This window comes from Leeuwenhoekiella sp. H156 (assembly GCF_052218455.1).
Lineage (GTDB): Bacteria > Bacteroidota > Bacteroidia > Flavobacteriales > Flavobacteriaceae > Leeuwenhoekiella > Leeuwenhoekiella parthenopeia.
This window is the reverse complement of the sequence record NZ_CP197499.1, coordinates 1828891-1886561: the sequence shown is the minus strand read 5'-3', so window position 1 is coordinate 1886561 and position 57671 is coordinate 1828891. Positions and strand designations below refer to the sequence as shown.

57 protein-coding genes and 1 tRNA gene (2 of these 58 only partly in view) are annotated in these 57671 nt (G+C 43.1%); 24 read left to right on the top strand and 34 right to left on the bottom strand.

The features are described 5' to 3' along the window. The 5 genes from ACSSS3_RS08200 to ACSSS3_RS08180 all read left to right on the top strand — a co-directional run. Nucleotides 1-728, top strand: partial view of an exodeoxyribonuclease III gene (locus tag ACSSS3_RS08200; RefSeq protein WP_442847162.1) — the 3' portion only. 40 nt of this gene lie to the left of the window's left edge; only the last 728 of its 768 coding nucleotides appear in the window; its start codon lies beyond the left edge, outside the window; it ends in the stop codon at nt 726-728. Between the two features lie 67 nt (nt 729-795). Continuing rightward, entirely contained in the window at nt 796-1755 is a 960-nt protein-coding gene (locus tag ACSSS3_RS08195) for an OmpA family protein (protein WP_442847161.1), read from the top strand. Nucleotides 1756-1842: 87 nt separating this feature from the next. Continuing rightward, nucleotides 1843-2142: a type II toxin-antitoxin system RelE/ParE family toxin gene (locus ACSSS3_RS08190; RefSeq protein ID WP_442847160.1), complete on the top strand. Its 300-nt coding sequence runs from the start codon at nt 1843-1845 to the stop codon at nt 2140-2142. A gap of 2 nt (nt 2143-2144) precedes the next feature. Then, a complete protein-coding gene (locus tag ACSSS3_RS08185) occupies nt 2145-2429 on the top strand; it encodes an addiction module antidote protein (protein ID WP_099644389.1) in 285 nt (94 codons plus the stop codon). Nucleotides 2430-2533: 104 nt separating this feature from the next. Continuing rightward, nucleotides 2534-3568, top strand: a complete 1035-nt coding sequence (locus ACSSS3_RS08180; RefSeq protein ID WP_442847159.1) for an aldo/keto reductase — start codon at nt 2534-2536, stop codon at nt 3566-3568. Between the two features lie 3 nt (nt 3569-3571). On the opposite strand, the gene ACSSS3_RS08175 is transcribed toward ACSSS3_RS08180, so the two are convergent. The 26 genes from ACSSS3_RS08175 to ACSSS3_RS08050 all read right to left on the bottom strand — a co-directional run bounded on the left by ACSSS3_RS08175 (nt 3572) and on the right by ACSSS3_RS08050 (nt 29951). Continuing rightward, nucleotides 3572-4477: an ABC transporter substrate-binding protein gene (locus ACSSS3_RS08175; RefSeq protein ID WP_442847158.1), complete on the bottom strand. Its 906-nt coding sequence runs from the start codon at nt 4475-4477 to the stop codon at nt 3572-3574. Nucleotides 4478-4504: 27 nt separating this feature from the next. Further along, nucleotides 4505-4795 carry a chaperone modulator CbpM gene (locus tag ACSSS3_RS08170; protein WP_228229181.1) on the bottom strand — a complete coding sequence of 97 codons (291 nt, stop codon included), beginning with the start codon at nt 4793-4795 and terminating at the stop codon, nt 4505-4507. Further along, a complete protein-coding gene (locus ACSSS3_RS08165; protein WP_442847157.1) occupies nt 4795-5706 on the bottom strand; it encodes a DnaJ C-terminal domain-containing protein in 912 nt (303 codons plus the stop codon). The genes ACSSS3_RS08170 and ACSSS3_RS08165 overlap by 1 nt, the downstream gene beginning before the upstream one ends. Nucleotides 5707-5845: 139 nt before the next feature. Beyond that, the gene (locus tag ACSSS3_RS08160) at nt 5846-6538 is read right to left on the bottom strand and encodes a ZIP family metal transporter (protein ID WP_442847156.1); all 693 of its coding nucleotides are present in this window, start codon (nt 6536-6538) and stop codon (nt 5846-5848) included. A 1-nt stretch (nt 6539) separates the two neighbouring features. Then, on the bottom strand, nt 6540-7274 hold the full coding sequence (locus ACSSS3_RS08155; RefSeq protein ID WP_442847155.1) for an FKBP-type peptidyl-prolyl cis-trans isomerase: 735 nt from the start codon (nt 7272-7274) through the stop codon (nt 6540-6542). 116 nt (nt 7275-7390) lie between these two features. After that, complete coding sequence (locus ACSSS3_RS08150) at nt 7391-8113, bottom strand: FKBP-type peptidyl-prolyl cis-trans isomerase (protein WP_442847154.1); 723 nt, start codon at nt 8111-8113, stop codon at nt 7391-7393. 70 nt (nt 8114-8183) lie between these two features. After that, the gene (locus tag ACSSS3_RS08145) at nt 8184-9548 is read right to left on the bottom strand and encodes an acyl-CoA dehydrogenase family protein (RefSeq protein ID WP_442847415.1); all 1365 of its coding nucleotides are present in this window, start codon (nt 9546-9548) and stop codon (nt 8184-8186) included. 446 nt (nt 9549-9994) lie between these two features. Beyond that, entirely contained in the window at nt 9995-11128 is a 1134-nt protein-coding gene (locus tag ACSSS3_RS08140; protein WP_442847153.1) for a peptidoglycan DD-metalloendopeptidase family protein, read from the bottom strand. A 39-nt stretch (nt 11129-11167) separates the two neighbouring features. Continuing rightward, nucleotides 11168-12244 (bottom strand): PA0069 family radical SAM protein, encoded by a 1077-nt coding sequence (locus ACSSS3_RS08135; protein WP_442847152.1) that lies wholly within the window; start codon nt 12242-12244, stop codon nt 11168-11170. Between the two features lie 769 nt (nt 12245-13013). Then, the gene (locus ACSSS3_RS08130) at nt 13014-13601 is read right to left on the bottom strand and encodes a porin family protein (protein ID WP_442847151.1); all 588 of its coding nucleotides are present in this window, start codon (nt 13599-13601) and stop codon (nt 13014-13016) included. 107 nt (nt 13602-13708) lie between these two features. Further along, a complete protein-coding gene (locus ACSSS3_RS08125; RefSeq protein WP_442847150.1) occupies nt 13709-14275 on the bottom strand; it encodes a DUF4411 family protein in 567 nt (188 codons plus the stop codon). Further along, a complete protein-coding gene (locus tag ACSSS3_RS08120) occupies nt 14275-15381 on the bottom strand; it encodes an ImmA/IrrE family metallo-endopeptidase (protein WP_442847414.1) in 1107 nt (368 codons plus the stop codon). Before ACSSS3_RS08120 ends, ACSSS3_RS08125 begins: the two co-directional genes overlap by 1 nt. A 257-nt stretch (nt 15382-15638) precedes the next feature. Then, nucleotides 15639-15747, bottom strand: a tRNA-OTHER gene (locus ACSSS3_RS08115). Then, complete coding sequence (locus ACSSS3_RS08110) at nt 15739-16599, bottom strand: hypothetical protein (protein ID WP_442847149.1); 861 nt, start codon at nt 16597-16599, stop codon at nt 15739-15741. The genes ACSSS3_RS08115 and ACSSS3_RS08110 overlap by 9 nt, the downstream gene beginning before the upstream one ends. Before the next feature lie 170 nt (nt 16600-16769). After that, nucleotides 16770-17552 (bottom strand): enoyl-CoA hydratase/isomerase family protein, encoded by a 783-nt coding sequence (locus ACSSS3_RS08105; protein WP_442847148.1) that lies wholly within the window; start codon nt 17550-17552, stop codon nt 16770-16772. Between the two features lie 11 nt (nt 17553-17563). Next, nucleotides 17564-19030 carry an ATP-binding protein gene (locus ACSSS3_RS08100; RefSeq protein WP_442847147.1) on the bottom strand — a complete coding sequence of 489 codons (1467 nt, stop codon included), beginning with the start codon at nt 19028-19030 and terminating at the stop codon, nt 17564-17566. A 29-nt stretch (nt 19031-19059) separates the two neighbouring features. Then, on the bottom strand, nt 19060-19611 hold the full coding sequence (locus ACSSS3_RS08095) for a CopD family protein (protein WP_442847146.1): 552 nt from the start codon (nt 19609-19611) through the stop codon (nt 19060-19062). Nucleotides 19612-19692: 81 nt separating this feature from the next. Continuing rightward, nucleotides 19693-21123 carry an ATP-binding protein gene (locus ACSSS3_RS08090; protein ID WP_442847145.1) on the bottom strand — a complete coding sequence of 477 codons (1431 nt, stop codon included), beginning with the start codon at nt 21121-21123 and terminating at the stop codon, nt 19693-19695. Between the two features lie 234 nt (nt 21124-21357). Continuing rightward, nucleotides 21358-24453, bottom strand: a complete 3096-nt coding sequence (locus tag ACSSS3_RS08085; protein WP_442847144.1) for a WD40/YVTN/BNR-like repeat-containing protein — start codon at nt 24451-24453, stop codon at nt 21358-21360. A 48-nt stretch (nt 24454-24501) separates the two neighbouring features. After that, nucleotides 24502-25854 (bottom strand): MATE family efflux transporter, encoded by a 1353-nt coding sequence (locus ACSSS3_RS08080; protein WP_442847143.1) that lies wholly within the window; start codon nt 25852-25854, stop codon nt 24502-24504. A 45-nt stretch (nt 25855-25899) separates the two neighbouring features. Further along, a complete protein-coding gene (gene hemH / locus ACSSS3_RS08075; RefSeq protein ID WP_228229198.1) occupies nt 25900-26940 on the bottom strand; it encodes a ferrochelatase in 1041 nt (346 codons plus the stop codon). 233 nt (nt 26941-27173) lie between these two features. After that, on the bottom strand, nt 27174-27389 hold the full coding sequence (locus ACSSS3_RS08070) for a hypothetical protein (protein WP_442847142.1): 216 nt from the start codon (nt 27387-27389) through the stop codon (nt 27174-27176). 6 nt (nt 27390-27395) lie between these two features. After that, nucleotides 27396-27869, bottom strand: coding sequence for a hypothetical protein (locus ACSSS3_RS08065; protein ID WP_442847141.1), 474 nt, complete (start codon nt 27867-27869; stop codon nt 27396-27398). 111 nt (nt 27870-27980) lie between these two features. Then, the gene (locus ACSSS3_RS08060; RefSeq protein ID WP_442847140.1) at nt 27981-28199 is read right to left on the bottom strand and encodes an addiction module protein; all 219 of its coding nucleotides are present in this window, start codon (nt 28197-28199) and stop codon (nt 27981-27983) included. Nucleotides 28200-28326: 127 nt separating this feature from the next. Continuing rightward, nucleotides 28327-29052 carry a ThuA domain-containing protein gene (locus ACSSS3_RS08055; RefSeq protein WP_442847139.1) on the bottom strand — a complete coding sequence of 242 codons (726 nt, stop codon included), beginning with the start codon at nt 29050-29052 and terminating at the stop codon, nt 28327-28329. A gap of 11 nt (nt 29053-29063) precedes the next feature. Beyond that, a complete protein-coding gene (locus ACSSS3_RS08050) occupies nt 29064-29951 on the bottom strand; it encodes a helix-turn-helix transcriptional regulator (RefSeq protein ID WP_228229201.1) in 888 nt (295 codons plus the stop codon). 191 nt (nt 29952-30142) lie between these two features. On the opposite strand from ACSSS3_RS08050, the gene hemA reads away from it, so the two are divergent. The 12 genes from hemA to ACSSS3_RS07990 all read left to right on the top strand — a co-directional run bounded on the left by hemA (nt 30143) and on the right by ACSSS3_RS07990 (nt 41294). Next, on the top strand, nt 30143-31408 hold the full coding sequence (hemA, locus tag ACSSS3_RS08045; protein ID WP_442847138.1) for a glutamyl-tRNA reductase: 1266 nt from the start codon (nt 30143-30145) through the stop codon (nt 31406-31408). Between the two features lie 3 nt (nt 31409-31411). Then, nucleotides 31412-32329, top strand: a complete 918-nt coding sequence (hemC, locus tag ACSSS3_RS08040) for a hydroxymethylbilane synthase (protein WP_442847137.1) — start codon at nt 31412-31414, stop codon at nt 32327-32329. 41 nt (nt 32330-32370) lie between these two features. Next, nucleotides 32371-33444, top strand: a complete 1074-nt coding sequence (locus ACSSS3_RS08035; protein WP_442847136.1) for a DUF559 domain-containing protein — start codon at nt 32371-32373, stop codon at nt 33442-33444. A 36-nt stretch (nt 33445-33480) separates the two neighbouring features. Then, complete coding sequence (hemE, locus tag ACSSS3_RS08030; protein WP_442847135.1) at nt 33481-34512, top strand: uroporphyrinogen decarboxylase; 1032 nt, start codon at nt 33481-33483, stop codon at nt 34510-34512. Further along, nucleotides 34509-35000, top strand: a complete 492-nt coding sequence (locus ACSSS3_RS08025) for a DUF6973 domain-containing protein (protein WP_442847134.1) — start codon at nt 34509-34511, stop codon at nt 34998-35000. Before hemE ends, ACSSS3_RS08025 begins: the two co-directional genes overlap by 4 nt. Beyond that, nucleotides 34997-35758, top strand: coding sequence for an EI24 domain-containing protein (locus ACSSS3_RS08020; RefSeq protein ID WP_442847133.1), 762 nt, complete (start codon nt 34997-34999; stop codon nt 35756-35758). The genes ACSSS3_RS08025 and ACSSS3_RS08020 overlap by 4 nt, the downstream gene beginning before the upstream one ends. After that, on the top strand, nt 35742-36272 hold the full coding sequence (locus ACSSS3_RS08015; RefSeq protein ID WP_228229208.1) for a GNAT family N-acetyltransferase: 531 nt from the start codon (nt 35742-35744) through the stop codon (nt 36270-36272). Before ACSSS3_RS08020 ends, ACSSS3_RS08015 begins: the two co-directional genes overlap by 17 nt. A gap of 3 nt (nt 36273-36275) precedes the next feature. After that, nucleotides 36276-37178: an oxygen-dependent coproporphyrinogen oxidase gene (gene hemF, locus ACSSS3_RS08010; RefSeq protein ID WP_442847132.1), complete on the top strand. Its 903-nt coding sequence runs from the start codon at nt 36276-36278 to the stop codon at nt 37176-37178. Between the two features lie 21 nt (nt 37179-37199). Continuing rightward, the gene (locus ACSSS3_RS08005) at nt 37200-38495 is read left to right on the top strand and encodes an AAA family ATPase (RefSeq protein ID WP_442847131.1); all 1296 of its coding nucleotides are present in this window, start codon (nt 37200-37202) and stop codon (nt 38493-38495) included. Next, the gene (locus ACSSS3_RS08000) at nt 38495-39706 is read left to right on the top strand and encodes a tetratricopeptide repeat protein (protein ID WP_442847130.1); all 1212 of its coding nucleotides are present in this window, start codon (nt 38495-38497) and stop codon (nt 39704-39706) included. The genes ACSSS3_RS08005 and ACSSS3_RS08000 overlap by 1 nt, the downstream gene beginning before the upstream one ends. 86 nt (nt 39707-39792) lie before the next feature. After that, entirely contained in the window at nt 39793-40782 is a 990-nt protein-coding gene (gene hemB, locus ACSSS3_RS07995; RefSeq protein ID WP_442847129.1) for a porphobilinogen synthase, read from the top strand. A 2-nt stretch (nt 40783-40784) separates the two neighbouring features. Further along, a complete protein-coding gene (locus ACSSS3_RS07990; RefSeq protein WP_442847128.1) occupies nt 40785-41294 on the top strand; it encodes a DinB family protein in 510 nt (169 codons plus the stop codon). A gap of 13 nt (nt 41295-41307) precedes the next feature. Here the strand turns inward: ACSSS3_RS07990 and ACSSS3_RS07985 are convergent, their stop codons facing one another. Next, a complete protein-coding gene (locus tag ACSSS3_RS07985; protein ID WP_442847127.1) occupies nt 41308-42435 on the bottom strand; it encodes a hypothetical protein in 1128 nt (375 codons plus the stop codon). A gap of 162 nt (nt 42436-42597) precedes the next feature. On the opposite strand from ACSSS3_RS07985, the gene ACSSS3_RS07980 reads away from it, so the two are divergent. Genes ACSSS3_RS07980 through ACSSS3_RS07960 form a run of 5 tightly spaced genes read left to right on the top strand, consistent with a single transcriptional unit; the run spans nt 42598 to nt 47865 of the window. Next, entirely contained in the window at nt 42598-43770 is a 1173-nt protein-coding gene (locus ACSSS3_RS07980; protein WP_442847126.1) for a CNNM domain-containing protein, read from the top strand. After that, the gene (locus ACSSS3_RS07975; protein WP_442847125.1) at nt 43767-44240 is read left to right on the top strand and encodes a methylated-DNA--[protein]-cysteine S-methyltransferase; all 474 of its coding nucleotides are present in this window, start codon (nt 43767-43769) and stop codon (nt 44238-44240) included. Before ACSSS3_RS07980 ends, ACSSS3_RS07975 begins: the two co-directional genes overlap by 4 nt. Before the next feature lie 51 nt (nt 44241-44291). Further along, complete coding sequence (locus ACSSS3_RS07970) at nt 44292-45431, top strand: serine hydrolase domain-containing protein (RefSeq protein WP_442847124.1); 1140 nt, start codon at nt 44292-44294, stop codon at nt 45429-45431. 1 nt (nt 45432) lies between these two features. Then, complete coding sequence (locus ACSSS3_RS07965) at nt 45433-46146, top strand: 3'-5' exonuclease (protein WP_442847123.1); 714 nt, start codon at nt 45433-45435, stop codon at nt 46144-46146. Between the two features lie 27 nt (nt 46147-46173). Then, on the top strand, nt 46174-47865 hold the full coding sequence (locus ACSSS3_RS07960; protein WP_442847413.1) for an ABC transporter ATP-binding protein: 1692 nt from the start codon (nt 46174-46176) through the stop codon (nt 47863-47865). A 525-nt stretch (nt 47866-48390) separates the two neighbouring features. On the opposite strand, the gene ACSSS3_RS07955 is transcribed toward ACSSS3_RS07960, so the two are convergent. The 7 genes from ACSSS3_RS07955 to trhO all read right to left on the bottom strand — a co-directional run bounded on the left by ACSSS3_RS07955 (nt 48391) and on the right by trhO (nt 55868). Next, the gene (locus ACSSS3_RS07955; protein ID WP_442847122.1) at nt 48391-49047 is read right to left on the bottom strand and encodes a 3-oxoacid CoA-transferase subunit B; all 657 of its coding nucleotides are present in this window, start codon (nt 49045-49047) and stop codon (nt 48391-48393) included. Nucleotides 49048-49051: 4 nt separating this feature from the next. Further along, the gene (locus ACSSS3_RS07950; RefSeq protein WP_442847121.1) at nt 49052-49690 is read right to left on the bottom strand and encodes a peroxiredoxin; all 639 of its coding nucleotides are present in this window, start codon (nt 49688-49690) and stop codon (nt 49052-49054) included. 24 nt (nt 49691-49714) lie between these two features. Continuing rightward, nucleotides 49715-50425, bottom strand: coding sequence for a CoA transferase subunit A (locus ACSSS3_RS07945; protein ID WP_442847120.1), 711 nt, complete (start codon nt 50423-50425; stop codon nt 49715-49717). A 118-nt stretch (nt 50426-50543) separates the two neighbouring features. Continuing rightward, a complete protein-coding gene (locus ACSSS3_RS07940; protein ID WP_442847119.1) occupies nt 50544-52880 on the bottom strand; it encodes a penicillin-binding protein 1A in 2337 nt (778 codons plus the stop codon). 3 nt (nt 52881-52883) lie between these two features. Further along, on the bottom strand, nt 52884-53366 hold the full coding sequence (locus tag ACSSS3_RS07935; RefSeq protein ID WP_228229222.1) for a gliding motility lipoprotein GldH: 483 nt from the start codon (nt 53364-53366) through the stop codon (nt 52884-52886). Next, nucleotides 53359-54528: a PSP1 domain-containing protein gene (locus tag ACSSS3_RS07930; RefSeq protein ID WP_442847118.1), complete on the bottom strand. Its 1170-nt coding sequence runs from the start codon at nt 54526-54528 to the stop codon at nt 53359-53361. Before ACSSS3_RS07930 ends, ACSSS3_RS07935 begins: the two co-directional genes overlap by 8 nt. Nucleotides 54529-54833: 305 nt before the next feature. Continuing rightward, nucleotides 54834-55868, bottom strand: a complete 1035-nt coding sequence (trhO, locus tag ACSSS3_RS07925; RefSeq protein WP_442847117.1) for an oxygen-dependent tRNA uridine(34) hydroxylase TrhO — start codon at nt 55866-55868, stop codon at nt 54834-54836. Nucleotides 55869-56160: 292 nt separating this feature from the next. Here trhO and ACSSS3_RS07920 point away from each other — a divergent pair, with 292 nt between their 5' ends. Then, complete coding sequence (locus ACSSS3_RS07920; protein ID WP_442847116.1) at nt 56161-56538, top strand: VOC family protein; 378 nt, start codon at nt 56161-56163, stop codon at nt 56536-56538. A 486-nt stretch (nt 56539-57024) separates the two neighbouring features. Continuing rightward, nucleotides 57025-57671: the 5' portion of a recombinase RecA gene (gene recA, locus ACSSS3_RS07915; RefSeq protein WP_228229226.1), read on the top strand. It continues 364 nt past the right edge of the window; 647 of the gene's 1011 nt are visible here — the first part of the coding sequence; its start codon is at nt 57025-57027; the stop codon falls past the right edge of the window.

Below are 57671 nucleotides of genomic sequence, written 5' to 3'. Positions count from 1 at the left end.
CAGTGCGCAAAGGCTTATTAGACTGGCTTAAAGCAGCTAATCCCGACGTTTTGTTGCTTCAGGAAACCAAAGCGCATCCCGAACAGTTAGATTCTGAAATTCTTAAAGAAACCGGCTATCACAATTACTGGTTTAGCGCCGAAAAAAAGGGATACAGCGGGGTGGCTGTTTTCAGCAAAAAAGAACCCGATAACGTGATTCACGGTACCGGAATCGATTATATGGATCGCGAGGGGCGCAACCTTCGGGTTGATTTTGGCGACCTCAGCATTATGAGTATGTATTTGCCAAGCGGGACTAACGATGACCGCCTGGAGTTTAAACTGCGCTACATGGCAGATTTTCACGAGTATGCCAAAGAGCTTCGCAAAACCCGTCCTAACCTCATCATCGGTGGCGATTACAACATTTGCCACGAGCCTATTGACATTCACGATCCTGTGCGTCTAAAAAATGTAAGCGGATTTTTACCGGTGGAACGCGAGTGGCTTAGTGGATTTATCGACAGCGGATTTACTGACAGTTTCCGCCATCTCAATCCCGATCTTGAGCAATACAGCTGGTGGAGTTACCGCGCCAATGCCCGTGCCAATAATAAAGGCTGGAGATTGGATTACAATATGGTAAGCGAACCCTTAAAAGCTAAAATTAAACGCGCGGTGATTTTGCCCGAAGCCAAACACAGTGACCACTGCCCGGCACTTCTGGAGCTGGATCATAGCTTTTAATTTTTTTGGCCGCTTTCAATAATCAACAGGTACTGAACGTTAGCTAGTTTAAACAACCTCATTAACTATGATCAAAAAGCTTTGCTTAATTGCCCTGAGTGCCGCAACACTCACCTCTTGTGTTTCTGCGAAAGTCTACAAAGACCTGGAAGCACGCTATGCCGATTTAAAATCGGATAATCAGGAACTCAGTCACGATCTGGCCCAGTCTGAACGCCTGCGGAAGCAGTTTGAAGAAGAGGCCCAAAATCTGGAAGACGAACTCGCCAGTACCCGCGCCGAGCGAGACGCGCTGGAACGTGATTATGCGGCGACCAAAGCCAATCTCGAGAATTTACAGAATTCGTACGACGCTCTTGAAGCCAACAGTTCTAAGCGCATTGCTGAAAATTCACAGAAAAACCGCGAATTAATCGCTGAGCTTGACGAAAAGCAGGCGGCACTGGCTGCCGAGCAAACCCGTCTCGAAAAGTTACAACGTGATCTCACCGAACGTTCCCGCCGTGTGGAAGAACTCGAGTCTATGATTGCTGCGAAAGATGCGAAAATGCGGCAGCTGAAAGATACGATTTCAAAAGCCCTGATCGATTTTGAAGGAAATGGTCTTACCGTAGAGCAGCGCGATGGCAAAGTATATGTTTCGTTAGAAAACAAGCTGTTGTTTGACAGCGGAAGCTGGACAGTGGGTGCCAATGGCCGCAAAGCCGTGAACCAGTTGGGTTCTGTTTTGGCACAAAACCCGGAAATCGCAGTGCTTATAGAAGGCCATACCGATAATGTGCCCTATGGCGGCAACGGCCCCATTAAAGACAACTGGGATCTTTCGACTAAAAGAGCAACCGCAATTGTTGAGATTTTGAGTCAGAACTCGGGTATCGACCCTAAAAACCTTACTGCTGCAGGTCGTGGGGAATATGCACCGGTCGCCACAAACGATAACGCCGAAGGCAAAGCCAAAAACCGCCGTATCGAGGTCATTCTCACTCCAAAACTGGATGAAGTGACTAAATTACTGAATGATATTTAGAAAAGTGATCTGCTGAAAATTCGTACTATCGGGTTTAGTTATGAATAAAAAAAGAAGTAATTTTGTATCCGATTAGATACATTTGTAATGGTCTTTTTGGAGGAAACAACTGAATTCAATAAATGGCTTCGCAAGCTTAAAGATTTGCAGGCCAAGGCTAAGATTCTATTTCGACTTCAAAAACTACAGCGTGATGGTCATTTTGGAGACTGTAAACCTGTTGGAAATGGTATTAGCGAAATGCGTATCGATACAGGTAAAGGTTATCGCATCTATTTCCACAAAAAAGAGGATAAAATCATCATCTTATTAATTGGGGGTGATAAATCTTCGCAACAAGAAGATATTAAAAAAGCTAAGCAAATCTGGAAAGAACAAAATTTCTGAATATGAAAACCTCAAAATTTGAAATTGCCGATTATCTGGACAATAAAGAACTTATTGCTGCTTACCTGAATACTGCTCTGGAGGAAGGAGATCAGGAAGATGTTATTGAGGCTATTGGGAATGTTGCAAAAGCAATAGGCATGACTAAAATTGCAGAAGAAACAGGAATGAGTAGACCAAGCCTGTATAAAGCATTATCTGAAGGTTCTAAACCCCAATTCGCAACCATTGTCAAGGTCCTGAAAGCTATTGGCGGACAAATTCAAATTCAGCCCATACCTTCCTAAAGAATGCACGAAAACTAGTATCACTCTTAAACTTATCCTAAGCCTTGAAACCCTTCAAGGCTTTTCTATTTTTTGCAATACCTTCGCAACTCAAAAATACCCTTATGCGCTATACAACACTTCCCGGAACTGATATCCAAATCTCTAAACTTTGCCTGGGCACGATGACCTGGGGTGAGCAGAATACCGAGGCCGAAGGTCACGCTCAACTGGATTATGCGGTGGAGCAGGGTATCAATTTTATTGATACGGCTGAATTGTACAGCGTACCCGCGCAAGCGGAAACCTACGGAAGCACCGAGCGCATCATAGGCACCTGGCTTAAAAACCGAAAGAAACGGGACGATCTGGTTATCGCTTCTAAAATTGCCGGTCCGGCCGAAATGTCGAAGCACATTCGCACCGGGGGTTATACCAAAGCCGAGTTTAAAGACGCCATTCACAAAAGCCTGAAGCGCCTGCAAACCGATTATATTGACCTGTACCAACTGCACTGGCCGGAGCGCAATACCAACTACTTTGGAAAACTGGGCTATACGCACGATTCTGAAGAGCGCTGGGAGGATAATTTCGCCCAAATTCTGGAAGATCTGAACGCATTTATTCAGGAAGGTTTGATTCGTCACATCGGGGTAAGTAATGAAACGCCTTACGGACTTTCGCGCTATCTCGAAGAAGCGCGTAAGGGCAAGCCCAAAATGATCAGCGTACAAAACCCCTACAACCTGTTGAATCGTAAAGACGAGATAGGAATGACCGAAATTATGCTTCGGGAAGAGGTGGGTTATCTGGCCTATTCGCCCCTTGGTTTTGGCACTCTGAGCGGAAAATACATCAAGGGTACAGATACCGAAGCATCGCGCATAAACCGTTTTCCGCAGTACAACAGGTATTCAAACGACCTTGCGGTACAGGCAACCCGAAAGTATCAGGAAATAGCCGATAAACACGATTTGTCGCTAACGCAGCTAGCCTTAGCTTTTGTAACTGGCCGGGATTTTATGATGTCTAACATCATTGGCGCTACGAGCATGGAGCAGCTTAAAGAAAACATCGGTAGTATTGACATTCAGCTTTCCGAAGCGATTTTAGAAGAAATCGAAGCGGTGCATAAAGCCATCCCTAATCCTGCGCCTTAAGCTTTAGTCCAGAATTTTATAAATAAGGTCGTAAGTCTTCAGGGTTTCGGTTTCCAGTTGATGGTCATCAAGCCATTTTACAAAACGACCAATCATAACCGGATCGAGACGGCCCCAATTTTCTTTGGCACCCAAATACGCTACCGAATAGTTGATACTTCCAACCAGATCGAGTTCCTTTTCGGTTTCGGGAATGTATTTGCGTAAGATTTCAGCGGCTTCCTGTGGGTGATCTTCCGCATAGAAAAATCCGGCTTTGGTAGCCTTTAAAAATTCGGAATAGGTTTCCCGATGCGCTTCAACCGTATTGCCATTTACGGCTATAACCGGCGAATAGGAATAGGGAATGTTGTAATCCTTCAGTCTGAAATAGCGCATTTTTTCGCCCTGAGCTTCGGCCTGATAGGCTTCCCAATTGAGAAAAATCCAGGTAGCATCTGCCTTATCTTTCAACAGGGTTTCCCAAATACCGAGTTTTTTGGGATAGGAAATTTCCAGATTGGCTTCCCCGCCGTCGTTTTTGATCAATTGCTCCACGATTTTATCTTCATAGCGCGCTTCGTACGAGGCGTAAGACTTTCCGTCTAAATCTGCCGGACTCTTAATCCCGGAATCCTCTTTTACGGCAATCGCGCTTAAATCTTCCTGATAAATGGCTGCAATAGCTTTAAGATTGAACGGCTTTTCCTTGGTTTGGTAACTGATGATGCTTTCTAACGGGCAAAGGGCCACATCTGCAATACCCAACTCCACTTTCTTCGCAGGCGTTATTTTATAATCGTCTTCTTCCGGTGTAATTAAACTCACCTCAAGATTTCTTTCCTTATAATAGCCCAGTTCACGGGCGATGAAAAAGCCCAGATGATTGGTGTTTGCCGTCCAGTCGAGTGCGATTTTTAGATGTTTCAAAATGCTATTTTTTAAGTGGTTAGATGATTACTCGTAAAGTCGCAATCGGTTTTGGGTTTTGATAAGTTGGCGGTTGAGCTCGTCAATTTTATCTAAAAGATTGAGGATAACGTCTATGCCTTCGATATTGATGTGCAACTCGTCGTGAATACGCATGATTTTTTCAAAAACCGGCATGCTGTCGCAATGCAGGCAATAGGTCTGTTCAACTATTTTAAGCTGAAGCACGCCTTTCTCGTGCAGTTCGGTGATAAAGGTTTCTTCAATGCGGTACTGCTTGCTGAGATGCGCTACGGGTATAAATTCTGGTGTCTTCATCAGGATCTGAGTTTTGCCAGTTCTTCAAATAAGTTCTTTTCCTGTGGCGAAAGATTGGTGGGCATTTCGATCTCGTAGGTGATGTATAAATCCCCAAACTGTCCGTCTTTCTTATAAACCGGGAAGCCTTTGCCTTTAAGCTTTACCTGCTTTCCGGAAGGCGTCTCGGGAGCAATCTTGAGCTTTACACTGCCGTCAAAGGTGTCAACAACCAATTCTCCGCCTAATACAGCGGTGTACAGGTCGAGTTTGACTGTATTGTACAAATTAGCACCGTCACGTTTAAAAGCAGTGTTATTGCGTATGCGGAATTCGAGGTACAGGTCACCATTGGGACCGCCATTAACGCCATCGCCGCCATAACCTTTAATTTTTATGGTCTGCCCGTTCTCAACCCCGGCCGGGATAGTCAATCTAATGTTTTTACCATTTACGGTAAGCGTACGCTTGTGTTTTTCATACACATCGCGCAAATCAAGTTCGAGTGTGGCATTAAAATCCTGCCCGCGGAACTGTGCCTGCCGCCCGCCGCCTCTAAAGCCGCCTCCACCGGCACCGCCAAACATCGAACTGAAAAAGTCTGAAAAATCGTCTTCTTCAAAGCCACCGCTATACTGCGCCCTGCTTCCACCGCCGGCATTGCTGTATTGCCTGCGTTGCTTTTCGGCCTGCTCGTAGGCTTCTGCGTGTTGCCAGTCTTTGCCGTATTTATCGTATTTCTTTCGGTTTTCGGGATTGCTTAAAACCTCGTTTGCCTCGTTAAGCTGCTTGAATTTTTCTTCTGCTTCGGTATCACCGGGATTTACATCGGGATGGTATTTACGGGCCAGCTTTCGGTAAGCCTTTTTGATTTCGGCATCTGTGGCGCTTTTATCAAGGCCCAACACTTTATAATAATCTATATACGCCATAGGAAATATTAAATTTCAAACTATGACTTAAAGTTAACCACATACGGGCTAAAGCGGTGCCGGGATTCTTTTAAAATTTAGTTAGAATTTAATCGCCTGTAGAGCCTAGTCCAGTTTAGCTTTCGCGAAAGCGAAATACTCAAGCCAGGCTGTTAAGGAAAAAAGCAAGAATAAGCCCCAGGGCAGCAGCAAGACCAGTCCAGTACTGGTCGTTTTTAAATGCTTTGGGAAATACTTCTATGGCGAGTGAAGCTACAACCGCACCTCCGGCAAAACACCGGATGTATGCCAGGGTTTCTTCAGCCACACCGGCGAGTAATTGATTGCCCAGATAGGCCGCCAGAGACAAGATCAATGCGGTAACACACCAGAGCAACAGCACCTTCTTTTTTGAAGTTCCGTTTTCAGTCATTTCTTTGGCACCACCTGCAGCTTCGGGAAGGTTTGATAAAAATATAGAGCCCGAAAGTGCCGCAACTGCAAGCGCGTCTGCACCTATCAATGCGACGCCCAGAGCGAGATTTTCAGGAATACCGTCTAAAGTGATGGCTGCAAGAAGACCGCCACCGCTGCCTGAACCCCATTTTTTCTTAACGAGATAATCTAAACCGGTAAATACCAAAGCACCTGCAAAAACAATTGCAAGGGCTACGCCGGTCTGTGCTTTTTCAATCGCGGGATTGATGAGTTCGAGTACGGCAGAAACAATAAGGGCTCCTCCTGCAAGTGCAACGAGAAAGCCCTCTGTTTGTTTAGAAAGATTGCCATAAATACCCCAGACCGCACCCAGAATAAGGGCTCCGGAAACTACGGCTATGACAATTAAAGTCAATTTACTCCTGTGTAGCGTCTTTAACGTCGATTAACTCCACGTCAAAAATCAGGGTTTCACCTGGACCTATTTGAGGACCTGAACCACGATCTCCGTAAGCAAGATCAGAAGGGATAAAGAACTTGTATTTTGCTCCTTCTTTCATCAACTGTAAACCTTCAGTCCAGCCTTTAATCACCTGGCTTACACCAAATGTAGCCGTACGATCTGAATTCATATTTCCGTCAAAAACGGTTCCGTCGATAAGGCTTCCTTCATATTTAACCTCAACCTGATCTGTAGCAGTAGGGGTATCACCCGTACCTTCTTCCACAACGATATACTGCAGGCCGCTTTCGGTAGTTTGAACGCCTTCTTTAGTCGCATTTTCTTTTAAGAATTCTGCTCCTTTTTGCTTAGCCTCAGCTGCTTTAGCCATTGCGGCCTCTTCCTGCTTGGCACGAAGTTCTTCCTGAAAACGGGTCATCAACGCTTGCATCGTTTGTTGCGAAAACTCCAGACTGTCTGTAAAGCCTTTACGCACACCGGCTTCGTACATTTCAAGATCAAACAACTCATCTGGATTGTCTCCCAATGCCTGCTTAAACTGAGCACCGCTGTTTGCGCCAATCATATACGAAACAGAATCTTTAAAAGTTTTAAGTTCTACATCTCCAGAACTCATTTTAGAATTATCGCAGTTTACCAGTGTAAGTGCTACAACCGGAAGCGCGAAAAACACTTTATTTAATTTCATTGTTATTGTTTTAGGTTTTTAATTTCGTGTGCAAATAACGGGATATTTAAAGGTTTTCAAAAATCCTGAGCGTTTTAATCTGTGTTTGCCTCAACCAGACCCGTTACCTTATCTGTTTATTTTAAAACTTCGAGTAATTCTACATCAAAAATCAGGGTAGCATAGGGCTTGATATCCTTGCCTGCACCGCGCTCGCCGTATGCCAGATCCTGCGGAATGTAAAAACGGTATTTGCTGCCGGTGGACATTAGTTGTAAACCTTCGGTCCAGCCGTTGATTACCTGACTTACGCCAAAAACCAGAGGTTCGCCGCGCTTGTATGACGAGTCAAAAACGGTCCCGTCAAGCAATTTACCTTCATAATTTACCTTAACGCGATCTCCGGGTCCGGGTTTTTCGCCATTTCCTTCCCGTAAAACCTCGTATTGCAGACCGCTTTCGGTAGTGACCACGCCGGGCTTTTTAGCATTTTCTTCTAAAAATGCAGTGCCTTCAGCCCTGGTTGCAGCGATCTGTTCTTCGCGTTTAATCTTTTCAATCTTCTGCATGGTATCATTAAGCTTTTGAAAAAGCTTTCGCGAAGCGGCCTCATCAAGCTCAATGGCTAGGGAGTCTTTAAAAGATTCTTTCAAACCCTTTTCAAAAACAGCAAGATTAAAAATCCCTCCGGGCATTTCGCGTAAATTCTCGCCACTGCTAATGCCCATCGCATAAGAAATGGAGTCCTGAAAGGTCCTGAGCTGAAATTTTTCGGGTTGTGCCACGGTTTTTTGGGGTGTGCTGCAGTTAGCTAAAGCCAAAGCCGCAACAGACACCAGCACAAACGATTTAATATTCATAGGTCGTAGGTTTATTTTGAAGCGCCAAGTTAATTAATATGCTTCAAAACCTGAATATTAAAATGCCTTACTAACTCACAAACGCACTATAGCCCGTAATCGCCCGTCCTACAATAAGCGAATTGATCTCTTTAGTACCCTCATAGCTGTAAATCGCTTCGGCATCTGCCACAAAGCGCGCCACATCATACTCGAGCAAAATACCGTTACCACCCATTACCTCCCGGGCACGGCTCACCACGTCTCGGGTACGCATCGAGCAGAATACTTTGGCCAGAGAAGCGTGCTCATCTGTAAGCGAACCGCCATCCTGCATTTCGCTAAGGCGGAAACACAAAGTTTGCATCGCGGTAAGATTAGAAACCATCTCGACCAGATGATTTTGTATCAGCTGAAAACTGGCGATAGGACGCCCAAACTGCTCCCGTTTTTTGGTGTATTTCAACGCTGCTTCATAAGCGCCGCGGGCACAGCCTACGGCCTGCCACGCCACACTTGCACGGGTCATCTGCAATACTTTTGCGGTATCTTTAAAGGAGTTTGCATTTTGCAAACGATCACTTTCGGGAACACGGCAATCGGTTAGCGTAATCAGTGCGTTCTGCACGGTGCGCAATGCCATTTTATCTTCCATTTTCTCGGCTTTAAAACCGGGGTTTTCTTTACGCACAATAAAACCTTTAACCTGACCGCTATCCAGATCACGTGCCCAGATGATGGTAATATCTGAAAAGGTCGCGTTACCAATCCATTTTTTCTGACCGTTGATCACCCAGGCATCACCGTCTTTTTTACAGGTTGTTCCCAGTCCTCCTGCGGCTCCCGATCCTACTTCAGGTTCGGTAAGACCAAAAGCGCCTATTTTCTCAAATTTTTGCATTTTGGGCAACCATTCCTGTTTTTGCTCCTCGCTTCCGCAGAGGTAAATCGAACCCATTGCCAGGCCGCTGTGTACGCCAAAAAAAGTAGAGATCGACACATCAACACGGGCGAGCTCCATCGCCAGAATGCCTTCCATCAGGAAACTCTGATTGGGACAGCCGTAGCCTTTGTAGGCGATACCTGCCATATTGAGTTCGGCAAATTTGGGTATGATTTCGTGAGGGAATTCGGCACGGTTCCAATATCTGTTTGCGATGGGTTTTACCTCATCTTCCATAAAGTTCCGCATCTTCATCTGCAGTGCGCGCTCTTCCGGACTTAATTTTTGAGCCAAATTGTAAAAATCCCCGTCTATGGGCGGAAGTTTGTGCTGGCCTTTTTTAGCCTGTGAATTCAACATCTTCATCAGACCTTTGAGCTGGCGATCGTCCAGATTGCCCACTGCGCTCATCACCTGAGATAAATCTACTTTTTGAGAGAGTTTGGCCAAAGCATCTAAATCAATAGATTTTAGAAGTCCTATGGTATTTTTTACTTTTCCGAATATCGACATCGTTTGCGTGTTTTTGTTTAACATCTAAAAATACCAAGCTTTTAAGGCCATAGCACCCAAAAAACTGTTAATTACACGGTAAACTATATTCACTGTAACTAGTTGTGCAAGTAAAATATAGTTTCTAAAATTAGTCCTTTACTTTTCTTTAGCTCGATGTTGCATACTGGCTTTAGATCTCGTGAATCTCCTCTCGTCGATTTGCTTGTCCAAAGAAAAGTAACAAAAGAAAAGACACTTTTTCTTAGGCATTTTTGCCTTATCAGGCAAAACCGCAACAAGTCCCCTAAATTTTCTCCAAGGCTTCAAAAATTTTTAACGGGGACTTCTTGCTATGCTGAAGAAAAAGATCACTAAAGAAGAAAATTTACCCCTTGATTTAAAAAATTTATTGATAATCATAGTACCTACAGGTAACCTCTTGCATATAAGAAGTATTTAAAACACTATTGATTTTTCACCAGACTCTCGTGTAAAAAGGCATGTTGATTTTCGGAAGTTTTGATATGTAGCCAGTCGGTGGTGCGGCCCAGAACCGTAAGTGTATCACGTCTGCTTAGTGTGGTTGCCTTTTCAGCTTTAGCCGAAGGTCCCAATCGCAAATTGGCTTTTGATGCTTTCACAACAACCTGAGCAGGTATTTCTGAAGCGTCTGAAGCCTTGGGAAGCTGAGCTTCCTGAATAAACGGAAACGGATTGATCGCTCCGCTTCCCCTGCGGTAAATTCCAAAATGCAGGTGCGGGGGCGTCGTGCGCGCATTACCGGTATTACCTACAAGACCCAGCGTATCACCGATTTTTACGCGTTGTCCCGTTCTGGCAATAATACTGTCCAGGTGTGCATAATACAAACTGCTCCCAAACAGACCATCGCGCAGCCAAACCTGCTTACCGCCCAGGCCGCGGTTCCCGGTACTGCTTACATAGCCATCTACACCGGCCAGCACGGGTGTACCTCGGCTTGCGAAGATATCTACGCCTTCGTGACTGCGCCTTCCGCCATCACGGGCCGCACCCCAAAAGCTTTGTACCGCTTTTGACGACAAGCCCGCCACCGGAAAGGCATAAGCCGGACTGCTGCTAAACCGCATCGAAAATTTGCCCTTCGCTCCCAGCTGTGGTTGCAACACAAGTTTGTAGTTTCCGGCTTTTTTAGGCGAAAAGCTTAGGGATTTGCTTTCATAATCGGCTTGCTCCAGCAATTTAAAGGGTGAGATGCTATCTGAAGTTTTTTCGTAGAGATCTATAAAAACCAACGGATTTATCGTGTCGGTCAGCACTTCAAAATGATAATTTCGGCCCAGCTCCAGCTCAAGATTGTAGGCGTAAACGGGCAGACTTTGGGTGCTGAAAATTCCCTGTTCGGCATAGGGCAGATCAACCGCCAGACTGTCTTGCAAGGCCAAGCCAAAGGCCCGGTTCCAGTTGAGATAGGGCAGCGAATCGTTATCAAAATTGCGCGCATACACTTCACGGGCTGTGGGCTGTGTGATCACATCTGTGACGCGGGTGAGTTTGCTGCAACCGTTGGTAATCAACACGGCAAGCAGCACCAATAAGGCAATCGGGTAGTTTCTCATAGCACCTCTGAAAGTGCAGAAACTATGCCAATAAACCCACTAAAACAGCGACAACTGCCCCGGCCGGTATTTTTCAAAAAGGCTGCAGTCAAGCGGATCAATCCCGCGGCCTTTTAAATACTTTTTGCGGCCCAGTTCTACCTGAGCTTTGATTTGAGTGGCAAACTCACCGCTGCCGCGCATTCTGCGGCCAAACTGCGAATCGTTGAGATTACCCTCGTGGCAGGCGGCAATCTGGTTGAGCACCTTATCTGACCTATCGGGCATTGCGGTCTTCAACCAGTCTTCAAAAATTCCCGCGATAGCACCATTAAGCCGCACCACTGTGTAGCCCACCGAGCGGGCGCCGTGATCTGCCGCAGCTTTAATAAGCGGCAACACCTCGTGACTGTTGATACCCGGAATGATGGGTGCCGTCATCACATTAACCGGCACGCCGGCTTCAGAAAGTTTTTTAACCGTCTCCAGACGCTTTTTAATACTGGCGGTGCGCGGCTCAAGCAGGCGGCGGGTCTTTTCTTCAAGCGAGGTGATAGACATATTCACCTGAATCAAGTTGCATTTGGCCAACTCCCGGATGATATCGAGATCGCGCTGTATAAGCGCGTTTTTGGTGATGATACCCACGGGATGCCGGTATTTATAAAAGGTTTCGAGCAGGCGGCGGGTGATTTGAAACTCCTTTTCGGCGGGCTGGTAGCAGTCTGTATTCCCCGAAAGCACAATGGGCGCAGCTTTGTAACTTTTTCGCATAAAATAGGCTTCGAGCAGTTGTACCGCATTGCGCTTGACCAGAATGCGGCTTTCAAAATCGAGCCCGGCATCATAACCCCAGTATTCGTGTGAATTGCGGGCATAGCAATACACGCAGCCGTGCTCACAACCCTGATAGGAATTGAGCGAAAAACCCATCCCCACATCTGGGCTCTCTACTTTGTTGACAATGCTTTTGGGGAAAGTATCTATAAACAGCGTTTTGAGATTTTGGGGCTCGTCGCCTTCCTGCGCGCAGTAATTGAGAAAGTCGGCACGCGTCTCGTGCTGATGCTTATCAAACCTGTTGGCAATATTTTTTTGCGCCCCACGCCCCTTTAAATGTTCTCCTTCGGCTTGCATATATTTGGATTTATTACAAATATATGGAATATTTCCTATTTTATAGATTTTAAAATAGGTGTTGAGGGGAATGAGTATTATCCCGCTAATTTCATAGCTCTTTAAATTTGAAATGTAGCGGTTACTTTGTCCCGATCTAATTTATCATTGGTTCTCCGGTCAACACCAAATTTTAACAGCAGACCAAAACCAATTAAAAAAACTGTGATAAGCAAAATGAGAATTTGTAAACACCCGACATTTATTCTTTCATTTACGAAGTTTAAAATCGCGGAGATTAAAAGAATTATGCTTGAAATCAAAAGCAAATAAAAAGTAAAGTCAGTATTGGGATAAATAGCATTAGTGAAATATAGAATCAAACAAATACTAAACAAAAATACCGGAGCCCAGTTCCTGAAAAAAGAATTTTGATTTGGAGGAATAGTCATTTTTCAAATTTCAGTAGAAATAACTAATTACTTTTGGCTTACTGGACTAGTGATTAAACTTTTTTATGGGGCAATAATTGAGAATTCTATAAGCTTTTCAGAAATAGCGCTTATCAATTTTAAGATAGTCAAGGGTGATTAAGTAGAGTGGCTTCATAATACTATCATTTGATAGTATCAAATATAATCATCCTTATTCAAATGAGGCTAAAGGACTGAATTGTTGGTATTTTTAAAAAATGTTTTGACTGTACCTTGTAGCGTTGAAAATCGATTTTGAAAAAACCATAAATGATTCATTATTTAAGTAAAAATTTACCGTTTTATGGATTATTTGTTTAAAAGATTATGCCGAGATTGAAGCTTAATCTATTATTTCTCACAGCAGAACCCGGGTTGTCTTTGAAAATATCAGATAATCCAGCTTGATTATCAATTTCTGCAAAAACATCTAATTGATCACTAATAGGAAGTTTGTAACCTATGCCACCAGCTATACCATACTCTGTAGAATTAAATATTCTTGTAATATCAGTATTGAACCAGGTGGCTTTTGCAGCAATCATAAAACCCATGTAAGGCCCAAGATTAACATACCAATTATTATTGTTCCCGAAGTAATAATTAGCTGTGATGGGAACAGAAATCATATTAAAAACTATATCTGTCTTTTTATTATCATAAAAACCCTCTGCAAAACCTTTTCTCTCGTAGATGGCTTTTAATTTCAGACTCCACTGCTCGCTGAAATAATAGTTTCCAAAAGCACCACCGCTGTATTCAATCAACGACTTGGTTTTCTGTTCATAACTGTCGGAGACGTTGCTTATTGACAAAGCTGTGATTATCCCAAATTCAACATCATTTTTACTTTGAGCAAAGCTTAAATTGACGAATAAGAATAATAAGAATGTTATTTTTTTCAAGCAGATTGGTTTTTGATTTGTTGCTGTCATCTAGGCTAAAAGTAGTTGCGGAGGTTTACCTTAGGTTAGCTGATTAAATTACTTTTAGTAATGTAGTAGGCTGGATTTTATTTAAATTCTACATCAATTCCTTTGTAAGCTTCCAGCAATTCTGGTAAAGTCATCACTTCAATATCAAGTATTTTACAAATTGCAGGAATTTTTTTAAATGCTTTATGGTCGTTTCCAATTTCCGTCTCCTCTGTTATTATTACGACATCTTCTTTCTCACTTTTCTTTATAAGAGCTAAAATTATCATTCTGGCGTCAGCAGTTTCCAGAAATTCCTTTTTACGCTCTTCGAATTCAGCGTCGTTAAGTTTTTTCGAAAGGGGTGTTCTAAAATTGTCATTTAGTAGATTATAAAACTTCTTAGTTGAAGGAGGAATGAGGTCTTTAGTTTTAAAAGGAAGATTGAAGTCCTTTTTAAATTTCTTTATAAGTAAATAATCCAGCGATTTAAGAACTATACCTTTGGAGGTATATTCACATTCTTGATAAACAGCATCTATCAAAATGAGGTTGCCATTTTCAAATTCAGCTTTTATGAAATCAAACAGCTTTGTTTTTTTGTCAAATGGTAAGTAATAACGAACCAAGGACAACAGGGAACTTGTGTCAATTATTACTTTCATCAAATATACTTTTCTAATTTCTCGGGTTTAATATTTAGTTTTTTACAGACTTCATATTCATTTAAAACTCCTTCGTAATAGGCAGTTTGAATTGTTGACACAAACAATGGCGAAGGAATAGGTTTTGCAACAGAACCTCGTTGTTTAATTCCTTGCTCTTTTAATAGTTGTTTCTCTCTTTCTTTTTCCTCTTGATTTTGACGGAATGATTCTTCAAATTCTTCTTTTATGAGTTCGTAGTTTACCTTGGAAATTTGGCCTTTATAAAGAAGTCTAGTAAATAATGATAATTGACTTAGATGAGTTCTATTCGAAATATTTTCAATAAGGTCGTGATGATAATCATTATTAAAAGAAGCCTTTTCTAATTTGTCAAGTGATTCAGCATACTTACCGGCTAAAAAGAAAAAGGCGAAATCATTACACCATCTTTCAATGGATGAAAGATTTTTATTGTAAACGGAATAATTGATTTCTTCTATTTCTTCTTCGTCTAGTAAATAATGACCTAGTTCATGTGCTAGCGTAAAAATTTCTCTCGAAAATGATTGATGCCTTTTAAGAACAATCATATTTGGTTTTAAATAGAAACCATCAATGTTTGCCTTTTCTTTTTTATTCCAAGTTTCAATAAACTCGAAAACCAGAACATTTTTCGTAGCCAAAGAGGATATAAGGGCTTTTAAAAAATCTCGCCTATTCTTTTCAAATTTAGGATAGAGAGCCTTTCTAGCTTTTAGCGCAATCTCTCTTGGATTGTCTGAAATTGAGTATTTTTTAATTTTTCTTTTAAAATCTAAATCTGATAATTTTGCAATTGCTGAAAGTGATAATTTCAGTTCCTCAAATTGATTAACAATTTTTATTGCGCCCAGATTTAGCTCTTCATTTTGAAAGTTTTGTTTTCTAAAAAAAACACTTGCCTCTTTAGATTTTTCAGGTGCTTTTGGGTCTAAATAGTAGTGTATCCCTTTTTCAAAAATTTTATCAATCCTTTTCAGGTAAGAAACCTTAATTTCATTTCCAAACACATCTTCTTTAGTGACTGGATTTTTTAGTCCTTCACTAATTTTTTGCAAAAATTCCTGTACATCCAATCTGTACATTTCTAGCAAATGTCTTATTCGTGATATGTTATGTTCTACTTTCAATTTCGCTTTTAATTCTTTCTTACAAAGTAACGATTTCTTTTAAGCTTATGTATAAAGTTTAGTATTTGAAAAGTAGGCAATTACGAAGCACCAATCTTACGATTAAGCATCAATTTTGATACGAGCCAAAAGACTTGATTCTACTACTATTTCGCCTATTTTTTATATACATTGTTACCTGCTGGCTTTTCTTTTTTTAGTCAATTTATTTGTGCATTCTGAAGGAGTCGAACCTTCACTCTTCACCTTCACCAAAGTAGTCTAAATTAATATTAGTTCGACTTTCGTGGAGGGGACGCTTTGACCACTAAGCTAGAATGCTGTTTTTAAATGTTCAATTATTTCATCTCTATCCGAACTATTGATTTTACCAAAATTTGAGTTTAGTAAGTTGCCTATAGCATTTGAATATCTTTTAGGGTCATTTTTAAGTTTGTTGATACTCTTTATTGGTTTAATCGTTTTATTTTCAATTTCGATTTCAAGTTTAGCTATTCTCTCGGCAAGTTGTGAATTATCTGGCTTACACTTTTCACAAAGAGTATAGCCTATATTTTTAATAATATTAGTGAATAGCAAGAAGTCGTTAAAGTCAATCTTTTCGTAACTATTAGGGCTATTAACAGAATGAAACTTGGAATTGTAGTAGCCTGTAAATTCAGTGACCTTTTTGCATAATTTGTTCAACTTTTTTAAATCTTTTTCCTCTGAATGAGCGAACCTATTCCTTATGAACCTATAGTACTCAAATCCGTAATAGACTTCTTTTCCTATTTCAGTTATTCCTTGTCCTTTTGAAGAGAAAATATTTTGCAATAAATTGTCAAAGTCCGTTTCACCATCTACTTTATTTGCCCAAGTCGGGTTGTATATTTTGTATTCCTTTCTAAATTCGTCAATAAATTGTTCCGCCTGTTGCATAACTGACAAAATATAGAAAAGTCTAATACGTGATGAAAATAATTCGATATTGACACTATCGACTCGTACTTCGTGCTTATTGGATAGGTCTTGAATAAATTGTTTATGGTCTTGTGAAGCTTTAAGATTATTGAGAAATTCACGAATAGCCATTTCATTACACTCGACAACAGCATCAAATTCTCCAAGACCTTTTTTAAGATTTCGGAAGGCTTTAAATGAAAATTTTGTTTCGTTAATATCTCTACTCATTTTTATTCTCTCTATTTTTTTCAGCTTGCAGCTAACTAGTGATGTCAAAACAAATATAATCCTTTAAAAAAGCGTTTTCCGGAAATCATTACTTTTTTAATGCTGACTATCAGCTTGTAAAAACAAAAAACCGCTCTAAAGCGGTTTTTAATTTCTATAAGGTAGCGCCTTTACTTCCCAGGAAATTCCGCTTTGCGCTTTTCTAAAAAGGCGCTGGTACCTTCTTTAAAATCTTCGGTACCAAATGAGGCGCCAAAACCTTCAATCTCGGCTTCATAACCATTTACACCGTTTTTAAAACCGGCATTTACAGCCTGTATCGCGGTCGCAATGGCAACGCCGGAGTTCTCGAGGATTTTTGAAGCGATTTTTTCGGCAAGTGCCATCAACTCTTCCTGGGTGGTCACGTGATTGACAAGGCCGTATTGCAGGGCCTGGTCTGCATTAATCATGCTCGCGGTCATAATCATTTCAAAAGCACGGCCCTTGCCTACCAGTTGCGGTAAACGCTGGGTACCGCCATAACCGGGAATAAGTCCCAGCGAGGTTTCGGGAAGTCCCATACGGGCATTGTCGCTCGCTATGCGAATGTGGCATGCCATCGCCAGCTCAAGACCGCCGCCCAGCGCAAAACCGTTGATCGCTGCGATTACCGGAGTGCTCAGGTTTTCGATAAAATCAAAAAGGAGTTTTTGTCCCTTTCGCGCCAGCATAGCCCCTTCTTCCTCTTCAAAATCAGAGAACTCGCTGATGTCTGCCCCGGCCACAAAGGCCTTCTCCCCGCTTCCGGTAAGAATGATGACGCCTATATTTGCGTCGGCATCCGCTTCCGCGAACGCGTCGTGAAGCTCCTGAATGGTTTCTTTATTGAGGGCGTTTAATTTTTTAGGTCGGTTTATGGTGATGATCGCCAGTTGATCATCCACTTCATAAATGAGGTTTTCAAAATTCATAGGATGCGTTTTTAGTGTTCTTCTACCCGCGGAAAAGTAACCTTAAATACAGTGCCGCGATCTGCCTTAGAAGTAAAAGTAATGGTTCCGTTATAGGTTTCCACAATATTTTTAACCATTGCCAGGCCAAGACCCATTCCGCTTGACTTGGTGGTAAATTTAGGTTCAAAAACTTTGACCGCGTTTTCTTCTGAAATGCCGTGCCCGTTATCACAAACCAAAATACAGACTTCGTCGGGCTCGCTTTTGATCTCTACACGAATGCGGGGATCTTCGGTATCTTCAGTCGCCTGGATGGCGTTTTTCACCAGGTTAGTCACCACGCGGATCAGTTGGGTGCGGTCTAACTTTGCCGTGATTTCTTCGGCATCGCTCGCAAACGTAAGGTAGGGCTCGGTAAAAATATCAAGCGCCAGTTTGGTCACAAAAACCACATTTAGGGTTTCGTTTTGCTGCGCCGGCATTTTGGCAAAATTGGAAAAAGCCTCTGCAATAGAGCTCATCGTATCTATCTGCTGAATAATTGTGTGGCTGTATTCATCAAGTTTCTTGCGAATGTCGGGGTCCTGCGGGTCAAAGCGCATTTGAAAACTCTGTACGGTAAGCCGCATAGGCGTCAACGGATTTTTAATTTCGTGCGCCACCTGCTTGGCCATCTCCCGCCAGGCGGCTTCCCGCTCGCTTTGCGCCAGCTTGGCGGCACTGTTCTCAAGCTCGTCTATCATCCCATTATATGACTTGACCAGGTTGCTGATCTCTTCGCTGGCATCTTCAATCTCAATACGCTGGTTGCGTTTATCAAGCCGGGTTTCAATCATTTTATCACTAATTGTCTTAAGACTACGCGTAATGTAGCGCGACAGAAAATAAGACAAAGCCGTCGCAATGAGCAGCATAAACAGATAGCCTTCCGCCAGGCGGCGTAAAAATTCTTCCAGCTCGCGGGTGATGAAATCATCATCCTGAATGTAGGGAAGATTCATAATCGCCAACGGCTTAAACTGGTTGTCGTTAATGTAGGTATAGGAAGACTGGTATTTGACCCCATCAATTTCGGAGGGCACCACCCAGCGCTTGGTAGGTGTATTTGCGAGACCGTCAAGAATTCCCGGGTTCAGGCGGGTTTCAAGTGTATCTTCGGTAAAGGATTCTTTAGACTTGACTAAAAGATTACCGTCTAAATCGTAGATATTTATAGGCAACTCGTGAACGTCTGCGATGCGGTAGATATCTGAGTTGAACTTTAAAATCAGCGGAATGTTTTCAGACTTTACCTCATAAGTGGTCTGGTCGAGGACGTAATCAATTTCGGCCCGTATCTGATCTTCTTTGCGCAGCAAGCGGTCGCGGTGGTAATCTTTGGCCTCCTCCCTATACTGCAACACACTGATGATCCCTATCAGGATAGAGGCTCCCAAAATGAGAAAAACCATCCCAAAAAAGATGCGCAGGCGCAAAGAAAGCTTGTGAAATTTCATGACTTTAAAGCTAATCAAAAACCAGACCGTTACGCATTCGGATTTTTATCGCGAATGCTTTTATAGAGTTTTATGCCCAACATTAGGAGGATAGCAAGCACGATTAAGCCGGCCAGTCCCCAGATCCAGTTGGTCGCGCTTTTGGTAATAACCAGAAAAATGACTGCGAAAAGAATTAAGGTAGGACCTTCATTCCAGATACGCATAAACTGCGTGGTGTATTTAAAATTACCGGCCTGCAATTGCTTGTAAATCTGATGATTTTTAAAGTGATAGGCATAGAGCAACACCACAAAACCCAGCTTGATCTGCATCCAGGGCGCCTGGAGCCAACCCGGCTGGATGTGCAGCATGATAAACGCAAACACACTCGCAAGAATCATGGAAGGCCAGGTGATGATCTTCCATAAGCGTTTGGTCATCAAAGCCAGCTGAATGCCCAAAATAGTGCGATCGGGTTCCGGTTTTTCGGAAGCTTCAATCTGGTACATAAAGAGACGGGGCACATAAAAAAGGCCCGCAAACCAGGTCACGACAAAAATGAGGTGCAGGGATTTAAAATAGAGGTAATAGGCTTCCATAAAATTTGGCTTCTCGTGTTTTAACCCATTAGATTGCTGTGTAGTTTTAAATGGTAAACAAACTAACACCGGCTAGATTTCTTAACTGTTTTTCTTTCGGTCTAAACTATTTTTTCCCACCGTAAAAGCATAGGCTGCAGCGGGCAGAAATTGAATAGTCAGGCCATTGTGTTCTTTTTCTCCTTCCTTATCTATTGTCGTAACAATTGGATAATTTAAATCACTTTCAGTACAAAACTTATATAAACTCTTGAGTTCCCCCGGCTTATCAAAATATCTGTTTGACCACTTGATTTCTAAAGCCCACAAGGGTTTTAAGGTTGAATCGCTAATCCCTATCATATCTACCTCTCCATTAGACCATCTTGCATACCAGGGGGTAAACCACTCCCGATGCATCCATTGAGCAAATATCGCTGTTTCAACCATATTGCCAATCATTTCGTCTGTACTTGTGATGGGCGAAAACAACGCACTTCGTAAAGAGGGGTTTGTAAGATAAATTTTGAAAAAGTTATCTCTTTTAAAACGCTTACCACTTTGATCAATGCGTTTTACCTGTTTTATCAGATAAGCAGCTTCCAAATATTCCAAGTACTTCTTTAAGGTGTTTTTAGGTACTTGTGATTGCTTGCTTAAGGTTTCAAGAGAAAATTCACCACCACTGTTATATGCGATGGTGGTAAACAATGAATTCAACTCTCTGGTGTCACTAATACCGTACAAACTGGGTAAATCTCGCAATAAAACCTTATCTACAATATCTTGTCTAATGTATCTTCCCGGATTTGCCTGAATCTTTTCCGAAAAAATAACCTCGGGATAACCCCCAAAATTTATATAGTCGAGAAAATGTTTGTTTAACTCTATCAGATGTGAGGAAGTATAAAATGCTGTACTTTGCTCTTTCCACTTCAAAGTCGTATTAGTTATGATTCTGTCTAATCCTTTAAGCGAAATGTATTCATTAAAGGTTAAGGGTGGAAGTAAAAAGTCTGTAAATCGTCCTGCACCACTTTCGTTACTGGCAAATTTAAGGGCGGCAGCCGCAGATCCTGAAACAATAAATTTATCCTTGCGATAACTATCTACTAAAGACTTTAAATGAACTTCCCAATCCCGACAATATTGGATTTCATCATAGATTATATGCCAATCCTCTTTATCTTTTAAACCTGTAGCTTCTTTTGCATAGCTAAACAGTTGCTCCAGGGGCATGTTGTTATAAATAGGGTTTTCAATAGTGATAAAAATGATTTTTTTAGGATTTACGCCGTTTTGAATTAAATCCTCAACCATATGAAACAACATAACTGTTTTACCCACCCGTCTGGGCCCCATTAAAACAACAGCGCGTCGTATCTCTCTCTCGTAAACAAGAGGTTTAAAAAGATCGAAATATAACCTGCGGGGCATTTCATTATAATCTGCTTCGATACGACCATCAACCCACCAGGGATTCTCAAACCTAATTCGGTCTAAAACCTGCTCTTTAGATATCTCCTTTATCATAAAATGATCTTATTTACAATCAAAAATACAAATTAAGATCAAATGATTGACTTTAAAACTATATTAAATACTGATTAAGGTTTTTTAAGATTAAAAACAGGCTTATTTTCGACCACCTCCGTATTGTGTAGCGATTCTTTAAGCTTAAAACATCCTCAGCGCGGGTAAAAACCGACCCTCAATTTCTTCGAAATTGTGTCTACTCCTTTTTCAAGGAGGGGAGCCTCAAAAGGACTAATCCTTTTGAATAAAAAGGTAATTGAGATTCATTTCGTTAAAAGCCTTATTAAACGCAGCAACCTCATCGCTTACGAGTTGGTCAAATTTAGTCAGCTCGTCATTCACATGTTTGGTCAGTTCGTTTTTGACCGCGATATCCTGATCGGTTGGCGCAAAATTGCCCATACCCACCAGCGAATTTAAATGCGCCAGTTTATTGGTCAAACGAATTGGAAAGTTTAGCGGATCCTGACCGCTTCGGTTTTTGGTTTGGTACAGGGCTTTTTCGATTTCTTCCAGATTCTCCCGAAGCGTTTTAGACTTTTCGCGCAGTTCTTTGGTCGCAGGGTTGTCTTTGTATTGCTTCTCAAAAGCACTGAGCTGGCCGGTTATATTGCGTATTTTCTTGATGCTCTTGTGCGCACGGTCAACGGTTTTGTTCACGTCGTTTATAAAATCGAATTGTGCCTGCATATCAGCCTGAGACGCTTCCGAGCGCGGGTCGGCCACAACAGTGTAGGGTTGTGTGTAGTCCGTTCCGTTTACATTCAGTTTTACGGTGTAGGTGCCGGGTATCTGTTTGGGTCCTTCGGTACTGGCCCACCATAAGATCATTCCGGGAAGGCGCTCTGCTCCTTCATAGGTCATATCCCAGTTAAACTGGTTTCCTCCTGCTTTCACCTCCAGCTTGTCTTTATCTCCTCTAGTGCTGTACGACTTGATCGTATCGTTTTTCGCATCAAAATAAGTCAGCGCAACACTGTCTTTTTTCGCATCGTATTCCGGTAAATAGAAATAGGTCATCACGCCGGAAGGATGATTGGTTCCGGCTGAATTGGACTTGCGGCCACCGCCATCCATTCTGTAGGTATCTTTCGGCTTAAATAATTTAACTGCGCCGGTTTTGGTGTTTCCATCCAGCTGGTGCAGTACGCTCAGATCGTCAATGATATATAAGCTGCGTCCCTGTGTGGCTACGATCAGGTTGTTGTTTTTAAGCGCCAAATCGGTAACCGGAACGATAGGCAGATTGAGCTGAAACGGCTTCCAGTTGGCTCCCGCATCAAAGGAGATGTACATTCCGGTTTCGGTACCGGCGTACAACAGACCTTCCTGAGCAGGATCCTCACGTACCACGCGGGTAAAATGCTCGGGTGCGATGCCGTTTGTGATTTTTTTCCAGCTTTTACCGTAATCGGTAGTCTTGTATAAATAGGGCGCGAAGTCACCCGATTTGTATTTGGTGCCCGCAATGTAGCAGGTACCTTCGTCAAAATACGAAGGCTCTATGCTGTTAATCATCATCCACTCGGGCATTCCTTTGGGTGTAACATTTTCCCAGTTTTCGCCTCCGTCACGGGTGACGTACACGAGTCCGTCGTCACTACCCGTCCACAACAGTCCTTCTTTTAACGGACTTTCATTAGCTGCGAAAATAGTACAGTAATATTCTACGGAAGTGTTATCCTGCGTGATGGGCCCGCCCGAAGATTTTTGCTTCGATTTATCGTCTGTGGTTAAATCGGGGCTGATTACTTCCCAGCTTTGGCCTTCATTGGTAGTCTTATGCACGTGATTGCTGAAGGTGTACAGCACATCAGGATTGTGACGGGAGAACATAATGGGGAAATTCCACTGAAAGCGGTATTTCATATCCTCGGCACCGTGACCCATAGGGTTATCGGGCCATACCGAAACCGAGCGTACGCTATTATTCTCGTGATTGACACGGGTTAAAAAGCCGTCATAGCTGCCGCCATACACAATATCGGGATTCTCAGGATCAACCGCGATATGCGCGCTCTCGCCACCAGCGGTGCTTTCCCAGTCCTCTTCGGTAATGCTATACCCGTCTGTGCGGTGCGGGATGCGTACGGTAGAGTTATCTTGCTGAGCAGCATAGATACGATATGGAAACTGGTTGTCTGTAGTCACCCGGTAAAACTGTGCGGTGGGCTGGTTGTGATAGGTGCTCCAGGTCTCTCCACCGTCGTAGGTTACCTGCGCGCCACCGTCGTCACCCATAACCATCCGCATAGGATCCTCCGGCGCAATCCACAAATCGTGATGGTCGCCGTGGGGAGCATTGTTGGGTTCAAAGGTTTTACCACCGTCGGTACTCTTGTGATAGCTTACATTAAGTACGTAAACCACATCTTCGTCTTCGGTATCTGCGTAAACTTTGGTGTAGTACCAGGCACGTTGACGTAAGTTTCGGTCGTCGTTGATGAGCTTCCAGGTGGCACCGGCGTCTTCGCTACGGTACAGGCCGCCTTTGTCTTTATTTTCAACCATTGCAAAAACACGCTCTGAGTTTACGGGCGAAACGGCTACGCCGATGATCCCTAAGGTATCCTGAGGAAAGCCTTCATTTTTAGAAATCTCTTTCCAGGTAGCACCGCTATCGATACTTTTCCACAGGGCTGAACCCGCACCTCCACTTATAAAGCTATACGGAGTTCTTCGGCTGTGCCAGGTGGACGCATATAAAACCCGTGAATTATTCGGGTCCAACGTAAGGTCAACCGCACCGGCATCTTCGGTAGCAAACAGCACTTTATTCCAGCTTTTACCGCCGTCTACAGATTTATAAACTCCGCGTTCTTGTGTCGGCTTATAGATATCTCCCAGAACCGCAGCATAAACCACATCGGGATTATCGGGGTGGATCACAATTTTTGAAATGTGTCTGCTTTTGGGTAAGCCGGCCTGCTCCCAGGTTTTACCGGCGTCTGTGGTTTTCCACATACCGTAACCGGAAGAAACATTTCCGCGCAGCGTGTTTTCGCCCCCGCCCACATACATAATGTTGTGATCACTGGGCGCTACGGCAACAGAGCCGATGCTTCCGCCAAAATAGCCATCAGAGATATTTTCCCAGGAACGACCCCCGTCTTTGGTACGCCAAACTCCGCCCCCGGTAGCGCCAAAATAAAACAAGTTGGGCTTGCCGGGAACGCCTGTAACTGCGGCACTTCGGCCACCGCGAAACGGACCGACAAGACGGTATTCTAAAGCGGAATATAAAGACTCATCAACATCCTGAGCCTGAAACGAAAAAGTAGAAAGAAAAACCAGCGCGCAAACAACGCCGCGTAAAAAGTTGTGCATGATCGAAAAAACTTAGTTAGTAGCAAACTAAGATAAGCATTTCTGTGCTTAGGCTACGGTTTCCAGATTCTGCCGGGTTTCGCGCCAGAGGAAATAAGCCGTAACCACGGTAGAAAGGGTATCTGCAATAGGAAAGGAAATCCATACCCCGATTTCGCCAAAATAGTTCGGTAAAATAAGCACAAGCGGAATAAAGAAAAAACCTTGTCTGGTGAGCGTTAAGAGCAATGCCGGAACCGCCTTACCAATCGCCTGATAATAAGCCGAACCTATTAACTGAATCCCAATAATGGGAACAGCAGCAAACACCCAGCGCATGGCATTGGGCGTATCTTTTAGAACCGCTTCATCCTGTGTAAATACGGAAACGATAGCTTCCGGAAAAGCCATAATGAGTATAAAAATCAACAAGGCAACGCCACACGCATAGGTGATGGCCAGCTTAATGCTTTCGCGAACGCGGGAATAATTATTTGCTCCGTAATTGTATCCTGCAATGGGCAGAAAACCTTGCGTAACCCCTAAAACCGGGAACAAGGCAAACATGAGCATTCGGCCAATAATGCCATAAACGGTAACCGAGGCTTCCCCTCCGAGGTCAAACAGGATGTTATTCATCAACAAATAGGTCACGCTCACCACCGCCTGTCTGGCCAGCGTCACGAAGCCTAATGCAGACATTTCTTTGAGAATGGGCCAGTCGAGACCAAAATGACTGATGTCTATTTTTAACTCAGAGTTGTCGCTTAAAAAATACCAGAGAATATAAAAGAAACAGCAAATGTAGGAGGCTGTGGTTGCCCAGGCGGCACCTTCCATCCCCATATCGAGCAAATTGATGAGAATGTAGTCTAAAATTAAATTCCCCACCGACGGAATAATCATCGCGATCATGGCAAATTTAGGCTTGCCTTCTGCCCTAATGACGTTGTTTCCCATCATCGATAAAGCCAATACGGGCACGCCGTACAAGACGATACGATAATAGATTTTAGCCGGTTCAAAAATGTCGCCTTTTCCGCCAAAAGCGGGAATGAGATCGTTGATAAAAACCAGACCCAAAACCACCATGCTTACTGTAAGCAGCAGGGTAATCGTGATTTGATTGCCAAAGGTTTTAAGGGCTTTGCCCGAATCGTTGGCACCCAAAGCCCGCGAAATAATTGACGAACCGCCAATCCCGATTGCCATCCCCAAAGCCGCGATAAAAAAGGACACCGGAAGCACCACATTGATCGCCGCAATGGCGATACTGCCAATCCAGTTGCCCACAAAAATGGTATCAACCAGAATATTGAGGGACATAACCAGAATCCCGATTGACGCGGGAACCGCCTGTTTGATCAACAGGCCGGCGATGGGTTCGCTTCCTAATGCTTCAGATTTATTGGGTTTGAGCAATTTGGGCTGTATTAAAAAAAGATTCCCGCCTTCGCGGGAATGAAATTAAGCTATGGCTTTTGAGGCTTCAACCAGTGCCCAGTCGTTAATCCAGGTGGCAACTACGTGCGCCCAGTCGTCGCGATCGTTCAGGCAGGGAATGGTGGTGAATTCTTTTCCGCCCACTTCGTGAAAAATTTCTTCGCCTTCCATTGCGATCTCTTCTAAGGTCTCCAGGCAATCACTAACGAATGCCGGAGTTACAATCGCCATTTTCTTAATGCCTTCCTTACCAAAACGCTCTATGGTTCGGTCTGTATAGGGCTGTAACCAGGGATCAAAACCTAAGCGGGATTGAAACGAGGTAAAATAGGTGCCTTCTTTAAGATTGAGCTTTTCAGCCACCTGCCGCGTGGTCTCGTAACACTGATGGCGGTAGCAAAACTGGTGTGCCGCCGATGCAGTCTTGCAGCAGCTGCCGTCTATCTTGCAATGGCTTTTAGTCACATCGCTCTTACGAATGTGTCGTTCCGGCACCCCATGATAACTGAAAACCAGCATCTCGTAATCAAGATCCTTTATTTTTTCGTCAATACTGTTGGAAAGTACCTCAATATACTCGGGCTTGTTGTAAAAGGCAGGAATGTCTGAAAAACGCATATGCGGAAAGTGCTCCTTGCGTAATTCTTCGGCTAAGACCAGAATAGTTTCTGTAGTCGCCATGGCAAACTGGGGATACAAGGGTATGATTAACACCTCATCAACGCCCTGCTCATCCAGCTCTTTTAAACCATCCAGCATAGACGGTGTGCCGTAACGCATTCCCAAAGCCACCGGAACATCAACCTTATCAGCCACTTTTTCCTGAAGCATTTCGCTTAAAACAATGAGCGGCGAACCCTTTTCCCACCAGATTTTGGAATAGGCTTCAGCCGATTTTTTTGGCCGGGTATTAAGAATGATCCCTTTTACGAGCAAGGTTCTTGCCCACTTGGGAAAGTCGATTACCCGCTCATCCATTAAAAACTGACCAAGGTATTTTTTTACATCTTTAGGGTCTGTGCTATCTGGCGAACCCAGATTGACCATAAGTACTCCTTTTTTCATCGTTTCCTTTTTTTAAGTGCTAAAATTACGACTTATCGTTTGTTTAGGAAGCAAAAGTGATAAGGGTTCTGCAAGGAGTTATTGGGAAAATTTATCAAACCGATTTCAAGCTTTATTTAATGTTCATTCTGAATTCATAGAGCTAAACCGTATTCTGTTTCTGAGGAATATAGCTGATTTCAATTTTATCTAGAAAAAGTAATAAATCGGTTAAAAAGAAAAGCCTCGTGTTTTTATTTATCAATTTTTGATTTCTCCTTTTCAATTCCTTCTTTAACGACATTATAGACACCTATTTCAGGTGAATAAAACGTTCCCGTTTTACTATCAAAAACAATCAAATCATCACTATCGTATTTATATCTATCTACCTCTTTTTGAGACAATTGATTATAAATAACAATTAAGAGTAAAATAGTGATCAGAATTTTAAAATAGTCTACTTTCATATGGATTTATTCTGTGCATACCTCAAGAAGTTTTCCGTAAGCAACAATATTGGGAATACTACTTTCTGGGTCATCTACTTTTTTAAAATCAGTAATATCAAGGACACAATACCTAAATAGCCTTTTGTCTAATTCCTTAATTTTTTTGAATTGCTCAGTAGTTAATGAAACATTGATGTGTATAATATTTTTATAGCACATTCCAATCATTCTATACTCTGAAACTTCACTTTTTACAATTTCAGTAATACCAATTGCTTCTAAAAGCTGTATTCCAGTATATTCTTCATCTTGCAACTCTGCAAGGTACATGTCGTAAGCTTCTTTATTTGAATTCAATTTTAAGGAGGCATTCTTGTCCAAAGCTAATTCAGAAAGTTTTTCATCATCCTGAATAATTTCTGCTGTTTTAGTTTCTTTCGAATTGTTGCAAGAAGTAAAAACCACCAAAACAGACAATATGATTAACAAAGATTTCATTGTTTAGTAATAAATATTAACTTAAAAGTAATGGCCTTAGAGCTTTATAACACCTCTTGGCTTCCTTTAAATCTTCAAGTACTTTCGGAAGTAAAATGACCCGGTATTTCATCACCAGTCCTTTTTGACTTCTTCCCAATTTAAGAAGTCTTGTGGATTGTTCTCGTATGCTTTAAGACGCCGGTCTAATTCTGCTTTGTGCTCCGGGGAAAGTTCTTCTGCGTAATCGCGCTCCTGACCCAAAACACGTTCCAGCTTATCCATAACATCATCACTTTCGACCCTTAAAAGCTCTTTTATAAATTTATATTTCCGTACATCCAGATCCATAGCTTAGGTATTTAGGAGTATTAAATTTACACTTTTATTATTTAGAAAAGTCACAACATTCATCTCCTAAGCCCTTCCTTCGAAGGTAGGTTTGGAGGGCTGTTATTTTTGCAAATGCCTATGTATCCTACTCCATCAACCACTTCATCACCTCCTCAAGGTGTTTTCTAAACAGCGGCTCGGCATAGGATTCTTCCGTATGGCCGCCGCCGGTGTAGTACATTTCCCCCTCACCTACGTTTTGGAACCAGGCGTGCGGATGGTAATCCCCGTTTGCACCTCCTTCATAGGAAGATTCATCAAGCGTTAGCGTAACTTCTACATCGGGGTTTATATTCTTAAAATTGTACCATTCATCAGTGCGCTCATAACGCTCCGAAAACATTGCAACCGTAGGATGCTTAGCCTCTTTAACTACGGTCGCCTGTTGAATTTTGGGATGGCTCATAAAATACCCGCCAATAAATTCCCCATACCATGGCCAGCCGTATTCGGTATCACTGGCAGCATGAATCCCGAAAAACTTACCCCCATTTTCCATATAATTTTTGAATGCTTCCTGCTGCTCCTCACCCAGTATATCACCGGTGGTGCTTAAAAACACCACGAGGTCAAAATTCTTCAGGTTTTGAGGCGTAAAAATCAACGAGTCTTCAGAATGCTGTACCGCCCAAACGTTTTCGCGACCGATTTCGCGAAGCGTCTCCACTCCCGTTTCTACGGATGCGTGTCTGAAACCATTTGTTTTTGTAAAAACCAGCACGTTTTTAGTGCCTTTTGACATGGGTTTCTGAGCCGAATTGCAACTCAGCATCAGGATGGCGATTGTTAACAGCAGTCCCAGTGTTCTCATAGCATTTAATTTTAGTTTAACGATTGAACGTATTTTTTGGGTGTAGTACCAAATTGCTTTTTAAAAGCCGCGATAAAATGACTGGCCGTGCTATAACCTATTTTCAGCCCTACTTCATTTACATTATGCGAACCACTGGCGAGCAGTTGGCGGGCGACTTCCATCTTGTAATCGAATAAAAAACTGTAAACCGAATCGCCGTAAATCTGCTTAAAGCCCTCCTTAAGTTTATTTAAACTCAGGTTGATCTCATCTGCCAGCTCCTGCAGAGAGGGCGGTTCGGCCATACGGGCAATCACGATATCCTTGGCCTTTTTGATTTTAGCCACATTGTCTTCATCTACGAGAAACGGACATTGCTCGGTATCAGCTTCTGATGGGCGGTTAAAATACAGACTCAGCAACTCATAGGCCTTGCCTTTAAAGTACAGGGCTTTGACTGAAGGGTGCAAATTGTAATTCATCAACTGGTTGAGCACAATCGCCATTGAAGGCGAGATCAATCCGTCTTTATAATATTTGCGATCCCGGTTTTCATCGCTGAGGAAGGTTATAAAATCGGCTTCACGGGAGAACAGGGAGTGAAACTTTTTAATCGAAATAAATACCGAAATCACCCAGGTTTCGGGTGCGATTTCCAAATTTATAGGTAAATCCCGCTGCGGATTGTACAGTAAAAGCGAGTGTTCTTCACTTAAGGGCAAACGGTAATTGCCTTCATTAAAGAGAAATAACGAATTCCCTTTGGCACAAAAATGAAACTGAATGTAGCTGCTGTCTACCTGCCGCGTGACCACCTGTTTTTCAGCCGTTTCGTTATTAAATTTTAAAATAAAAAACCCTTCTTCAATACGGGTTTCCCGGTATAAACCTGAAGCGTTATTTTCTAAAGTTTCCATCCTGTGAATTTCGTCTATTATTTAGATTTATTCTAAACAAACCGATTTTATAAAAATCGAATTACCCCACTAAATTAGCCCTTTTTCAGCATTTTAGTCAAAAAACACCGCTTTTATTCAGGCATCGTTAAAAATCATGCTTCCAGCGTTATTTTTTAAAACATACACAGAATACTTTTGCAGCCTATCTTATGAATACAAACGGCAAACGACATTTTTATCCGGCTTATCCCGGGGATTTTTTCGCCATTGGCTTAAGCTATCTTAAAGCAGATGCCGAAACACGCGGGCATTTCGCTGTGGATGCCAAAATTCAGGATCAAATTTTACTACGTGCTAAAGAAGAGGGAATTGAAGGTCTGAGCATCATTTCTACCTGTAACCGCACCGAATTGTATGGTTTTGCTCAGGAGCCGCTCGATCTGGTAAAATTGTTGTGCGAACATACCCGCGGCACGATTGAAGAATTTGAGGCCGTTTCCTATTTCTATAAAAATGAGGACGCGGTTGCACACCTGTTTAAAGTGGGCACCGGTCTCGACAGCCAGATTCTGGGAGATTTTGAGATCATCAGTCAGTTGAAAAACGGCTTTCGCAGAGCGAAAAAACTCAAACTCGTAAATCCGTTTATGGAGCGCCTCATCAATGCCGTTATTCAGGCCAGCAAGCGCATAAAAAACGAAACCAATATTTCAAGCGGAGCGACTTCAGTGAGTTTTGCTTCGGTACAGTATATTTTATCCCGGGTTCCTTTTGTTTCCGAAAAAAACATTTTGCTTTTCGGCACCGGAAAAATTGGGCGTAATACCTGTGAAAATTTGGTCAAACACACCCAAAACGATCACATCACGCTCATCAACCGCACAAAGGATAAGGCCGAAAAAATCGCGGGTAAGTTTAACCTCATCGTTAAAGATTACGCAGATATTCAGTCTGAAATCGCAGCCGCAGACGTGCTTATCGTCGCAACCGGCGCGCAGAAACCCACGATTTCCAAAGAATTGCTTTACCTCAAAAAGCCGCTGCTAATTCTGGATTTGAGTATTCCGAAAAATGTGAATGAAAATGTGGAGGAAGTAGAAGGCGTCAGCCTGGTGCATCTGGACCAACTTTCGCAAATCACAAACGATACGCTCAACCGCCGTAAAAAACAGCTGCCTCAGGCACAGGCGATCATTGATGAAATTAAAGAGGAGTTTTACGAGTGGCTCACCACGCGCCAGTTTGCTCCTACCATTAAGGCCCTTAAATTGAAACTGGCCGATATGAAAGCCGGTGAGATTGACAATCAGCGTCGCAAAATCGCCAATTTTAATGAAGAACAGGCCGAAATCATCAGCGAGCGCATCATTCAGAAAATTACCACACAGTTTGCAAAACACTTAAAAACCGAGGACCTTACCAGCACCGAAAGTCTGGACCTCATTCAAAAAGTGTTCAATCTTCAAAATAACTAAGCTTTGGCAAAAACCATACGCATAGGCACCCGCGATAGCGAACTCGCGCTCTGGCAGGCCCATACCGTGCAGGATCAACTCAACAAACTGGGTTATAAAACCGAACTGGTTTCGGTTAAATCTACCGGCGATCTTATACTCGATAAACCGCTTTACGAACTGGGCATCACCGGGATTTTTACGAAAACTCTGGATGTCGCAATGATTAACGGAACGGTTGATATTGCGGTACATTCTATGAAAGATGTGCCCACGCAATTGCCAAAAGGCATCCTTCAGGGAGCGGTTTTACCCCGCGCGGCACAGGAAGATATTTTTGTTTTTAAGGGCGAAAAAACCGAAGCTGCATTTGAAGATGCGACTACCATTGCTACAGGCAGTTTGCGACGTAAAGCCCAATGGCTGCACAAATACCCGAAGCATCAGGTGGTTGATTTACGCGGTAATGTCAATACCCGGCTTCAAAAAGTAGCCGACAACGACTGGGCCGGAGCCATTTTTGCGAAAGCAGGCCTGGAGCGCATCAACCTCAAACCCGAAAATCATATTGTGCTCGACTGGATGATTCCGGCACCGGCTCAGGGTGCGATGGTAATTGCGGTGATGCAGGAGGATTCGTTTTGCAGGGAAGCCTGTGCCAAACTCAACGACAAAAATGCCGAACTCGCCACACGCGTAGAACGCGAATTCCTGCGAAAACTGGAAGGTGGCTGCACAGCACCCATTGGCGCTTATGCAGAAATCAAAGATGAACACATTCATTTTCATGGTGCCCTTTTCAGTCTTGACGGAAGCCAAAAAATGGAAATCGAGGAAACCATTCCGGTACGTGAATCTCAGGATTTTGGCGCTTTGTGCGCCCTAAAAATCCTTGAAAGCGGTGGCCGCGAGTTGATGGAAACTATTAAGAAAGAACTTTAACCCTCATCCTCAATCCTTTTCCCAAGGGAGAAGGAAGCTATATGAAGAGAAGCAATCACATAAAATTCGCTCGCTTGCTTAGGCAAGAGCTTACCGAAGCAGAAAAAGTGCTTTGGGAATTGCTTCGTGATAGCAAAATAAACGGCCTCAAATTTCGCAGACAGCATCCACTCAAAAATTATATCGTTGATTTTTTCTGCTACGAGCTGAATCTCGTCATCGAATTGGACGGCGGCTATCATAACCACCCTGAACAAAAAGAGAAGGACGAAATCCGTGATTTACATCTTAAAGCTTTAGGCTATAAAGTCCTTAGATTTGAAAACGACACCGTTTTTAGAGACCCTAAAGAGATAATCAAGGCCATATTTGAAATAAAAGAATCATCACCCCTCTCCGGCGGGAGAGGGGTTGGGGTGAGGGTTCTCTCCACTAAACGACTTTCTGTCTCCCAAAAGAATCTGATTTTGGGAGCCGGTTTTTCCGTGGTTGAATACGATGCAATACTCATACATTTTCTTGATTTTGAACTTCCGCAGCAATTAGAAAATCTCATTTTCACCAGCAAAAATGCAGTCCAGGCTTTTCTAAACAAAGTTCGCCTTAAAAAAAGTGAGCTCGCGAACGACAAAAAGCTCCCTTCTCCGGCGGGAGAAGGGCTGGGGATGAGGTGCTATTGCGTAGGCTCCAAAACCGAAGCCTTGCTTTTAAAAAATGGCTTCAACGTGGCAAAAAGCGCTCAAAACGCAGCAGATTTAGCCGATTTTATCGCAAAAAACCACAAAGACGCGCATTTTTGTTTTTTCTGCGGCAACAAGCGAAGAGATGAATTGCCTCAAATTTTAAACGAAAACCAGATCCGTTTTCAGGAGATTGAAGTGTATCAAACCGGCTTAAACGATAAAAAATTTGAGCAAAATTTTGACGCCGTTTTGTTTTTTAGTCCGAGCGGAGTGCAGAGCTTTACGCTACAAAACGATTTAAAAGATACGCTTGCAGTTTGCATTGGTCAAACCACGGCAAACGAAGTTCAAAAACATACAGACCAGTATACGATTGCAAACGCCACCACGATTGAAAGCGTGATCGCGAGAGCCGTAAAAGTATTAAAATAAGAACCTCCCGACCCTACTCGGGCTGATACCGAAATTATGATCAAAAACGATTTATTTTTAAGAGCACTTAAAGGCAAAACCGTAGAACGCCCGCCCGTTTGGATGATGCGTCAGGCCGGTCGCTACCTGCCCGAATTTCAGGAAATCAAGGCTAAATACGACTTTTTTACCCGTTGCCAGACTCCCGAATTGGCCAGCGAAATCACCGTACAGCCCATACGCCGTTATGGGATGGACGCTGCGATTCTCTTTAGTGATATTCTGGTGATTCCGCAGGCGATGAATATTGAGGTAGAAATGAAGCCCGGCGTGGGCCCCTGGTTGCCAGATCCCATTCGGTCTATGGAGCAGTTAGATCGTGTGATCGTTCCGGACATCAACGATACCCTGGGCTATGTGATGGAGGCCATCAAGATGACCAAAGAAAAACTCAACGATGAGATTCCGTTGATCGGTTTTGCGGGCAGCCCCTGGACGATTCTGTGCTATTGCGTACAGGGACAGGGCTCCAAAAACTTCGATCTGGCTAAAGAATTTTGCTTTACTCAGCCCGAAGCTGCACACGCCCTGCTTCAGAGAATCACCGATACCACGATTCTGTATCTCAAAGAAAAGGTTAAAGCCGGCGTGAATGCCGTACAGGTTTTTGACAGCTGGGGCGGAATGCTTTCGCCTACAGATTATCAGGAATTCAGCTGGCAGTATATGCAGCAAATCATCGATGCCTTAAAGGACGAGGCTCCGGTGATCGCCTTTGGTAAAGGTTGCTGGTTTGCTTTGGGCGAAATGGCTAAAAGTGGTGCTTCGGCACTGGGTGTTGACTGGACCTGCAGCCCTAAGAATGCGCGTTATTTAACCGGTGGCAACATTACGCTTCAGGGAAATTTTGATCCTACACGCCTCTTTTCGCCCCCGAGCGAAATCAAGCGTATGGTTACCGAAATGATTGACGCTTTTGGCAAGGATAAATACATCGTAAACCTGGGCCACGGGATTTTACCGAATATTCCACTTGAAAATGCAGGTGCGTTTATTGAAGCGGTAAAAGAATACAAAGCCCAACGATGAGAATCTGGGCAACGCTAAAAACCCTGAGCATTCCTCAGCTTTTTAAACTTGCCCGGCTTTTTGCCACGCGACCTTTTTACATTTCGCTCAGCATCGAAGCTTCTAAAAAAGCAATGCAGGTTGCTACGGCGACGTATGGGAAAACGCATCATAAAAGCAACAAAGCCAATGCCTTTCGTCATGCCTTATGGGCGATGTTGTTAGGGCAAGCCGCCTATCGCAAATCTTCAGATGTAAAAAAAGCGCAGGACTGGGCGCTAAAATTCACTAATTTACACGAAGAATTGTTTGTGAATACGACGCTTGATCGGGAGATGGATTTGCACAACAACCATTTTGGTATCGAAGCTTTACCACACTATGTGCAGGCTACAGAAGCTGAAGTAATTGGTTTTTTGAAAACTGAAGCCGAAAAAGCAATCCGCATTTCGGCACCTGAAGAAGCGCATCAAAATCGAAAGCGTCTGGTCTATATTTCAGAAGAATGATAAAATCTATTTTTAAAGGCCTCGCAGCCTATAAAGACAGCCTCGGGCTCATCAGCAAACTCAGGCTCTGGAAGTATTTTGCCATCCCTATGGCGATTAGTTTTTTCACTGCCCTGCTCATTGGGGTAAGCGCATGGGGCCTTTCAGATAATATCGGGGCATTGATCTCCAAGTTGTGGATCCGGGAATGGGGTGCACAAACCGTGGCTACGCTTAGTACCATCGTAGGCGCTTTGATCATCATCGCTCTGGGACTTATTGCTTATAAACACCTCATTATGGCATTCTCTGCGCCCTTTATGAGTCCGGTTTCAGAAAAACTGGAAGCTCATTTTTACAGCGGAGTGCATCAGCACAGAAATACCTCAAACGCCGGCCAACTCGTGCGCGGTCTCAAAATCAACCTGCGTAATCTGGCCTGGGAACTTTTGCTCAGTATTCCGTTTTTGATTCTAAGCCTTATTCCAGTTATAGGAATCGCAGCCACAGCTATTCTCTTTTTGATTCAGGCTTATTATGCCGGTTTTGGAAATATGGATTACACCCTAGAACGGCATTTTCCGTATCGGGAAAGCGTTAACTTTGTAAAACGCCATAGGGGTTATGCGATAGGCAACGGCATTGTTTTTATGCTGTTTTTATTGATCCCGGTTGTGGGTATTATTTTGGTTTTGCCTATTTCGGTAACAGCAGCCAGCAAAACCACGCTCGAATTGTTAGACCAAAAAACTATTTATTCTGATGACCACAGAAACTGAATTCAACCTGGCTCTACTCACCCCTGAGGATGCCAAAGCCCTTAATACCCTTTTTAAAAGCAATAAGGATATTTTTAAGACCTATTTTCCCGAAACCTTCAAAAAAACCAAAACGATAAAGGCCTCAAAGGCCTATATCGAAGAAGCCATCGCGCTTTCGGAAGCCAAAAAATCCTTCCATTTTGCTTTGAATACGACCATTCACCCCGAAATGGCAGGATTAGTCATTCTAAAAGAAATTGATTCTGAAAAAGCTGAAGGTGAATTTGCCTATTGCCTGGACAAACGCTTCCACGGTCGCGGATGGATCACTCAGGCGGTAGAGCGCGTTTCAGACTTTGGGTATATCAATCATCAGATTTCGACCTTCAAAATCATTGCGCACAGCAGTAATGAAAAATGCATCAGTGTAGCCCAGCGCAGCGGCTTTGTCTGGGACAGCACCCTTGAAAACGAATTTAAACCGGCACGCGGTAAAGCCAAAGACATGGAGCTTTACATCCTTAAAAAATAAAGCATGAGAGAGCAGTTTGTAAGCTATATCAAGAACTTACAAGATCAAATCACCTCAAAACTGGAAGAACTTGACGGGGTTGCAACCTTTAAAGAAGACCTCTGGACGCGTCCCGAAGGCGGTGGTGGCCGTACCCGTGTGATTGAAAACGGTGCAGCGATTGAGAAAGGTGGTGTTAATATTTCTGAAGTGCACGGCCCACTCGCTCCGGCCATGCAACAGTATTTTAAAGTGGGGGATGTTAATTTTTTTGCCTGCGGTCTCAGTCTGGTCATACACCCCAGAAACCCGTATGCACCTACAGTTCACGCCAACTGGCGGTATTTTGAGATGTTTGAAAAAGACGGTACGCTGGTCGACTCGTGGTTTGGCGGCGGGCAGGATTTAACGCCCTATTACCTTTTTGAAGAAGATGCGGTGCATTTTCACCAGACCTGCAAAACAGCCTGCGACGCGCACGATCCCGATTTTTACCCGCATTACAAGGCCCGTTGCGACGAGTATTTTCACAACAGCCACCGCGGTGAAGCGCGGGGAATAGGCGGTTTGTTTTTTGACTACCTCAAAGCCACCGAAGAGCGGTCTATGCAGGACTGGTATAATTTTGTTACCCAGGTGGGCGACAGCTTTCTGGATGCCTATGTGCCTATTTTAGCGAAGCGAAAAGATCTAGCCTACGGCGAAAAGGAGCGCGACTGGCAGGAAGTGCGCCGGGGCCGGTATGTAGAATTTAATCTGGTTCATGATAAAGGCACCCTTTTTGGCCTCAAAACAAACGGAAGGATTGAAAGTATCCTGATGAGCCTGCCGCCGCACGTGCAATGGCGCTACGACCATCATCCCGCTCCCGGAACTCCGGAAGCTGAGCTGGTCGATGTTTTAGAAAACTCCAGGGAGTGGGTGTAACACCCTAATTATTTTGCTATTATGTTAGAAAGTTTATTAGAAGCCTTAAAATTTTCACCGGAAAACATTCCGCTGCGTTTACAAATTGCCAAACTTTTCCTGCAAAATGGCAATACCCAACAAGCAGAAGAGCATTTGCTGTTTATTTTAGGCAAAGAACCTCAACATCAGGATGCAAAATACAATTTGGCCACCTGTTTCTTCCGTCAGGAAAAATTTGGCGCAGCCGAACTTCTGCTTGAAGAAATACTGGCAAAACAAAAATCTGTAGAAGCACTGGAGCTGCTGTGTTACTGCTATATCAATCAGGGCGAACTACGCGATGCTCAGAATACCTATCAGGAAATACTAAGCATTGACACTAGATATACCAATGCCGAATTTGACGAAAAACTCAAAAATGCCACAACGTCAACCAACACCAATTTTACCGATGAGGATGCCCTGAGTTTTATAGAAAAGCCCAAAGTGGGATTTTCAGACGTTGGCGGGATGGATCATATTAAAAGGGAAATCGATCTCAAAATCATAAAGCCGCTCCTGCATCAGGACATCTATAAGGCCTACGGCAAAAAAATAGGCGGCGGCATCCTGTTGTACGGCCCTCCCGGTTGCGGTAAAACGCACCTGGCAAAAGCGACTGCGGGTCAAATTAACGCAGATTTTATCAATGTAGGTATCAATGAAATTCTCGATATGTGGATTGGGAGTTCCGAACGTAACCTGCACGAGATTTTTGAAACTGCGCGGGCCAATAAGCCTTGCGTGATTTTTATAGATGAAATTGACGCGCTGGGCGCCAACCGAAACGATATGAATAAATCTTCGGGTCGCACGGTTATCAATCAGTTTCTTTCAGAATTAGACGGAGTAGATTCAGATAACGACGGGATTTTAGTTTTAGGAGCAACCAATGCACCCTGGCATCTGGATCCCGCATTTAGACGCCCCGGAAGATTTGACCGTATCATTTTTGTGTCACCTCCGGATGAGGCTGCGCGGGAGAGTATTTTCAGAATACACCTTTCCAATAAACCCGTTGAGCGTATTGATTATGCCAATCTGGCTAAGGCGTCAAAAGATTTTTCGGGAGCTGATATTCAGGCGGTAATTGATATAGCTATTGAAGAAAAACTGGAACAATCATTTGAATCAGGCATCCCTTCTCCCCTAAGCACCAAAGACTTATTAAAGGCGATTAAAAAAGTTAAGCCCAGTACCAAAGAATGGTTTTCATCGGCTAAAAATTATGCGCTTTACGCCAATGATGCGGGGCTGTATGATGAAGTCTTACATTTCTTAAAAATTAAAAAATAATGGCTTCAGCTGTAGACAGAGGTATTACCCTATTTGAATTGGGCCGCTATGAAGAAGCGGTTAAACAACTAAGTGAAAATCCGGCAGACTTTACGGCTCGCTATTACCTGATGCTTTGTTTTTTCAATCTAAAGCAATACGATCGTGCCGAATTAATGACAAACGAGCTTTTAGCAGAAGACCCCAATCAACCGGATATTTTCTTTATAAAAGCGCGTATTGCCAGTCAGCGTAATCAGGATGCCGATGCCCTGTCGTTTATCGATGAGGCGATCTCTATGGATCCTGAAGAAGCAGACTATTTTGGTTTTAAAGCCGGACTTCTTCTGGATAAGAAAAAGTATGAAGAAGCGCTCGGCCTGGCTAATCACGGCCTTTCTATTGACGCTAAAAACAACTATTGCCTCAACCTGCGCGCACAGATTCTAACCAAACTGGATCGCAAGGAAGAAGCCGGCGAGACCGTTGAAAATATACTTTATGATAATCCTGAGGATAGTTTTTCACATGCCAATGTAGGCTGGGTTGCTTTAGAGCACGGCGATCATAAGAAAGCTATGGAACATTTTAGAATGGCTTTACAACTCAATCCAAACAATGCATATGCCCGCAGCGGAATGAGTACGGCTATTAAAGCTAAAAATTTCATTTTCCGTGCACATTTAAAATATGCATTCTGGATTTCGAAGCAACAAGGCAAAAATCAATGGATCTTTATTATTGGTATTTATCTGGTCTATCGGTTATCGGTAGAACTATTGGGTGCAGCGGGCCTTTCTGTACTGGCTGTTCCATTGATAATCGCGTATCTTTTATTTGCTCTGGGAAGCTGGATGATAGATCCCATCTCAAATGCCATTCTTGCTTTGGACAAAAATGGAAAATACCTTTTGGATCAGAATGAAAAGTTTAGCGGCATTGCCATTTTCTCTCTTGTGATTACAGCGCTAATTGCCGGTTCGGTTTTCTATGCCACGGGAATTGCCTATTTGGCCGCGATAGGTCTCGCGAGCCTATGTGCTATGGTTCCATTACCCAGTTCGTTTTTAAGAGACGGGAAAAGAAGTAGATACTTTGCAATGATTTATGGTAGTCTGATCCTACTGGTAGGATTAATAGGACCTTTTGTTGTAACCGACATTGGTGATGTATTAATCGCAATCATTTTTATGCTGGTCGCTTTTACCTGGCTGGATAATATTGTGAAGTAAAAAAACTTCTTGCTTTAAAAAAAACGAAAATCCCAATCAAGCAGATTTAAAAGAATAGAAATAGTAATTAGAATAAAAATAAAACTATGTTTCCATTAAGAAGAAATCGCAGATTACGTACCACAGAAGCCATGCGCACCCTGGTACGTGAAACCACCATATCGCCCAATGACTTTATCGTTCCCCTTTTTGTAGTGGAAGGAAAAGGAGTTAAAGACGAAATCGCATCGATGCCGGGTTACTACCGCCTGAGCCTTGATAATTTGCAGAAAGAAGTAAAAGAACTCTGGAAACTGGGCTTAAAAAGTGTTTTGTTGTTTGTAAAAGTAGATGACAAACTGAAAGACAACAGCGGTACCGAAGCTTTAAACCCCAACGGTTTGATGCAGCGCTCCATCAAAGCCGTTAAAGATGCCGTACCGGGAATGGTCGTGATGACCGATGTCGCGTTAGATCCTTTTTCATCCTTTGGCCACGACGGTATCGTGGGCGGCGGTAAAATCGTAAACGACGATACCAGCGCTGTTTTAGCCGAAATGGCACTTTCGCACGCCAATGCCGGCGCAGATGTGGTGGCACCCAGCGATATGATGGACGGCCGTATTTTTGAAATGCGTACCCTGCTTGAAGATGAAGGGCATCACGATGTAGGTATTATGAGTTATTCGGCTAAATATGCTTCAGCTTTTTACGGTCCGTTTCGCGATGCGCTAGACAGTGCACCGGTAGATTTAAAAGATGTGCCGAAGGATAAGAAAACTTATCAGATGGACTATGCAAACCGCGAGGAAGCTATAAAAGAAACTCTGATGGACATTGACGAAGGCGCCGATATCGTGATGGTAAAACCCGGACTTTGCTATCTGGATATCGTGCGCGATATTAAAAACGCGGTAAATGTCCCCGTTGCGGTATATCAGGTGAGCGGCGAATATGCGATGATCAAGGCTGCTGCAGAACGCGGCTGGCTCGATCACGATGCGGTGGTTTTAGAACAGACTTACGCAATCAAACGCGCAGGTGCCAGTCTTATCGCGAGTTATTTTGCTAAAGATGTGGTTAAATTGATTTCCTAAACATGCGTAGCATTTACCCTCTCTTGATTCTTCTCCTGAGCCTGACTACCATCCAGGCTCAGGAAAATCTATATAAACAAGCCTGGCTTGAAAAATGGCAAAACTCTAAAGCCTATTTGATCGCAATCGCTGAAGAAATGCCCGACTCGCTTTACGATTACAAACCCACCGAGCGGGAGATGAGTTTTGAGGAACAACTCCAGCACATAAACGGGAATATGGAATGGCTGGCAACTACCTATTTTGATAAACAGGAAACTGAGATTAGCACGGCTACCAACTCCAAAGAACGCACCATTGCCAATCTTGCATCCTCTTTTGATTTGATTTCGAAAACAATAAAAGCTTATCCCGAAGCGCGTTTTGCAGAACCGGTCGACTTTTTTGCGGGTGAGAAAACACGTCTTCAAATACTCAATTTGATGCAGGATCACATCACCCACCATCGTGGGCAACTCATCGTATACCTCAACTTAAACGATTTGAAACCACCTCAATACAGCGGCTGGTGATTGTGGATTAATTTTACTGACTAATTTGGTTGTCGTAGTTGTAGTCAATTATTTTTTCATTTCCATCACGAAAAATTGTAACCGACATATCTACTTGCATATTCTGACTTAAAAAATCCCGTAAATCACAGTATTCTTGAGGTAGATCAATTCCATTTATTTTTGTTACTATGTCCTTAAGCTGCAGCTGCTTGTTATTTTCAGCAATGCTCGCAACATAAAACTGTGTCATTTCAAAATCGTAATGAACCCAAAAACCGTAGGTTACCAAAGGGGAAAGTGTAGTGTTTAAATCAGATCGTTTCTTCAAATAAATAATTTGATCAGATACGTCTAAGAAAAAAATAAACCGCTTCAGAAATTGAAATCCAACATTGTTTTCGTTGTGCGTGTTTAATGTGAAGTTTTGATGATTCAGGTCTATCTTACCAAATTTAATATTTACGTCAATAAGTTCGGTTTGATTAACGTCTTCCCTTAAACTATTTGCAGCCTGGCCACCCAAGCCCTTATAAATTAAGTGCTTATTCTCATCTATAAAATTTCCGAGTTTGTAATCTGAAATGTTCAATCCGCCATTGCTCCCGGTATCAAAGGTTGCATATCTGGTTTGCTTATCAATTTTTAATTTTAAAGTTGGCAATGTATGGCTGTATGTGTTTTTAGTAAAACCATTGAGTAAACTTTTATCAAATGTGGCTTTGTCGTAAAATTTGATAATCTGATTCTCAGTATCAAATTCAACCAGATGATTTTGAAGGATATCAATTCCTAATATGCCATCGAGTTTAACATCACACAACCACTTGTTTAAGGTTTGCAGATCTTTAAGTGCTACTTGTTTATTGTAGAATTTTTGATGCATTAGAAACAGTTCGGGTAGCATTGTGGTTGATATGTTATCAACTATCCCGTTCAGATCTCTTACTTCGAGTTCTCCCATTTTGACGGCGTTAGGAAACGAGTTTGAATTGAGAAAAGTCATTGCTGCCCCGGTATCAAAAAGAAAATCATAGTCTTTATTATCAATGTTTACCTGAATAATGGGCCAACCTTCTTTTTCTTCATAGGGTAATTCAATAACCTGAGAATAACCGCCCAAGCTTATAGTGAGAAAGAGATAAAGTAGTTTTAGATTCATTTTTTTGTTTTTTAAAATTAAATAAAGATCACATTAACCATTCCATAAGACTCTTTTAAATAAACATTATTCCTTTTGCAGTCTCAATCCTATAAGCTTTTCTTAACCTCTTGGCGAGACCCTGTGATTTATAGTATATTTATCGCAAATCAAAACTAACCGATGGCACTACTTATCGCATATGCGTTTATTTCGATATTTTTTTCCTTCTTATGCTCAATTCTGGAGGCTGTTTTACTCAGTATTACGCCAAACTTTATCCGCATCAAAACCAAAGAAGGTAAAGGCTATGCAGAAACCTTAGCGAATTTTAAAAAAGACATTGACAAGCCCTTAATCGCGATTCTTACGCTCAACACCATCGCGCACACTGTAGGTGCAATTTTGGTGGGAGATCAGGCCGGTAAAATGGCTATTGAATCGGGCTACGAACTGAGTATTTTAGGAATCAATTTCGTTGGTCTGGTATCTACTATTATGACACTTGCGATTTTGGTTTTATCTGAAATCATCCCAAAAACCATAGGCGCTACGTACTGGAAATCCCTTGGTAATTTTACTGCGAAAACCCTAACCATTATCTTGCTGCTCCTCAAATACACCGGGATCCTGTGGATTTTGATGCAGGTAACCAAACTGGTGGGCAAGTCAGCCCATGTGAGTACGATGAGCCGTGAAGAATTTATGGCGCTTACCGATGCTGCCGAAAAAGAAGGTGTTTTTGAAGACAACGAGACCACGGTCATTAAAAACCTACTCGTTTTTAAATCGGTTTTAGCTAAAGACGTGATGACTCCGTTTCCTGTAGTGATATCTGAAGATGAAACCAAATCCCTGAAAGAGTTTCATAAAGAACACCGCCATCTTAAATTTTCACGAATTCCGGTTTATCACGGTAAAACCCACAACATTACCGGCTTCATTCTTAAAGATGATGTGCTGGAAGAAATTGTGGAAGAGCACGGCGATAAACTGCTTTCAGACATCAAACGCGATATTCTGATTGTCAACGCAGACCAGCCTATTCCCGAACTTTTTGATACGTTTATTAAAAGTCGCGGGCATCTGGCTCTGGTTACCGATGAATTTGGAAACACGATAGGGATCGTCACGATGGAAGACATTATTGAAACCCTTCTGGGGCTTGAAATAATGGACGAGAGCGATACTATTGAAGATATGCAGGTACAGGCTCGTAAAAACTGGGAACGCCGCGCAAAACGTATGGGAATCGTTTTGGAAGAAGCTCCAAAACCTGCCGAAAACATTCAGCTTGATCCACAGCACGATATCGAAGCTAAAAAGAAACCTTCCGGCGATACTGATTCTGAATGAGCATTGCCTATCTAACTTCACCACTGGGAACTGTTCTCCTTGAAGGCGATGAAGAAGGATTGCAGCGCGTGGCATTTTTAGATGAAAAAATTCCGCAAAGCGAAAACATATCGGAAGCATTGACCGATGCGTTTCTACAATTGGAAGACTATTTCGCCGCAAAGCGCAGCACTTTCAGTATTAAATTAAATCCGCAAGGTACCGACTTTCAAAAACGGGTCTGGCAGCAACTGGCCGAAATTCCTTTTGGCAAAACCACTTCCTATTTACAAATGGCTAAAGATCTGGGAGATCCCAAAGTTATTCGTGCGGCAGCCTCCGCAAACGGAAAAAACCCCATCGCCATCATCATTCCCTGTCATCGTGTGATTGGCAGTGACCAGTCTATGACCGGCTACGCCGGGGGGATCTGGCGCAAAAAATGGCTGCTCGAACACGAAAGTCCGGTGACTCAGCAGTCTCTTTTCTAGAAGTGCAGATTTCCTCAAAAAATCCTAAGCCTTTTTCGGTATCTTTAGAATATGAAACTACTCAAACGCCTTTTTCTTGGTTTGATAAGCCTGATCGTCGTACTCATCATCGCATTGTATGTGTTTGATTACGATTATTTACTCAAAGCCGTACGCACCATTTATTTCACCGGGCACACCACTGCTTATCTGGAAGATTATAAAAAGTTTGACAATACCACAATCGCGCATGGTACGCCCCAGGCCTGGCCCGAAGCTGCAAATTACAACACCCGTGAGCCGAGCGAAAAGCTAAAGCAAATTCATAAGCAATACAGCTCTGTAGCCTTTCTGGTGATCAAAAACGACAGTATCGTCTTTGAAGAATATTACGATGGTTTTGGGCAGACGTCCAAAAGTAACTCGTTTTCGATGGCTAAAAGTTATGTTTCGGCATTGCTGGGCAAAGCTATTATGCAGGGCCATATCAAAAGTCTGGAGCAGCCGGTAGGCGATTTTATACCGGAATATGCCACCGGAACCGCAGCTCTAATGACTGTAGGCGACCTCGCCTCGATGGCCAGCGGCCTCAACTGGGACGAGTCGTATTACAGTCCGTTTTCGGTGACTACACGGGCGTATTTTGATGATCACCTCGATCCTGTGATGCGCAATCTGGGAATGAAATCTGAGCCCGGGCAAGGCTTTACCTACCTCAGCGGCAATACCCAACTCCTGGCCATGGTTCTTGAAAAAGCTACAGGCAAAAAACTCGCAGACTACCTTTCAGAAAGCCTTTGGAAACCCCTCGGCGCTCAGGAAGATGCCTTGTGGCAGCTGGATAGTGAAGACGGCGAACTCGTAAAAGCCTATTGCTGTATCGCTTCAAACGCACGCGATTTTGCACGTCTGGGCAAATTGTACAAAGATTATGGGAAGTGGAATGGCAGGCAGATTTTGGATTCTGCCTTTGTAGCAAAATCAATCCAACCCCGGTTTGAAGGGGAACCTTACGGCTATGGCTTTTGGTTGATGGATTATAAAGGCAAAGACGTATTTATGATGCGCGGGCATCTGGGCCAATACGTGATGGTACTGCCTGAAGATGATCTCATCGTGGTACGACTGGGGCACAGCCATGGCCCGCTGGCTGAAAACGGGTATCCGGCCGAGCTGGAAACCTATTTTGATGAAGCTTATAAAATGAATTGAGATGATAAGTCGCCTCAACTTAGAACACATTCTGTTTCTCGATATCGAGACGGTACCCCAACACGAGCAGTTTAGCGATCTGGATGAAACCATGCAGCAGTTGTATGCTGACAAAACCGAATACCAACGCCGGGACGAGTTTACTGCCGAAGAATTTTACGAGCGTGCGGGCATCTGGGCCGAATTTGGGAAAATTGTCTGCATATCTGTGGGTTATTTTAAGATTGAAGGTGAAAAACGCAACTTTAGGACCACAACCTTTTCGGGCACCGAAAAAGAATTACTGCTTCAATTTAAAAAATTACTCAGCGAACATTACAACAAGCCACAGCACGTACTTTGCGCCCACAACGGGAAAGAATTTGACTTTCCGTTTATTGCCCGAAGAATGATTGTAAACGGCATCAAGCTTCCGTTTAAATTGGATCTCTTTGGCAAAAAACCCTGGGAAATTCCGCATCTCGATACGCTGGAGCTTTGGAAATTTGGCGACTACAAACACTATACGTCTCTAAAACTACTCACCAAAATTCTGGATATTCCTTCACCAAAAACAGACATTGACGGCAGTAAGGTACGTGAGGTGTATTACAAACATAAAGATATCAAACGCATAATAGAATATTGTGAGCGGGACGTGGTTGCTGTGGCTCAAATTGTGCTGCGCCTTAGGAATGAAGGCCTATTGCAGGAAAACGAAATCATCTCGGTCTGATTTATACCGCATTAATTGTACATTTAAATCGTGAAAGACGCGCTACTACACATAAAAACCCTGAATCTTGAGTTTAAAAGCGGTAAAACCGTCAATAAAGTGCTTCAGGATGTTGATTTTTTCATCAGGAAGAATGAAATATTAGGGGTAGTCGGGGAATCTGGCTCCGGTAAATCGGTCACCAGCCTGGCGATTTTGGGACTACTGCCTGAGCGCATTTCGAGAATCACTTCCGGGGCAATCTATTTTGAGGGTCAAAACCTTCTGGAATATTCCCAGGATCAGCTGCGCAACCTGCGGGGCAAGGACATTTCCATGATATTTCAGGAGCCTATGAGTTCGCTAAACCCCTCGATGAAATGCGGCAAACAGGTAACTGAAATCTTACTCAGGCATACGCAAATCAGTAAATCGGAAGCTAAAAACGAAGTGATTAAACTGTTTAATCAGGTTAAATTACCGCGACCCGAAGCTGTTTTTAATTCCTATCCCCACGAGATCAGCGGGGGCCAAAAGCAGCGCGTGATGATTGCGATGGCTATTGCCTGCAAGCCCAAATTACTCATCGCCGATGAACCTACAACCGCATTGGATGTTACCGTTCAAAAAGAGATCATTCTGTTGCTCAAAGAGCTGCAGCAGCAAACCGGAATGAGCATCCTCTTCATCTCGCACGACTTATCGCTGGTGAGTGAGATCGCAGACCGGGTGATCGTGATGTATAAAGGCAAAATTGTTGAAAGTGGAAGTGCAGTTGAAATTTTCAAGAATCCGAAAGAAGATTACACCAAAGCCCTTATTTACGCCAGGCCTTCAACCACAGAGCGCCTGGCAAAACTCCCTACCGTAGCCGATTTTCTGGCCAATAAACCCTTGTCACAACCTGTGAGTACTGCAGAACGCAACGAGTCCCATCGTAAAATCTACACAGGCACTCCCCTTTTGGAAATCAAAAATGTAGAAAAAGAGTATTTCAATTCGGTTTCTTTTTTTGGCAAAGCCGAAAGTGTCAAGGCAGTTAATGACGTAAGTTTTTCAATCTTTGAAGGCGAAACGCTGGGTCTGGTGGGCGAAAGCGGTTGCGGTAAATCAACATTGGGAAACCTCATTCTTCAACTGGATAAACCCACCGCCGGAAGCATTTTTTACAAGGGAACAGATCTCACCAAATTAAGCACTACCCAATTGCGCCATTTGCGTAAGGATATTCAGATCATTTTTCAGGATCCCTATTCGTCGCTTAACCCCAGGCTTACGGTGGGACGCGCCATTACCGAAGCCATGCAGGTGCATAAGCTCTACAACTCGGCTCAGGAGCGCAAAGCCGAAGCTTTAAAATTACTGGAAGAAGTGGGTTTATTACCGGAGCATTTTGACCGTTATCCGCACGAGTTTAGCGGCGGGCAGCGTCAGCGCATAGGTATTGCGCGTACAATTGCGGTAAAACCAAAATTTATTGTGTGTGACGAGTCGGTCTCAGCGTTGGATATTTCGGTGCAGGCACAGGTGCTTAACCTGCTAAACAGCCTAAAGAACAGTTATAATTTTACCTATTTATTTATCTCCCACGATCTTGCGGTAGTCAAATACATTTCAGACCGCTTACTGGTTATGCGTGCCGGAAAATTTGAAGAAACAGGTGAGGCAGATGCTGTTTATGAAAACCCTCAAAGTGCCTATACAAAGGCACTTATTAAAGCGATTCCTCAGGGAATCTAAATCATAAAAAGAAATACTTTTTTAGCGACGTAGGCTAACTTGGCAGTGGTCTTAAAAAACTCTAGTAACGAATGCTTTGTTTTGCGTAGGGATGAAATCATTATAAGGTATTTTTTGGTGGCATCGCCAAAGGATTTGATTCCTTAAAACTCGCCCGAAATTAAAATTTGTTTATTACTTCAAATACTACAAAAAAATCCGCGGGGCTCCCCCCGCGGTTTCTAACAAATCACAACATCAAAATACTCCTATTCTGAGGTTACATACACATCCGGGACTCCTCCCGAATCTGAATTTTAAGTGTTTTGAATTTGGGGTTCTGCTAAAGTAATTTAAAATTTGATTTATACAAGAGAAAACTTAAAATTTATACAATAAATGTTAATTTTTAACGTTTTTAGACGTTAAAAAAGAAGCTTTTGACGCTTATTGAGTTTTAAAAAGTCGTTCAACCGACTTAATTCGCATTTGATAGCATAAAAAAGGAGCCCCGGGAGGCTCCTTATAAACAAAGTGTTTTACTCGTTAGTTAAGCACCATCTCGGGTACTTCATCCGGAATTTCCAGAGCTCCTTCGGTGGCGTTTTTGATTTCTTCAACGCTTACTCCCGGGGCGCGCTCCAAAAGCTTAAATCCGTTTTTGGTTACTTCCAGCACCGAGAGATTGGTGACGATTTTGGTCACGCAACCCACACCGGTGAGCGGCAACGTGCAACGCTTAAGCAGTTTAGATTCGCCTTCCCGATTGGTATGCATCATCGCTACAATGATATTTTCGGCACTGGCCACAAGATCCATCGCACCTCCCATACCCTTAACCATTTTTCCCGGAATCTTCCAATTGGCAATGTCTCCATTCTCTGCCACTTCCATCGCGCCAAGAATAGTGAGGTCAACATGTTGCCCCCTGATCATGGAGAAGCTCATCGCCGAGTCAAAGAACGATGCGCCTTTAAGCGTGGTAATGGTTTGTTTACCCGCATTGATAAGGTCTGCGTCTTCCTCTCCTTCAAAAGGAAAGGGACCCATTCCCAGCACGCCGTTTTCACTTTGAAACTCGACTTCTATATCATCTCGTACATAATTGGCTACCAGAGTGGGTATACCAATCCCAAGATTGACGTAAAAACCGTCTTTCACTTCCCGGGCGATGCGCTTTGCGATTCCGTTCTTGTCTAGCATAGTTTTATTTATTTGGCTGCGGCGTCATACGCAGATAGGGTTTAATCTCGGTATGTCCTTTCGGAAAAAACTCAGGGATTTGCTCATTGCTTACGCTGGGAGAAATCACGCAGTCTTCACCATCTTTCCAGTTAGCAGGAGTGGCTACTTTGTGGTAAGCCGTCAATTGAAGCGAGTCGATCACCCGAAGAATCTCATCGAAATTACGCCCGGTTGAAGGCGGATAGGTTATCGTCAATTTGATTTTCTTATCGGGTCCTATAACAAATACAGAGCGTACGGTAGCTTTTTCGCTGGCGTTGGGATGAATCATGTCGTACAATTCAGAAACTTTACGATCTTCATCACCAATGATAGGGTAATCTACCGTGGTGTTCTGAGTCTCATTGATATCTTTAATCCAGTCCAGGTGATCCTTTACACCGTCTACGCTGATTGCAATGGGCTTTACATTGCGCTTCTTAAACTCGCCGTGGTAATTTGCCACTGTACCCAATTCGGTAGTGCAAACGGGCGTATAATCGCCGGGGTGTGAAAATAAAATCCCCCAGCTGTCACCCAGCCATTCGTGAAAATGAATTGTTCCTTCGGTAGTATCTGCTGTAAAATCAGGGGCGGTATCGCCCAGTCTTAAATGTGCCATATTATATTTGGTTTTTGTTGATTCTTAATTTGTGGTTTCCCGTTTGCGAACGGTGCGTTGCTCAATGCGCTTCTCGTAGTTTTTACCTTCAAAAATACGCTGAACAAATATCCCCGGTATGTGAATCTGATTGGGATCTAATTCTCCCGCCGGAAGCAGCTCTTCGACCTCAGCAACCGTTATTGTTGCTGCGCCACACATCACGGGATTAAAATTACGGGCTGTACCTTTAAAAATGAGATTTCCGGCAGTATCGCCTTTCCAGGCCTTTACAAAAGCAAAGTCCGCCTTAAATGCACGTTCCAATACATACATTTTACCATCAAATTCCCGGGTTTCTTTGCCTTCGGCTACTTCGGTACCATAGCCGGCAGGAGTATAAATTGCAGGAAAACCGGCTTGCGCAGCCCGACAGCGCTCGGCCAGGGTACCTTGCGGAATGAGCTCAACATCGAGTTCACCGCTGAGCATCTGGCGTTCAAACTCGGCATTTTCGCCCACATAAGACGAAATCATTTTTTTGATCTGTTTCTTTTGAAGGAGTAAACCCAAACCGAAATCGTCAACCCCGGCATTGTTTGAAATACAGGTAAGCCCTTTTACGTTGAGCTGTACTAATCGGGCAATTGCATTTTCAGGAATTCCGCTCAGGCCAAAGCCTCCCAGCATCAGGGTCATACCATCTTCAATGCCTTGAAGCGCTTCAGTAACCGAGTTTACTTTTTTTGTTATCATTTTCTCATTTTAGAATAAGAAAATTACAAAATACCGGGCCTAGCGCCAATCTTTTAGCAGGATTTTATAGATTTCATAAAGTTTGTTTTTCGCCTTCGCGAAAAAAACTCAAAAGCTCTTAAAAATCGAGTTCGTCCGGCACTTCAGTCTGCTGACTTCCCCCGGCAGGTATTGAACAATCTATGCGTATCGAAAGATCTTCAGGACGCTCAAAAGCCTCCTGCGAAATCTTAAGATCCTCTTGAGTATAGCATTTTTTCATATAACTCCCCCAAATAGGTAAAGCCATAGTAGCACCCTGACCATATCTTATACCGGGAAAGTGAATCGAACGATCATCTCCTCCTACCCAAACACCTGTAACGAGATTAGGCACCATACCCATAAACCAGCCGTCACTTTGGTTTTGAGTAGTACCGGTCTTACCGGCTATAGGATTTTTAAAGGCGTAGGGATGACCGGTGATTACATTTTTATACATATAATCATTACTAGCCCCGCTTCGTAAACGAGCCCCCGAACCATACTGCGTAACCCCTTCCATAAGGTTTACAGTAACGTAAGCCGATTCTTTACTCAGCACATCCTGGGCTTTTGGAACGCTTTGGTATAAAACCGTACCGTTTTTATCAACGATAGTAGATACAATCTGAGGTTCTACGTGTACTCCTTTATTGGCAAAAGCCGAGTAAGCCGAAACCATCTCAAACAAACTCAAATCTGCAGTCCCTAAAGCGATAGAAGGTACCGAGGGAATATCCTTCGTATCTACCCCAAGTTTTTTAATGAGATCGATAACCGTATTAGGACCCACACGGTGCATCAGTCTTGCCGAAACAGTGTTTATAGATTCAGCAAGCGCTTTTTTCAAGGTAACCATACCGCGATAACCTCCGCTTGAGTTAGCGGGACACCAGTCTCTTTGGGTGCCCATCTCTCCGGCAGGAATACAATAAGGATTATCGGGAATCGTATCGCAAGGCGAAAGGTGCAACTGGTCAATCGCCGTCGCGTATAAGAACGGCTTAAAGGTAGATCCCACCTGGCGTCTTCCGGTTTTCACGTGGTCGTACTGAAAATGCTTATAGTCAATACCGCCCACCCAGGCTTTAACCTCTCCGGTTTGCGGCGTCATACTGAGTAAACCTGCTCTCAGGAAGCGCTTGTAATAGAGAATACTGTCGCGAGGGGTCATGATTGTATCTTTCTCTTTAGGACCATTATCCCAAACAAAGACACGCATATCGGTCTTTTGATTAAAAGAAGCTTTGATTTGATCTACATCAATGTCCCGCGCAGACATTTTCCGCCAGCGGTCTGAGTTGCGCATGGCACGGTTAATAATACCTTCTTCTTCCTCTTCGCTAATGTCTCTAAACGGAGCCGTTTTATTCTTCTCGTTTTGTTTATCAAATTCCCGCTGCAGATTTTCCATATGTGCGGTAACTGCCTGCTCAGCAAAGCGCTGCATACGCGAGTCTAAAGTCGTAGTTATGACCAGACCATCCCGGTAAATATTGTAATACTCGTCGTTGCCGTCTGCATCTTTGCCTTTGGGATTTTTCTGAATCCAGTCTGCCATAAAAGCACGTAGGTATTCCCTAAAATAAGTCGCGATCCCGTCTGCGTGACCTTCCGGAGAGAAATTGATCTTCATAGGGAGCGCAATCAGGCTGTCTTTTTCGGCTTCGGTAATTCTATCGGTCTCGGCCATAAGGGCAAGCACCGTATTGCGACGCTCCAGAGACTTGTCTTTTGAAATTTCGCGATAGGGATTGAATTGTCTCGGATTTTTAAGCATCGCTGCAATAACCGCAGATTCTTCGGGACGTAATTCTATGGGCTCTTTATCAAAATAGATTTTTGAAGCCGAACGGATTCCCACTGCCTGAAACAGGAAATCCTGTTTGTTTAGGTACATGGTGATGATTTCCTCCTTGGTGTACTGGCTTTCGAGACGCGCAGCGATAATCCATTCTTTTACTTTTTGAATCACGCGTTCCAGTTTATTACTGGGCTCATCTGAAAACAGAAGTTTAGCCAGCTGCTGGGTGATCGTACTCGCTCCACCTTTTGAGCCCAAATAGGCCACAGCACGGGCGGTACCGCGCACATCGATTCCCGAATGCTCATAAAACCGACGGTCTTCGGTAGCAACTACAGCATCAATAAGGTTTTGAGGCAGATCGTCATACTTTACCGGGGTACGGTTTTCATTATAAAATTTACCCAGTGTTTTTCCGTCAGACGAAAGGATTTCGGTAGCGAGATTGCTTTCGGGGTTTTCGAGTTCTTCAAAGGTGGGCAATTTGCCAAAAACGCCCCAGGAAGCTAATAGAAAAACAAGTGCGAGAGCACCTAATCCTCCTAAAAACAGAATCCAAAACCCCTTTATGTATGTGCTAAAATCTGACTTCGTTTCGTTTTTTGAAACTTTCTTTTTTGGTGTCGCCATGTATTATTCATTTATGCGCTCTATCCGCAAACCTACATCTCTGATGCCTGAAAGTTCGGGTACAGCATTAAGATCTCCATTGCGGCGCATCGCCTGCATTATTTTAAATTGATAGGTTCCGGCTTCATTAAACCGGATGTTTTCTTTATACCAGAGTTTGCTTTCCTTTAAATCCCCAAAACCGTCTCCCAGCCAGGTACCGTCGGGTTGCGCCATCATATACTCCAGTGTATCTGTAACTGTTTTTCCGTTGGGAAATTGCATCCGGGTAACTAAAAAGATATTGCTAAATGGGTAGGTGTTATCATTGCGAAGGGTGATAAATGCATTATAGGGTTTTAAGCTATCGGGAGCATTGAATTTAAACACCACCGCTGAGTCGCGTTGCCAGCTGCCCGGCAATTCTTTAAACTCGTGGAAAACAGCATTGTCGTCACACGAACAAAAGAGTACAAGCAAGGCAAAAACAATAAAAAATCTAAGCATCTTTTTTGGGACCTCGTTTGCGGTAATTCTTTTTCTTTCTGCGATTTTTAGATCGCTTCTTGTTGTTTTTAGGGGTGTCAAAACGGGTAAGACTATCCTGCCCCACAACGTTACCAAAATCAACTTTAGTATCTGTTACCAGGTCTGCAGCATATTCTTCAAGACTGGCTACAGGCTGGTTGGCTTTATTTTTTTCAAGAATTTCGTTAGCCTGCTCGGTGGTGAGCTTATGCCAGTTCATCCACTCGCCTTCATAGGCATACCATAAATGACCCTGAAAGATGTCGATCTTTTGACAAACAGCCGTTCCTTTTTCGGTTTTCAACTTTTGCTCAGTTGACGGAAAGTCTTTCAAGGCATCAAGATAGGCGTCAAGTTCATAATTTAAACAGCACTTCAGCTTTCCACATTGTCCTGCAAGTTTCTGCGGATTGAGGGATAACTGCTGATAACGCGCGGCGCTCGTCGTAACCGATCTAAAATCGGTAAGCCAGGTAGAGCAGCAAAGCTCGCGCCCGCAGGAGCCAATACCTCCTAAACGGGAAGCCTCCTGACGGAAACCAATTTGGCGCATTTCGATACGGGTTCTGAATTCCTGTGCAAATTCTTTAATAAGTTGCCTGAAATCAACACGATCTTCGGCTGTATAATAAAAGGTGGCTTTAGAACCGTCACCCTGAAACTCAATATCTGATATTTTCATCTGCAATCCCAGACGGATTGCTATTTGACGGGATTTTACCTTAATGGCATCCTCCCGGCCTTTTACTTCTTCCCAAACTTCAATATCCCGGGTATTGGCTTTTCGGTAGATTTTTTGAAAATCATCGGTATCAAAAGGCACTTTTTTCTTTTTCATCTGAATGCGCACCAGTTCACCGGTAAGGGACACGATGCCCACATCATGACCCGATGGAGCCTGTACGGCAAGAACCTCGCCTACATTGATCTGAAGCTTTTCAACATTTTTAAAAAACTCTTTCCGGCCGTTTTTAAAACGTACCTCAACAAAGTCAAACGGCTCCTGTCCTTCGGGCAAACTCATATTAGAGAGCCAGTCAAAAACCGTTAATTTATTACAACCATCGGTACCACAGGTACCATTATTTTGACAACCACGCGGCTGACCGTTAACGGTCGTACCACAATTTCCACACGCCATGAGCCCAGTATATTTAGTAAATCTCTGCTCGTTTAAGGGCAGGATTTGATGTTTATAAACAGAATTATTCTGTTCTAATTTGCCGCTAAAGATAGCGTTTTAGCTATGCAAAAATATAGTAAATCTAAATTGCAAAAGCGCGAAAGCCGTGTACATTTTTAAGCTGCCGAGAAAACAACGGGATAAACCAGACTTAATTGAGCTGTAATGTGCTTTTAATATGAAATCAGATTTGGGTAGGGTTTCGTATTCTTAAGAAGGTCATTTTCAAAAAAAATCCCGAAGCTTTCACTTCGGGACTAGTATTATTTCCGCTGAAATTTCAGCTTTTCAGACCTTCCTTTTTTAAAGATCTTATTGCTGTTGGGGATGCCTTTACGCAGTTCTTTTTGAACTTCTTCGGGCAACGCCACGATTTCCTTACAGTCGTCTGAACAGGTATGATTCATCGCTTCGGCACATTCCTCACATTGTATAAACAGTAAATGACAGGCTTCATTAGCACAGTTTACGTGCGTATCGCAAGGCTTTCCGCATTGATGGCAATTGGAAATGATATCTTCGGTAATGCGCTCACCACGACGGTGGTCAAACACAAAGTTTTTTCCTTTAAACTTATTTTCAAGCTTCAGTTGCTCAACCTGGCGGGCATATTCAATGATTCCACCCTCAAGCTGATACACCTGTTTAAAACCTTTATGCTTGTAGTAAGCACTGGCTTTTTCGCAGCGAATACCGCCGGTGCAGTACATCACCAGTTTTTTATCTTCCTTATGATCTTTAAGGTTTTCTTCAATAAGGTCTAAGCTGTCGCGAAAGGTATCCACATCTGGAGTTATCGCGTTTTTAAAATGGCCGATCTCACTCTCGTAATGATTGCGCATATCTACCAAAACCACGTCTTCGCTCTCGATAAGCTCATTAAACGTCACAGCATCTACGTGAATTCCTTTGTTAGTCACATCAAAAGTCTCGTCGTTAAGACCGTCTGCAACAATTTTAGGGCGTACTTTGACTTTCAGTTTTAAAAAGGATTTTGCATCCTGCTCAATGGCGATGTTGAGACGTACGTTTTCGAGAAAATAAATCCCGTCGAGGAACTCTTTAAACTTCTCAAAGTTTTTTGCAGGTACCGAAAGCTGCGCGTTGATCCCTTCGTGGGCGACATAAATTCGGCCTAAAACCTCAAGTTCATCCCAGGCGATAAATAAGTGATTGCGAAACAGGTGCGGATTGCCAATTTTGGCGTATTGATAGAACGAGAGCGTAAGCCGGTCTTCCCCGGCTTCGTCAATAAGAGCTGCACGTTCTTTTGCACTTAATTTGTTGTACAGTTGCATGCTATACGTGATTTTAAGATTAAAGAACCCCCGTGGTAAGCCCACAGAGTATGATTTGAAAATTCGTACTAGTCAAGGCAAGCCTTGGAACGATCAAACCCTCAATGAGGGATTAAAAGTGGTGCAAAAGTACGGTTTTTAGACAGTTGAGGCAAGCCAAAGAATTCTAGCGTATTTCTAGATATTCAAATCATATTTTAAAGTACATTTAATAGCACTCCTGGCTATAAGATTCTCACTGGAATTTACAACCAATACAGTGCTTTTTAAACAACCTAAAACCAATATCATTATGAAACGCGTCACCGGAATTGGCGGGGTTTTCTTTAAAACAGACAATCCTAAAAAAACAACAGCCTGGTATGAAAAACACCTGGGTTTGAATACAAATCCCTACGGGGCAACTTTTGACTGGTATCAGGAACAAGATTCTAATACAAAAGCTCAAACACAATGGACTCCTTTTAAAAAAACATCAGATTATTTTGGATCTTCAGGGCAGGATTTTATGATTAATTATCGGGTTGAAAATCTTGAAGAACTTGTAAAACAGCTTAAAGAGGAAGGTGTTGAAATTGTTGATAGGATAGAAACCTATGACTACGGAAAATTCATTCATATCCTGGACGGAGATGGAAATAAAGTTCAGCTGTGGGAACCTATAGATTAGAAAAATGATAAAAAAATGCCCGCAGGTATAACCTGGGGGCATTTTCTTGAACGGCTAATTCAGTTAATACGATTTTGATTATCTCAAAAAACAGCATTAACCGCCGTCCAGCTTAAAGTTGCAGTACATACGAATCAAAGTAAACACTGCAGTACTGCAACAATAGTTTTGTAATTTCTGCATCATAGCCTTACAGATTTTACGTTTGGTTTTGAGATACATAAAACCTGAAAAGGTTGCCTGATTGTTGAAAATATTTTTACTTCTAGGAATTTTTCCGTTTTTTGCCGGATAATTTTGAGTTTTTCTGCTTTTTTACGGAATTTTTCCAATATTTTATAGCGCTTTGATTGCTTCCCTAAAAAAGAAATACTACTTTAGCAGCCTGAAAATTGAGGTGCTTTCGCGTCCCTTTGGGTCCTTATTTAGAAAGAAACCTTAAACTATTAAAAACCCCGGCTTAACGGGTAAAGACTTAAAAATCGTATGAGTAAAGAACAAGAAGCCAAGTTAAAAGCCCTGAAGCTTACCCTTGATAAAATGGATAAAACCTATGGTAAGGGTACCGTTATGAAAATGGGCGATAATGCCATTGTAGAAGTTGAAGCGATCTCAACCGGTTCGCTGGGTCTTGACCTGGCTTTGGGCGTGGGCGGTTTACCTAAAGGGCGTGTTATTGAAATCTACGGTCCTGAATCTTCAGGTAAAACAACGCTGACCTTACATGCTATTGCAGAGTCTCAAAAAAAGGGAGGTATTGCTGCTTTTATTGATGCAGAACACGCTTTTGACCGTTTTTATGCGGAAAAACTGGGTGTAGATATTGAAAACCTAATCATCTCTCAACCCGATAACGGGGAGCAGGCTCTTGAAATTACCGATAACCTCATCCGTTCGGGAGCTATTGATATTATAGTAGTCGACTCGGTTGCAGCCCTGACGCCAAAAAGTGAAATTGAAGGCGAAATGGGAGATTCTAAAATGGGACTTCACGCCCGTTTGATGTCTCAGGCACTGCGTAAACTTACCGGCTCTATCAGCAAAACCAATTGTACCGTGATTTTCATCAACCAGTTGCGAGAGAAAATCGGGGTGATGTTTGGAAACCCGGAGACTACAACCGGTGGTAATGC

Coding starts and splice junctions, on each gene's coding strand:
- hemB (WP_442847129.1), top strand. CDS start 39,793: ATGTTTCCATTAAGAAGAAATCGCAGATTACGTACCACAGAAGCCATG.
- ACSSS3_RS07990 (WP_442847128.1), top strand. CDS start 40,785: ATGCGTAGCATTTACCCTCTCTTGATTCTTCTCCTGAGCCTGACTACC.
- ACSSS3_RS07980 (WP_442847126.1), top strand. CDS start 42,598: ATGGCACTACTTATCGCATATGCGTTTATTTCGATATTTTTTTCCTTC.
- ACSSS3_RS08140 (WP_442847153.1), bottom strand. CDS start 11,128: ATGAGAAACTACCCGATTGCCTTATTGGTGCTGCTTGCCGTGTTGATT.
- ACSSS3_RS08195 (WP_442847161.1), top strand. CDS start 796: ATGATCAAAAAGCTTTGCTTAATTGCCCTGAGTGCCGCAACACTCACC.
- ACSSS3_RS08025 (WP_442847134.1), top strand. CDS start 34,509: ATGAGAATCTGGGCAACGCTAAAAACCCTGAGCATTCCTCAGCTTTTT.
- ACSSS3_RS07955 (WP_442847122.1), bottom strand. CDS start 49,047: ATGCTAGACAAGAACGGAATCGCAAAGCGCATCGCCCGGGAAGTGAAA.
- ACSSS3_RS07985 (WP_442847127.1), bottom strand. CDS start 42,435: ATGAATCTAAAACTACTTTATCTCTTTCTCACTATAAGCTTGGGCGGT.
- ACSSS3_RS08125 (WP_442847150.1), bottom strand. CDS start 14,275: ATGAAAGTAATAATTGACACAAGTTCCCTGTTGTCCTTGGTTCGTTAT.
- ACSSS3_RS07970 (WP_442847124.1), top strand. CDS start 44,292: ATGAAACTACTCAAACGCCTTTTTCTTGGTTTGATAAGCCTGATCGTC.
- ACSSS3_RS08050 (WP_228229201.1), bottom strand. CDS start 29,951: ATGGAAACTTTAGAAAATAACGCTTCAGGTTTATACCGGGAAACCCGT.
- ACSSS3_RS08110 (WP_442847149.1), bottom strand. CDS start 16,599: ATGAGTAGAGATATTAACGAAACAAAATTTTCATTTAAAGCCTTCCGA.
- hemA (WP_442847138.1), top strand. CDS start 30,143: ATGAATACAAACGGCAAACGACATTTTTATCCGGCTTATCCCGGGGAT.
- ACSSS3_RS08100 (WP_442847147.1), bottom strand. CDS start 19,030: ATGAAATTTCACAAGCTTTCTTTGCGCCTGCGCATCTTTTTTGGGATG.
- ACSSS3_RS08190 (WP_442847160.1), top strand. CDS start 1,843: ATGGTCTTTTTGGAGGAAACAACTGAATTCAATAAATGGCTTCGCAAG.
- ACSSS3_RS07940 (WP_442847119.1), bottom strand. CDS start 52,880: ATGGCGACACCAAAAAAGAAAGTTTCAAAAAACGAAACGAAGTCAGAT.
- ACSSS3_RS07920 (WP_442847116.1), top strand. CDS start 56,161: ATGAAACGCGTCACCGGAATTGGCGGGGTTTTCTTTAAAACAGACAAT.
- ACSSS3_RS08185 (WP_099644389.1), top strand. CDS start 2,145: ATGAAAACCTCAAAATTTGAAATTGCCGATTATCTGGACAATAAAGAA.
- ACSSS3_RS08165 (WP_442847157.1), bottom strand. CDS start 5,706: ATGGCGTATATAGATTATTATAAAGTGTTGGGCCTTGATAAAAGCGCC.
- hemH (WP_228229198.1), bottom strand. CDS start 26,940: ATGAAAAAAGGAGTACTTATGGTCAATCTGGGTTCGCCAGATAGCACA.
- ACSSS3_RS08065 (WP_442847141.1), bottom strand. CDS start 27,869: ATGAAATCTTTGTTAATCATATTGTCTGTTTTGGTGGTTTTTACTTCT.
- ACSSS3_RS08090 (WP_442847145.1), bottom strand. CDS start 21,123: ATGATAAAGGAGATATCTAAAGAGCAGGTTTTAGACCGAATTAGGTTT.
- trhO (WP_442847117.1), bottom strand. CDS start 55,868: ATGCAACTGTACAACAAATTAAGTGCAAAAGAACGTGCAGCTCTTATT.
- ACSSS3_RS08155 (WP_442847155.1), bottom strand. CDS start 7,274: ATGAAATTAAATAAAGTGTTTTTCGCGCTTCCGGTTGTAGCACTTACA.
- ACSSS3_RS08035 (WP_442847136.1), top strand. CDS start 32,371: ATGAAGAGAAGCAATCACATAAAATTCGCTCGCTTGCTTAGGCAAGAG.
- ACSSS3_RS07935 (WP_228229222.1), bottom strand. CDS start 53,366: ATGCTTAGATTTTTTATTGTTTTTGCCTTGCTTGTACTCTTTTGTTCG.
- ACSSS3_RS08085 (WP_442847144.1), bottom strand. CDS start 24,453: ATGCACAACTTTTTACGCGGCGTTGTTTGCGCGCTGGTTTTTCTTTCT.
- ACSSS3_RS08005 (WP_442847131.1), top strand. CDS start 37,200: ATGTTAGAAAGTTTATTAGAAGCCTTAAAATTTTCACCGGAAAACATT.
- ACSSS3_RS07945 (WP_442847120.1), bottom strand. CDS start 50,425: ATGATAACAAAAAAAGTAAACTCGGTTACTGAAGCGCTTCAAGGCATT.
- ACSSS3_RS08070 (WP_442847142.1), bottom strand. CDS start 27,389: ATGAAAGTAGACTATTTTAAAATTCTGATCACTATTTTACTCTTAATT.
- ACSSS3_RS08095 (WP_442847146.1), bottom strand. CDS start 19,611: ATGGAAGCCTATTACCTCTATTTTAAATCCCTGCACCTCATTTTTGTC.
- hemE (WP_442847135.1), top strand. CDS start 33,481: ATGATCAAAAACGATTTATTTTTAAGAGCACTTAAAGGCAAAACCGTA.
- ACSSS3_RS08170 (WP_228229181.1), bottom strand. CDS start 4,795: ATGAAGACACCAGAATTTATACCCGTAGCGCATCTCAGCAAGCAGTAC.
- ACSSS3_RS08015 (WP_228229208.1), top strand. CDS start 35,742: ATGACCACAGAAACTGAATTCAACCTGGCTCTACTCACCCCTGAGGAT.
- ACSSS3_RS08000 (WP_442847130.1), top strand. CDS start 38,495: ATGGCTTCAGCTGTAGACAGAGGTATTACCCTATTTGAATTGGGCCGC.
- ACSSS3_RS07950 (WP_442847121.1), bottom strand. CDS start 49,690: ATGGCACATTTAAGACTGGGCGATACCGCCCCTGATTTTACAGCAGAT.
- ACSSS3_RS08145 (WP_442847415.1), bottom strand. CDS start 9,548: ATGTCGATATTCGGAAAAGTAAAAAATACCATAGGACTTCTAAAATCT.
- ACSSS3_RS08020 (WP_442847133.1), top strand. CDS start 34,997: ATGATAAAATCTATTTTTAAAGGCCTCGCAGCCTATAAAGACAGCCTC.
- ACSSS3_RS08105 (WP_442847148.1), bottom strand. CDS start 17,552: ATGAATTTTGAAAACCTCATTTATGAAGTGGATGATCAACTGGCGATC.
- ACSSS3_RS07930 (WP_442847118.1), bottom strand. CDS start 54,528: ATGGCGTGTGGAAATTGTGGTACGACCGTTAACGGTCAGCCGCGTGGT.
- ACSSS3_RS07965 (WP_442847123.1), top strand. CDS start 45,433: ATGATAAGTCGCCTCAACTTAGAACACATTCTGTTTCTCGATATCGAG.
- ACSSS3_RS08055 (WP_442847139.1), bottom strand. CDS start 29,052: ATGAGAACACTGGGACTGCTGTTAACAATCGCCATCCTGATGCTGAGT.
- ACSSS3_RS08135 (WP_442847152.1), bottom strand. CDS start 12,244: ATGCAAGCCGAAGGAGAACATTTAAAGGGGCGTGGGGCGCAAAAAAAT.
- ACSSS3_RS08120 (WP_442847414.1), bottom strand. CDS start 15,381: ATGTACAGATTGGATGTACAGGAATTTTTGCAAAAAATTAGTGAAGGA.
- ACSSS3_RS08180 (WP_442847159.1), top strand. CDS start 2,534: ATGCGCTATACAACACTTCCCGGAACTGATATCCAAATCTCTAAACTT.
- ACSSS3_RS08150 (WP_442847154.1), bottom strand. CDS start 8,113: ATGAATATTAAATCGTTTGTGCTGGTGTCTGTTGCGGCTTTGGCTTTA.
- ACSSS3_RS08060 (WP_442847140.1), bottom strand. CDS start 28,199: ATGGATCTGGATGTACGGAAATATAAATTTATAAAAGAGCTTTTAAGG.
- hemF (WP_442847132.1), top strand. CDS start 36,276: ATGAGAGAGCAGTTTGTAAGCTATATCAAGAACTTACAAGATCAAATC.
- ACSSS3_RS07975 (WP_442847125.1), top strand. CDS start 43,767: ATGAGCATTGCCTATCTAACTTCACCACTGGGAACTGTTCTCCTTGAA.